At 51.2% G+C, this 46,099-nt stretch carries 59 protein-coding genes, 2 tRNA genes and 1 pseudogene (1 of these 62 cut by a window edge); 46 read left to right on the plus strand and 16 right to left on the minus strand.

Going from position 1 to position 46,099, the window contains the following annotated elements:
- Positions 1-30, minus strand: partial view of an SDR family NAD(P)-dependent oxidoreductase gene (locus OGX91_RS21510; protein ID WP_016530710.1) — the 5' portion only. The gene continues 777 nt to the left of window position 1, outside the view; 30 of the gene's 807 nt are visible here — the first part of the coding sequence; its start codon is at positions 28-30; its stop codon lies beyond the left edge, outside the window.
- A gap of 172 nt (positions 31-202) precedes the next feature.
- Here OGX91_RS21510 and OGX91_RS21515 point away from each other — a divergent pair, with 172 nt between their 5' ends.
- The gene (locus OGX91_RS21515) at positions 203-1,390 is read left to right on the plus strand and encodes an MFS transporter (protein ID WP_049082432.1); all 1,188 of its coding nucleotides are present in this window, start codon (positions 203-205) and stop codon (positions 1,388-1,390) included.
- Here OGX91_RS21515 and OGX91_RS21520 read toward each other — a convergent pair.
- The 3 genes from OGX91_RS21520 to OGX91_RS21530 form a co-directional block, all read right to left on the minus strand.
- The gene (locus OGX91_RS21520; RefSeq protein ID WP_286627278.1) at positions 1,367-4,141 is read right to left on the minus strand and encodes an ATP-binding protein; all 2,775 of its coding nucleotides are present in this window, start codon (positions 4,139-4,141) and stop codon (positions 1,367-1,369) included. The genes OGX91_RS21515 and OGX91_RS21520 overlap by 24 nt on opposite strands.
- Positions 4,142-4,376: 235 nt before the next feature.
- On the minus strand, positions 4,377-5,234 hold the full coding sequence (locus OGX91_RS21525; protein WP_286627279.1) for a DMT family transporter: 858 nt from the start codon (positions 5,232-5,234) through the stop codon (positions 4,377-4,379).
- Positions 5,234-6,118, minus strand: coding sequence for a MurR/RpiR family transcriptional regulator (locus OGX91_RS21530; RefSeq protein ID WP_286627280.1), 885 nt, complete (start codon positions 6,116-6,118; stop codon positions 5,234-5,236). The genes OGX91_RS21525 and OGX91_RS21530 overlap by 1 nt, the downstream gene beginning before the upstream one ends.
- Before the next feature lie 76 nt (positions 6,119-6,194).
- On the opposite strand from OGX91_RS21530, the gene OGX91_RS21535 reads away from it, so the two are divergent.
- Both OGX91_RS21535 and OGX91_RS21540 read left to right on the plus strand, forming a co-directional pair.
- Positions 6,195-7,091 (plus strand): oxidoreductase, encoded by an 897-nt coding sequence (locus tag OGX91_RS21535; protein ID WP_032936819.1) that lies wholly within the window; start codon positions 6,195-6,197, stop codon positions 7,089-7,091.
- 11 nt (positions 7,092-7,102) lie between these two features.
- A complete protein-coding gene (locus OGX91_RS21540) occupies positions 7,103-7,825 on the plus strand; it encodes a sulfite exporter TauE/SafE family protein (protein WP_286627281.1) in 723 nt (240 codons plus the stop codon).
- A gap of 149 nt (positions 7,826-7,974) precedes the next feature.
- On the opposite strand, the gene OGX91_RS21545 is transcribed toward OGX91_RS21540, so the two are convergent.
- From OGX91_RS21545 to mtfA, 3 genes are all read right to left on the minus strand, one after another.
- A complete protein-coding gene (locus OGX91_RS21545; RefSeq protein WP_004899245.1) occupies positions 7,975-9,243 on the minus strand; it encodes a tyrosine-type recombinase/integrase in 1,269 nt (422 codons plus the stop codon).
- Positions 9,244-9,404: 161 nt separating this feature from the next.
- Positions 9,405-9,480 (minus strand) — tRNA-Asn (locus tag OGX91_RS21550).
- Positions 9,481-9,579: 99 nt separating this feature from the next.
- Complete coding sequence (gene mtfA, locus OGX91_RS21555; RefSeq protein WP_005127779.1) at positions 9,580-10,377, minus strand: DgsA anti-repressor MtfA; 798 nt, start codon at positions 10,375-10,377, stop codon at positions 9,580-9,582.
- Positions 10,378-10,470: 93 nt separating this feature from the next.
- Between mtfA and OGX91_RS21560 the strand changes: the two genes are divergently transcribed.
- Positions 10,471-10,560 (plus strand) — tRNA-Ser (locus OGX91_RS21560).
- Between the two features lie 66 nt (positions 10,561-10,626).
- On the opposite strand, the gene OGX91_RS21565 is transcribed toward OGX91_RS21560, so the two are convergent.
- The 7 genes and pseudogenes from OGX91_RS21565 to OGX91_RS21595 form a co-directional block, all read right to left on the minus strand.
- Positions 10,627-11,670, minus strand: a complete 1,044-nt coding sequence (locus tag OGX91_RS21565; protein ID WP_086523796.1) for a tyrosine-type recombinase/integrase — start codon at positions 11,668-11,670, stop codon at positions 10,627-10,629.
- Entirely contained in the window at positions 11,645-11,887 is a 243-nt protein-coding gene (locus OGX91_RS21570) for a DUF4224 domain-containing protein (RefSeq protein ID WP_072041425.1), read from the minus strand. The genes OGX91_RS21565 and OGX91_RS21570 overlap by 26 nt, the downstream gene beginning before the upstream one ends.
- A gap of 70 nt (positions 11,888-11,957) precedes the next feature.
- Complete coding sequence (locus OGX91_RS21575) at positions 11,958-14,429, minus strand: 3'-5' exonuclease (protein WP_286627282.1); 2,472 nt, start codon at positions 14,427-14,429, stop codon at positions 11,958-11,960.
- 141 nt (positions 14,430-14,570) lie between these two features.
- Complete coding sequence (locus tag OGX91_RS21580; RefSeq protein ID WP_249415483.1) at positions 14,571-14,909, minus strand: RrF2 family transcriptional regulator; 339 nt, start codon at positions 14,907-14,909, stop codon at positions 14,571-14,573.
- A complete protein-coding gene (locus OGX91_RS21585) occupies positions 14,909-15,247 on the minus strand; it encodes a hypothetical protein (protein ID WP_286627284.1) in 339 nt (112 codons plus the stop codon). The genes OGX91_RS21580 and OGX91_RS21585 overlap by 1 nt, the downstream gene beginning before the upstream one ends.
- A 161-nt stretch (positions 15,248-15,408) precedes the next feature.
- A pseudogene (locus OGX91_RS21590) lies at positions 15,409-15,549 on the minus strand (hypothetical protein); the annotation flags it as partial.
- 283 nt (positions 15,550-15,832) lie between these two features.
- Complete coding sequence (locus tag OGX91_RS21595; RefSeq protein ID WP_128317595.1) at positions 15,833-16,237, minus strand: helix-turn-helix domain-containing protein; 405 nt, start codon at positions 16,235-16,237, stop codon at positions 15,833-15,835.
- A gap of 122 nt (positions 16,238-16,359) precedes the next feature.
- On the opposite strand from OGX91_RS21595, the gene OGX91_RS21600 reads away from it, so the two are divergent.
- From OGX91_RS21600 to OGX91_RS21660, 13 genes are all read left to right on the plus strand, one after another.
- Positions 16,360-16,590, plus strand: coding sequence for a transcriptional regulator (locus OGX91_RS21600; RefSeq protein ID WP_128317596.1), 231 nt, complete (start codon positions 16,360-16,362; stop codon positions 16,588-16,590).
- A gap of 2 nt (positions 16,591-16,592) precedes the next feature.
- Positions 16,593-17,147, plus strand: a complete 555-nt coding sequence (locus OGX91_RS21605; RefSeq protein WP_128317597.1) for a toxin YdaT family protein — start codon at positions 16,593-16,595, stop codon at positions 17,145-17,147.
- Between the two features lie 54 nt (positions 17,148-17,201).
- Entirely contained in the window at positions 17,202-18,002 is an 801-nt protein-coding gene (locus OGX91_RS21610) for a DUF1376 domain-containing protein (RefSeq protein WP_048221168.1), read from the plus strand.
- Positions 18,003-18,004: 2 nt separating this feature from the next.
- On the plus strand, positions 18,005-18,745 hold the full coding sequence (locus OGX91_RS21615; RefSeq protein WP_128317599.1) for an ATP-binding protein: 741 nt from the start codon (positions 18,005-18,007) through the stop codon (positions 18,743-18,745).
- A 19-nt stretch (positions 18,746-18,764) separates the two neighbouring features.
- A complete protein-coding gene (locus OGX91_RS21620) occupies positions 18,765-19,181 on the plus strand; it encodes a PerC family transcriptional regulator (RefSeq protein ID WP_048221169.1) in 417 nt (138 codons plus the stop codon).
- A 5-nt stretch (positions 19,182-19,186) separates the two neighbouring features.
- Positions 19,187-19,525, plus strand: a complete 339-nt coding sequence (locus OGX91_RS21625) for a DUF977 family protein (protein WP_047358009.1) — start codon at positions 19,187-19,189, stop codon at positions 19,523-19,525.
- Between the two features lie 256 nt (positions 19,526-19,781).
- On the plus strand, positions 19,782-20,741 hold the full coding sequence (locus OGX91_RS21630; protein ID WP_286627285.1) for a YbgA family protein: 960 nt from the start codon (positions 19,782-19,784) through the stop codon (positions 20,739-20,741).
- 229 nt (positions 20,742-20,970) lie between these two features.
- Positions 20,971-21,204: a DinI-like family protein gene (locus tag OGX91_RS21635; RefSeq protein WP_032943871.1), complete on the plus strand. Its 234-nt coding sequence runs from the start codon at positions 20,971-20,973 to the stop codon at positions 21,202-21,204.
- A gap of 43 nt (positions 21,205-21,247) precedes the next feature.
- The gene (locus OGX91_RS21640; RefSeq protein ID WP_048221170.1) at positions 21,248-21,493 is read left to right on the plus strand and encodes a hypothetical protein; all 246 of its coding nucleotides are present in this window, start codon (positions 21,248-21,250) and stop codon (positions 21,491-21,493) included.
- A 129-nt stretch (positions 21,494-21,622) separates the two neighbouring features.
- On the plus strand, positions 21,623-21,823 hold the full coding sequence (locus OGX91_RS21645) for a hypothetical protein (protein WP_286627286.1): 201 nt from the start codon (positions 21,623-21,625) through the stop codon (positions 21,821-21,823).
- Positions 21,824-21,825: 2 nt separating this feature from the next.
- Positions 21,826-22,185 (plus strand): RusA family crossover junction endodeoxyribonuclease, encoded by a 360-nt coding sequence (locus OGX91_RS21650; protein WP_275398856.1) that lies wholly within the window; start codon positions 21,826-21,828, stop codon positions 22,183-22,185.
- A complete protein-coding gene (locus OGX91_RS21655; protein ID WP_286627287.1) occupies positions 22,182-23,222 on the plus strand; it encodes a DUF968 domain-containing protein in 1,041 nt (346 codons plus the stop codon). The genes OGX91_RS21650 and OGX91_RS21655 overlap by 4 nt, the downstream gene beginning before the upstream one ends.
- Positions 23,223-23,235: 13 nt before the next feature.
- Positions 23,236-23,841 carry a hypothetical protein gene (locus OGX91_RS21660; RefSeq protein ID WP_048221176.1) on the plus strand — a complete coding sequence of 202 codons (606 nt, stop codon included), beginning with the start codon at positions 23,236-23,238 and terminating at the stop codon, positions 23,839-23,841.
- A gap of 311 nt (positions 23,842-24,152) precedes the next feature.
- Here OGX91_RS21660 and OGX91_RS21665 read toward each other — a convergent pair whose 3' ends face one another.
- Positions 24,153-24,527 (minus strand): FlxA-like family protein, encoded by a 375-nt coding sequence (locus OGX91_RS21665; protein ID WP_286627288.1) that lies wholly within the window; start codon positions 24,525-24,527, stop codon positions 24,153-24,155.
- Positions 24,528-24,671: 144 nt separating this feature from the next.
- Here OGX91_RS21665 and OGX91_RS21670 point away from each other — a divergent pair, with 144 nt between their 5' ends.
- On the plus strand, positions 24,672-24,860 hold the full coding sequence (locus tag OGX91_RS21670; protein WP_048221178.1) for a hypothetical protein: 189 nt from the start codon (positions 24,672-24,674) through the stop codon (positions 24,858-24,860).
- Between the two features lie 439 nt (positions 24,861-25,299).
- Here the strand turns inward: OGX91_RS21670 and uspF are convergent, their stop codons facing one another.
- Positions 25,300-25,734, minus strand: a complete 435-nt coding sequence (gene uspF / locus OGX91_RS21675) for a universal stress protein UspF (protein ID WP_048221179.1) — start codon at positions 25,732-25,734, stop codon at positions 25,300-25,302.
- 363 nt (positions 25,735-26,097) lie between these two features.
- Between uspF and OGX91_RS21680 the strand changes: the two genes are divergently transcribed.
- From OGX91_RS21680 to OGX91_RS21815, 28 genes are all read left to right on the plus strand, one after another.
- Complete coding sequence (locus OGX91_RS21680) at positions 26,098-26,484, plus strand: phage holin family protein (RefSeq protein WP_048221181.1); 387 nt, start codon at positions 26,098-26,100, stop codon at positions 26,482-26,484.
- The gene (locus OGX91_RS21685) at positions 26,471-26,752 is read left to right on the plus strand and encodes a phage holin family protein (protein WP_072161082.1); all 282 of its coding nucleotides are present in this window, start codon (positions 26,471-26,473) and stop codon (positions 26,750-26,752) included. The genes OGX91_RS21680 and OGX91_RS21685 overlap by 14 nt, the downstream gene beginning before the upstream one ends.
- Positions 26,752-27,381: a glycoside hydrolase family 19 protein gene (locus tag OGX91_RS21690; protein ID WP_053389963.1), complete on the plus strand. Its 630-nt coding sequence runs from the start codon at positions 26,752-26,754 to the stop codon at positions 27,379-27,381. The genes OGX91_RS21685 and OGX91_RS21690 overlap by 1 nt, the downstream gene beginning before the upstream one ends.
- A gap of 7 nt (positions 27,382-27,388) precedes the next feature.
- Positions 27,389-27,664, plus strand: a complete 276-nt coding sequence (locus tag OGX91_RS21695) for a hypothetical protein (RefSeq protein WP_048221183.1) — start codon at positions 27,389-27,391, stop codon at positions 27,662-27,664.
- Positions 27,609-27,818, plus strand: coding sequence for a hypothetical protein (locus tag OGX91_RS21700; RefSeq protein WP_072161081.1), 210 nt, complete (start codon positions 27,609-27,611; stop codon positions 27,816-27,818). The genes OGX91_RS21695 and OGX91_RS21700 overlap by 56 nt, the downstream gene beginning before the upstream one ends.
- Positions 27,796-28,026: a hypothetical protein gene (locus OGX91_RS21705; RefSeq protein ID WP_048221184.1), complete on the plus strand. Its 231-nt coding sequence runs from the start codon at positions 27,796-27,798 to the stop codon at positions 28,024-28,026. The genes OGX91_RS21700 and OGX91_RS21705 overlap by 23 nt, the downstream gene beginning before the upstream one ends.
- 123 nt (positions 28,027-28,149) lie before the next feature.
- Positions 28,150-28,314 (plus strand): YnfU family zinc-binding protein, encoded by a 165-nt coding sequence (locus tag OGX91_RS21710; RefSeq protein ID WP_219725564.1) that lies wholly within the window; start codon positions 28,150-28,152, stop codon positions 28,312-28,314.
- 242 nt (positions 28,315-28,556) lie between these two features.
- Positions 28,557-29,063, plus strand: a complete 507-nt coding sequence (locus tag OGX91_RS21715) for a DUF1441 family protein (protein ID WP_115644301.1) — start codon at positions 28,557-28,559, stop codon at positions 29,061-29,063.
- Positions 29,064-29,066: 3 nt separating this feature from the next.
- Positions 29,067-31,184, plus strand: coding sequence for a phage terminase large subunit family protein (locus tag OGX91_RS21720; RefSeq protein WP_286627289.1), 2,118 nt, complete (start codon positions 29,067-29,069; stop codon positions 31,182-31,184).
- The gene (locus OGX91_RS21725; protein ID WP_016150423.1) at positions 31,181-31,396 is read left to right on the plus strand and encodes a hypothetical protein; all 216 of its coding nucleotides are present in this window, start codon (positions 31,181-31,183) and stop codon (positions 31,394-31,396) included. Before OGX91_RS21720 ends, OGX91_RS21725 begins: the two co-directional genes overlap by 4 nt.
- 8 nt (positions 31,397-31,404) lie before the next feature.
- Positions 31,405-32,916, plus strand: coding sequence for a phage portal protein (locus OGX91_RS21730; protein ID WP_286627290.1), 1,512 nt, complete (start codon positions 31,405-31,407; stop codon positions 32,914-32,916).
- A complete protein-coding gene (locus OGX91_RS21735; RefSeq protein WP_032943859.1) occupies positions 32,873-34,975 on the plus strand; it encodes a ClpP-like prohead protease/major capsid protein fusion protein in 2,103 nt (700 codons plus the stop codon). The genes OGX91_RS21730 and OGX91_RS21735 overlap by 44 nt, the downstream gene beginning before the upstream one ends.
- Positions 34,976-35,047: 72 nt before the next feature.
- Positions 35,048-35,383, plus strand: coding sequence for a capsid cement protein (locus tag OGX91_RS21740; protein WP_286627291.1), 336 nt, complete (start codon positions 35,048-35,050; stop codon positions 35,381-35,383).
- On the plus strand, positions 35,383-35,739 hold the full coding sequence (locus OGX91_RS21745) for a head-tail joining protein (RefSeq protein WP_040230736.1): 357 nt from the start codon (positions 35,383-35,385) through the stop codon (positions 35,737-35,739). The genes OGX91_RS21740 and OGX91_RS21745 overlap by 1 nt, the downstream gene beginning before the upstream one ends.
- A gap of 1 nt (position 35,740) precedes the next feature.
- A complete protein-coding gene (locus OGX91_RS21750) occupies positions 35,741-36,397 on the plus strand; it encodes a hypothetical protein (protein ID WP_286627292.1) in 657 nt (218 codons plus the stop codon).
- 11 nt (positions 36,398-36,408) lie between these two features.
- On the plus strand, positions 36,409-36,963 hold the full coding sequence (locus OGX91_RS21755) for a hypothetical protein (protein ID WP_286627293.1): 555 nt from the start codon (positions 36,409-36,411) through the stop codon (positions 36,961-36,963).
- Positions 36,956-37,573, plus strand: coding sequence for a phage baseplate assembly protein V (locus tag OGX91_RS21760; RefSeq protein ID WP_182269984.1), 618 nt, complete (start codon positions 36,956-36,958; stop codon positions 37,571-37,573). Before OGX91_RS21755 ends, OGX91_RS21760 begins: the two co-directional genes overlap by 8 nt.
- Before the next feature lie 37 nt (positions 37,574-37,610).
- Entirely contained in the window at positions 37,611-39,080 is a 1,470-nt protein-coding gene (locus tag OGX91_RS21765; protein WP_286627294.1) for a phage tail sheath C-terminal domain-containing protein, read from the plus strand.
- Entirely contained in the window at positions 39,077-39,583 is a 507-nt protein-coding gene (locus tag OGX91_RS21770; RefSeq protein WP_182269982.1) for a phage major tail tube protein, read from the plus strand. Before OGX91_RS21765 ends, OGX91_RS21770 begins: the two co-directional genes overlap by 4 nt.
- Before the next feature lie 58 nt (positions 39,584-39,641).
- Positions 39,642-39,941: a phage tail assembly protein gene (locus OGX91_RS21775; protein ID WP_286627295.1), complete on the plus strand. Its 300-nt coding sequence runs from the start codon at positions 39,642-39,644 to the stop codon at positions 39,939-39,941.
- 102 nt (positions 39,942-40,043) lie between these two features.
- Positions 40,044-41,744 (plus strand): hypothetical protein, encoded by a 1,701-nt coding sequence (locus tag OGX91_RS21780; RefSeq protein ID WP_286627296.1) that lies wholly within the window; start codon positions 40,044-40,046, stop codon positions 41,742-41,744.
- A 5-nt stretch (positions 41,745-41,749) separates the two neighbouring features.
- Complete coding sequence (locus OGX91_RS21785) at positions 41,750-42,211, plus strand: phage tail protein (protein ID WP_502873384.1); 462 nt, start codon at positions 41,750-41,752, stop codon at positions 42,209-42,211.
- The gene (locus OGX91_RS21790) at positions 42,186-42,401 is read left to right on the plus strand and encodes a tail protein X (protein WP_040230745.1); all 216 of its coding nucleotides are present in this window, start codon (positions 42,186-42,188) and stop codon (positions 42,399-42,401) included. Before OGX91_RS21785 ends, OGX91_RS21790 begins: the two co-directional genes overlap by 26 nt.
- A 1-nt stretch (position 42,402) precedes the next feature.
- Complete coding sequence (locus OGX91_RS21795) at positions 42,403-43,521, plus strand: contractile injection system protein, VgrG/Pvc8 family (RefSeq protein WP_040230746.1); 1,119 nt, start codon at positions 42,403-42,405, stop codon at positions 43,519-43,521.
- Between the two features lie 39 nt (positions 43,522-43,560).
- On the plus strand, positions 43,561-43,914 hold the full coding sequence (locus OGX91_RS21800; RefSeq protein WP_040230747.1) for a GPW/gp25 family protein: 354 nt from the start codon (positions 43,561-43,563) through the stop codon (positions 43,912-43,914).
- A complete protein-coding gene (locus tag OGX91_RS21805) occupies positions 43,898-44,818 on the plus strand; it encodes a baseplate assembly protein (RefSeq protein ID WP_040230749.1) in 921 nt (306 codons plus the stop codon). Before OGX91_RS21800 ends, OGX91_RS21805 begins: the two co-directional genes overlap by 17 nt.
- Positions 44,808-45,371, plus strand: a complete 564-nt coding sequence (locus OGX91_RS21810) for a phage tail protein I (protein WP_040230751.1) — start codon at positions 44,808-44,810, stop codon at positions 45,369-45,371. Before OGX91_RS21805 ends, OGX91_RS21810 begins: the two co-directional genes overlap by 11 nt.
- The coding region (locus OGX91_RS21815; protein ID WP_286627298.1) for a phage tail protein at positions 45,364-46,099 on the plus strand (736 nt) is incomplete at its 3' end. The genes OGX91_RS21810 and OGX91_RS21815, both read left to right, overlap by 8 nt.

Raw genomic sequence — 46,099 nt, forward strand, 5'->3', positions numbered from 1 at the left:
AGCCACTTTTCCAGTCAGTTTTAAATCCATTTGTTGCTCCTCAAGTTAAGCACAGTCAATAACATGAGCAGTATTAGTAACAAATCTCTTTTTCAGGAGCTTGTGCATCAGAATTCAGATGTCTGAAAAAAGCGGTCAAAGAGTTGGGTGTCGCCTTTGCTTATACTCCAGACAATATTGAGTTTAGTGCCAGGAGTGGTCAATGCGTTCGGACAATCACGAGCTTTCTTCTACCAGGATTCTTATGCTGGGGATTATTTGTTGTATTGTTGTGGCTAATATTTATTTTAATCAATCTGTCCTGAATTTAATTGCCGGATCATTTCCCAATGAATGGGGAGCTGTTTCTTTGATCCCCATGGTCACCCAAGTAGGCTATGCGGTGGGCTTATTCTTTCTGATCCCCCTGGGCGATTATATTGAACGTCAGCGGCTTATCCTGCGTCAAGCGCAGGTGCTTTTCCTGGCAATGATCGGCATGATGTTATCCCCAACGGCGACAGTGTTGGTGTTCTTCTCCTTCCTTACCGGGATGGCTGCAACAGTAGCTCAACAGATAGTGCCGCTTGCCGCCTCGCTCTCAAGAACTTCTGCACGAGGTAAAACCGTTGGTACGGTGATGAGCGGTGTCCTGGCAGGTATCCTTGCTGGCCGGGCTATCGGAGGCCTTATTGGTCAGTATTTCGGCTGGCGTGGCGTCTTTTTATCCGGCGCGATCATGACATTGCTGGCTATATTTTTCATCTTACGCATTTTGCCTACTCAGTCGTTGTCAACGCCAAAGTTTAACTATCTGGCGGTATTACGTTCATTAGGACTGCTGTGGAAAAACGAGCCGCAGGTGCGTGGTGCAACTCTTACACAAGCAATGCTGTTTGCCTCCTTCAGCGTGCTGTGGACCGTGCTCCCTTTCTGGTTAGCTCATCGCTACGATTACGGTGCAGGGATAACCGGCGCCCTAGCTGCTTTGGGGTTAATCGGTATTCTGTGTGCGCCTCTGGCGGGAAGTTTCAGCGATCGTCAGGGACCATTCCGAATGGTTGTTTTTGGTGTGATACTCATGCTGCTAGCCTGGACTGTTTTTTGGAGATGGAACAGTATTGTGGGTATGGTGGTGGGCATTCTACTACTGGATGCGGGTGAGCAATGTGTACTGATAGCTAATCAGCACACGATTTATTCTTTGCGTCCGGATGCCAGAAACCGTCTTAATACATTATTTATGTGCGTTATGTTTATTGGCGGAGCATGTGGCTCACTGACTGCCACCTGGTTATGGGAGACAACTCATAGCTGGGCGCTGATTTCTTCAGCAGGGGGCGGACTCGTGATCATGGGGATGTTGATAGCCGTAAAACGTAAATATTCAGGCCCCTATTCGGGCACATAGCGCAATAGCACTTCTTACATCCGTCGCATTGTCTGAGTCATCAACATCATGTAAAGCGTCCTGTATCAATTGTTTAGCAGCCCATTTTTCCCCGGCTTCAGCCTGCAATGTCGCCAATGAATAAGCAATACGGAGGGCCCAGCCATGAGCCTGTTGCTGACGCGCTTTGTCCAGGGCCTTCTCCAACAGCAGGCGTTGCTTCCGAGGAGGTAATTGAGTGGCTGAAAGACGCATCAGCTCAGGCGTGCACCAGTTTTCATGATCCTGGCGGGTGGCTCTCAGCGATAACCCGGTATCAATTTCTGACAACAAGGGTGAATATTGCCAATCTAATCCCATCGCCCGCAACGAGCTAAACAGTGTGGTTTGACTAACATCGGTATGACTGAACTGTTTGGCCCAAACAAGAAACAGCTCGCCGTATGTCTTCCAGAAATATAAATCATGCCTTTTTGCCAGATGAATAAGCCAGTTTGCGGCCTTTATAACCCAACGCGGATTACGATCCAGTGCTGCTGTCATACAAGCGCCTTCAGCCAGTGCACAGCAAAGAGAACAGACATGCTGCAAACGAGCGGCTTTTTTAACACCGCGCCATGCCATCTGTTTCGCGGCCTTATACTCACCCTGTAACCAGAGTAAACGAGACAGAAAGGCCTGACCGGCGCTCTCTTGATCAAGACCAAAACGGAAAGAGTGGCTTAATTCACCATGTTCATACCAATCAAGAGATTGCTGGAGATAATCACGCCCGACATCATGACGGCCCAAAAAATGCAGGGATACACCGAGAATACGCAGCCCGGTTGCCATCGCCTCCTCGTCGGTAATGGACCGTGCTAGCTCGCACATAGATTGCGCATGCTCAAGCGCTTTATCCAACTCGCCAGTACGCAGATAATACAACCATAATCCGTAATGTGCCTGTAAACGTATTTCTTTGTCGTCGAGCTTTTCTGCAATTGTCAGCGCGGTTTTCCAGGCTGAATGTGTTTCAGGCGTAGGGCCTTTTGCCCAGGTTGACGCCTTACCTGCTACAGCGCTGAGATTCATTCTCTGGCGTAGCGTTAATACTACCTGCGAAGTATTTTCATAAAGCAGAGGATAAATATGGCGCTGACATTCATCGTATAGTGAATATTCAATCCAAAAAGGGGTCATCGCTTGTAATATCTTAAGCCCCTTAGAAGGATCGGCCCCCTCAGTCAACGTTTGCTGTAATACACTCCGCAAATCATTAAGCATATGGCTATAACGTTCACGCCACTGTCCCGTTGGCAGCATAAACCAATCACCTTGGGCCTCTTCTACCAGAACTTTATAATAACCGGCAAAACGGGCCTCAAGAACAGTATATTCACCCTGTTGCCTGAGTTTATCGCATGCGAACTGGCGCATGGTTTCCAGCAGGCGGAAACGGGTCTCTGGTACCTGAGTACTGACCTGAATCAAGGATAAAGCCAGTAATCTTTGCAGATCGTCAACAACCTGCCAGCGATGCTTGTCTTTAATCAGCAGAAGGTCGCTTACTGATTTCACACTGAACATATCGGTATAGATCCCCAGAGAGCAAAATAATCGTTGTTCACGTGTGTTGAGCAACTGATAAGTCCACTCCAGCGCGGTCAGTATTTTCTGATGTCTGGGCTCCAGAGATCTGTGCGTATTGCTCAATAGCTGGAAACGGTCTTCCAGTCGGCTATAGATCTCTTTGACACTCATGACTGGCAGACGGGAGGCCGCAAGTTCAATCGCCAACGGCAAACCGTCAAGATGACGGCATAACTCGCCAATCAAAGACAGTTCGCTGGCTGATGGATGGTAATCATGTCGATTTGCCTGCCCGCGTTCGATAAAGAGGCGGACACTGGAAAAATTCAGTAACTCGTGGGTATCAGCCTCTTCGCTCTCAGGAACTTGTAATGGTGGTAGTAGATATTGTTGCTCGCCGGCAACCTGCAACGCTACCTGGCTGGTCAACAACAGTTTGATATGGGGAGCCAGGTGCAGGAGCAACGTAATCATTGGTTCAAGTTCATTAATTACATGTTCACAGTTATCAATCAGCAGTAAACATCGACGCCGTGCAAGCTGTTGCCGTGAATTGGCATCATTATGAATGGCAGCTAATGGAAGATGGAGCGCTTGTGAAATAACGGATAGCAAGCTGGATGCTTCGGTGATATGAGCCAGTTCAGCCACACATATTCCATCAGGAAAATGCGTGTGTGTAAGACTGACGACTTCCCATGCCAGACGAGTCTTACCCACGCCCCCTGAGCCTGTAATCGTCACCAGACGGTATTGATCCAATAAGGCGCATAATTCCTGCACAGCTTTATCACGCCCCAGAATCGACGCTAGAAAAGGGGTAATAGCGGGCTCAGGTATTTTTGATTTAGAGAGCGGTTCAGTTGGCGATTTGTTGATATTAAAGCGATAACCACAACCAAATTCAGTAACCAGTAGATGGCGGTCATGTCCCAGTATGCGGCGTATAGCTGAAATTTGTGCCTGAAGATTATTTTCTTCGACGATTTCATTTCCCCACACTTGCGTAAGTAAAGATTCTTTACTTACGGCTTTACCTCTGGCACTCACCAGAACAACCAGAACATCAAAAGCTCTGGCAGAAATTCTTACTGGCTTACCCCGATGTAACAGAATCCTTAGCTGTGGCCAGATTTGCCAGTCAGCAAAGTGAATCTCATCAATTGATATCATAGTGTTGAGATCTTCTGTTTTGAGCATCACGAACTCTCGCTATGGAGTAAGCCATTTCTAACGAAAGCGGTTATCAGAATCAGGCTACATGTTGAATGTGTTGCATCGGAGTATCACTATTCAATACCACTTTTACCGTTAATGATTATAAAGCCAATAGTGCTATGTGGCATAGCTTTGCGATCAAACTGGTGATGAAAACTGAACTTCGACGAACGATCCACGCTGACAATAAGACGACGATTGGCATCCAACGAAGCGATCAAAGGCTAATTATTGCGATGCCGGTCAGCACCACCACTGCACCGGCAATCCGGCGTGCCAGATGATTTTCACGAAACAGCCAGTACGAAAGAAGGGAGCCGACAATAATGGATGTTTCCCTGAGAGGAGCGACGAGTGCCAGTGGCATGCTCTGCATGGCTGTCAGTACAAGGATGTAGGCAAGGGGAGAGCATACAGCAATGATAAGGATTGGGATGATATCCACACGTACAGCAGTTGGAATGCGATTTCGTCGCCGCATCGCACCAGGGGTAAGAATCACACTCTGTAGCAGGAGTGTGCTGGCGTAGTAGCGCACTGGATCCAGGTGCAGAGAGATTACCGAATAACCGTCCCAGAGTGTATAGCCAGCGATGGCGGTGCCTGTCGCTGCCCCCCAAAGCATTCCCTGTAGTGGTCGGCTTCCGCTCCTGAACGGATTGCCGGTGACAACAAAAATACCAGCGATAACGATAAAAGCGCCGAGTAAAGCGCCTGGTGAAAGCCGTTCTCCCATGAGAAGGGTTGCAAACAGTATCGTCAGAACCGGTCCACTTCCCCGGGCAATCGGATAAACAACACCCAGTTCGGCGCGCTCGTAGCCAGCCTGCAAGATTAGAGAATAAGCGATATGAAGTGCAGACGAGATAACTGCGCCGACAGCGAGTCTCCAGTCGAGTTCCTGTTGTCCCTCAACTATCAGAATGAGGCTGAACGGGACCCACAGCAATGCTGAGGCACAGCTGTACGCCCAGACGAACACAAGAGTGTCTTCCCTCTTGTATTTTGAGGCTATATTCCATACTGCATGAGCTACCGCAGTAGTAAGAATCATTGCTACCGTGCTGAACTGCATCAGGACATATCGGGCAAATCAATACCCGCCCGTTCAGCCCGGCGACTTTGTTCTTTATCCCGCAGAGTGAGAGCAGCGACCAGCGTATCAATAACGACGAGCTGGGCCATTCGACTCCCGGCAGCGGCCATCTGTGCCGGGAGTGGCATTCCGCCAACAACGAGCGAAACGTTGGCGAGTGTCGCCAGTGGGTTATCGTACTGGTTAGTTATTGCAATAAGCGATGCTCCTGCCGAGGATGCGGCATCAGCGATGGAGAGTGTGGATGATGTGCGCCCTGTTGAACTGACGACGATGATGACATCGCCTGGACCGAGTAGACGAGCAGCAATCATCGCTGATAAATAATCCTGGATACTGACGGTTATCACACCCGCCGTCCGCAAACGAAAGACCGCATCAGCGGCAACCGTCGCAGAGGGACCAGCACCAAATGCAAATACCTGGCGTGCGCTCTGGATTAAATCGACCGCCTCATCAAGTGCGGAGATTTCGATAGCACCGCTGAGCGCAGTCAGTGCGTCTACACCAGCACGAATTGATGTTTCCAGCACTGATGCCAGCGTCGCATCCGCTGTAAGAACTTCAGGCGGGGCAAAGAATTGGGCAGTGCCACGAGCCCGGGCAATCTCTATCTTAAGTTCAGTGAACCCGGTGAACCCGATCGCTCGTGCAGCGCGTATTACTGTCGGCGGTGATACACCAGCACGGGTGGCAACCTGTGCTGCCGTGCTTGTACCGACAAATAAAGGATCGACAAGCAGGAGATCGACAACTTTAGCCTCACTTGCAGCGAGGTCGCCGCTTCGGGCGTGAATGCTGCCAAGCCATTGCTGTAACCGCTGCTCACCTTCTGAAATTTTATTACCATTTTCTTTATTCATATGTAATATATTACATGTCCTTTGGGAAGGGCACAACCACCACGTAATTAGATTCTGTTGCAAGGAGTCCGCATTCATGAACACTGAAATCAATACAGTTGTTGCTGTTTTAGGTCCAGGTGCCATCGGCACAACAGTCGCGGCGGCGTTACACGAAGTCGGCCGCACACCATTGCTGTGTGGACGTACTCCCCGCGATCGCCTGACCTTGCAAGATGGCAACCGCTTTATCACCGTACCCGGTCCGGTACAGACGAATCCGGCACAAATCACTCGCACGGTTGATCTTATCTTTCTGGCAGTCAAGTCCACACAAATCGACGCGGCAGCAGAATGGCTCAGGGCGTTGACTGGCCCGGAGACGGTTATATGCGTGCTCCAGAATGGGGTCGAACAGTTGGACAGGCTCGCTACGTACTCTCTGCCCGGACAGATCGTTCCCGCTGTCGTGTGGTTCCCTGCGCAAGCGCAGTCCGATGGCTCGGTACGCTTGCGTGGTGAGGCGCGCCTCAGCGTGCCAGACGCACCAGCTTCCCGTGTAGTGGCCGCAGCGCTGCAAGGCACGTGGTGCTCCGTAGATCTGGCCGCGAATTTCAGCTCCCTGGCCTGGCGCAAGCTGATGCAGAATGCGGTGGCTGGACTCATGGCACTCACGCACCGCCGCTCAGGCATGTTTGGCCGTGCTGATATCGCCAGGCTTACGCTGGCTTATCTGCAGGAATGCCTGGCCGTGGCACGTGCAGAGGGCGCTGAACTCGGAGACGAAGTGCCGCAGGAGATCCTCGATAAGTTCCGGGCAGCTCCTGCAGACATGAGCACCTCCATCCTCACGGATCGAGAAGCTGGCCGACCGCTTGAATGGGATATCCGCAACGGCGTCATTGCGCGTCGCGGCCGGGTTCACAGCATTCCAACGCCGATCAGCGACATCCTGGTACCGCTTCTTGCGGCTGCGAGCGATGGCCCTGGTTGATCTTAAAGCCGATGATTGCACTCTTACTTCTCTTCTTCGTCGCTCTCGGTGCCGGAGTACTCAGCGGTGTCGTCGGCACTGGCTCGTCGTTAATCATGCTGCCCGTCCTCGTAGCCACGTACGGGCCACGGATTGCTGTGCCTGTTATGGCGATCGCCTCCCTTTTCGGCAACATCGGACGGGTGATTGTCTGGTGGCATGAGATTCGTTGGCGACCGGTGTTTGCCTATTCGTTGGCGGGAGTTCCTGCGGCTGTTCTCGGGGCGCACACGTTACTTACGATTTCTCCTGGCACAGTGGAGGTATTCCTGGCAGCTTTCTTCCTTGCGATGATCCCGCTGCGCCGTCTCATCAGACGATCGAACCTCCACTTGAATCTCTGGCACATGAGTTTGGCCGGGGCGATTGTCGGGTTTATGACCGGATTCGTGCTGTCCACCGGGCCGCTCAGCGTGCCGGTATTTACCGGGTACGGAATGAGTGGAGGCGTATTTTTGGGATCAGAGGCGGCAAGCGCAATCCTGCTCTACGCTGGCAAGCTAGCTACGTTCGGTATATCGGGCGCACTCGCGCAGCCTGTCCTCACACATGGACTTGCCATCGGCATCGCATTGTTCGTCGGTTCGATAATTGCGAAACGTCTCGTCCAGAAACTCCAGACGCATACGTTCGAGCTTCTCATTGATGCCGTTCTCGTCGCTGGGGCAGTAGGGATGATCCTTGCTCTCAAATGAAATGGCACGCCAGGGCTGACGGCGCAAGCGTGTTGTTGCTGTGTAACAGCTTTCTACAGGCAGCGACGGGTCGGGGTGGAGGGGTTGGCAAGCCATCAGAAATGAATAAAGCCGTACCAGGGTATGCTGATACAGCTTTTTGTTATTGGTCATGCAGCTTCGTTGTTTTTATCCCGCCCTGTGTTAAAAGGTGGTACGTATGCGACCCGGCATGTATCGATATAATCTGACCACCACTGCATCATCGCCTTGCGGGCTTCCAGATGCTCAGCCTTATGAATGTAAGCCAGACGCACGGTGTTGCGCTCCTGGTGACTCATCTGGCGTTCCACTGCATCTTGCGACCATAAGCCAGACTCCATCAGGGCACTGCATGCCATTGCCCGAAAGCCATGTCCGCAGATGTCCTGTTTCGTGTCGAATCCCATAAGGCGCAGTGCTTTATTAACCGCGTTTTCGCACATCGGCCTGTACGGGTTATGGTCGCCGGGGAAGACCAGTTCGTAAGCCCCGGATATTTCCTTAATCCGTTTCAGAATAGCTATAGCCTGCTGTGAGAGGGGCACGATATGAGCAGTGCGCATTTTTGCACCGCGCCCTGAATAACGCACACCCACAATGGCTTCGCGTGTGGCGGGTATCGTCCAGATTCTGTTTATGAAATCAATTTCTGACCAGCGTGCAAAGCGCAGCTCACTGGAGCGAATGAACAGATGCAGCGTCAGCAGGACAGCAAGCCGGGTCAGTTCACGGCCCTGATGATATGCTTCAATGTGTTCAATCAATTCAGGCAGCCGCTCCAGCGGCAGGGCGGGATAGTGGTGTCTCATGGGGGGAGCCGTCACGCCATCAAGATTTGCTGCCGGGTTGGTGTCGATAAATCCCTGATGGACCGCATGGCGCATGATGTTACTGAGGTGCTGCCGCGTGCGGGACGCGACTTCCAGCAGGCCCTTTTCCTCAATACCTTTCAGCAGGTCAATGAAATGATGGGGTTTAAGCTCCGTGACGGACAGATGACCAATTACAGGAAAGATATGGTTGTTCATGCTGGCAAGCAGACGGTCAGCGGTGTTCTGCGACCACTTTTTATTGTTTTTATGCCATGCCAGCGCCACTGTTTTAAACACCTTCTCTGGTGTGCAGGCTCTGCGTTCAGAAGCCCTCTGCTGTGCCGGATTGATGTTCAGCGCCAGCATCTTACGGATACCTTCGCGCTGCTGGCGGGCATCAGACAGGGAGACGGCAGGATAGGCACCCAGTGCAATGCGGGATTCTTTGCCGTTTATACGATATTTAAGATACCAGTGACGTGAGCCGCCTGGTTTGATAAGAAGGTACAGACCGTTAGAATCAGAAACTTTGAAGGGTTTTGCGGATGGTTTTAAGTTGCGGATTTTTGAGTCGTTAAGGGACATTTGGGGGTCACTCCGTCATCGAACTAACCTGACCCCAGATTTGACCACCAATTTTTCCCGATGCGGAGGGTAAAATCAAAATGCACCGGGAAGAGTTTTCACGCTAACCTCTTGAATCAATATCAGATAAGGATTCGCAAAGATGCATGCAAACAGGAAATTGGCTCCTCTGACTGGACTCGAACCAGTGACATACGGATTAACAGTCCGCCGTTCTACCGACTGAACTACAGAGGAATCGTGTGAACGAGGCGCATATTACTGACCTCATCATGACGTGTCAATAGTAAAATTAATACGTCATATCAATTGGTTAATTAATCTTCAAATTCAGTATTAATGTACATTTGATGAGCGAAAATGGTCTTCTTCCTGGCTATCGCGCAACCGAAGCATTGGATTCTGGCGATAGAACTGGAAAAAACGTTGCCACAATGCCGGAAAACGTGGTGCAAATAACTCGGGGGCGCTGAAGAAATACTCGGATAATACCGCAAAGCATTCTGCAGGATCGGTTGCTGCGTAGGCATCTATACTGCAGGCTGTTTCACCCACCAGATCGATTTCATCCTGGATGTTGTTCATAGCTGCATGGAGATCGTGCTCCCAGTTTGCAATTTCCCTCAGCGGGATAGCCGGAACGCCGCTGGCGCGATCGCCATTACGCATATCAAGTTTATGTGCCACTTCGTGAATAATCAGGTTAAAGCCGGAAGCATCGAAGGAATCCTGGATATCAAGCCAGTTCAGGATCACCGGACCCTGTTGCCAGCTTTGGCCTGACTGAATAATCCGTTGATTGTGCACCAGCCCAATATCATCTTCCCATTCGTCATCCACAACAAACGGAGCAGGGTAAATGAGGACTTCATGAAAACCATCGAGCCATTCGATGCCTAATTCCAGAACAGGCAAACAGAAAAGCAGAGCAATACGTGCACTTTTCAGTGCGTCCAGTTCAAATCCTTGTAGCGCAACCAATCTTTTTTGCTGTAAAAAACGCTCAGCCTGGGCAATAAGCCTGGCTTGTTCTTGTTCAGTAAGATTCACCAGAAGAGGAATTGCCAGGGCATCATCCCAGGGCCAGTCATCATTCCGGGCTGTTTCTTGCTCTTTCCAGGGCCACTTAATCATCGTTTTGCTCGCAAACTCGTCACTTGAACGAAATTGACGGAACTGGGTCTGTTAAAATGCCAAATTACCTGGCATCATGGCAACCACCAGAACGGAGAGATGCCAGAGCGGCTGAATGGACCGGTCTCGAAAACCGGAGTAGGGGCAACTCTACCGGGGGTTCAAATCCCCCTCTCTCCGCCACTATTCAAACACTTAGCTCAATTCCTTTCAACGACTCATGTCACACTTGGTATAGTGTTGGTATATTCACTTGGTATAAAACTCGCCATCATCATCTTCTGATTTGCCCAAGACTGGAAGATCCAATGTGGGAGAAATTTTCACTTTTCTGTCATAAACCACAACCTGGCTTTCAGTTTTGTGACCTGAGAATAGTTGTTTATCCTTACTCGAGCCTTCGTAATCAGATATTCCCTTGGCTTTGAGATCATGAAAAGTACACGGCAGTTTTCTATCTAGTTTTTTTCCTGCTGCTTCCCTTGCCGTTTCCCACAGATCATTAAACCCACTTTTCGAGTATTTAGTTTTTTTGCTGCTACAGATAACCGTTTCCTGCCCACCCAGAGTTTTTGCAAGTTCGATGGCGTTATGAAGCCGTTCAGTCCAGACTTTTATTTGTTTAGTCCCGGTCTTTCCCTGCTGGATAAAAATGCCTTCCTCGCTTACTTGCGACCATTTGAGAGAAAGTACATCGGAAACGCGAGCTGCGCATAAGTAAGATATCTCCATGCCAACCCGGAGAGCTGGTGCCGCCTCTTCATAAATTGCCTGATATTCTTCGTCTGTCACGTACACGTCACGGGCTTTTAAAGAGAACTTGCGCACTCCTTTGCACGGATTTCCTTTCACGTACCCTCGTTCATATCCCCATGAGAAAACACGCGACATCCCGCCGAGTTCCTGGTTTGCCTGGTTAATGCTGCGCTGGCCACGTTTATCCATATAGATCCTGACCATCTCAATTTTTATGTCATCTGCTCGCATATTCCCGAACACTGGGACCAGGTTTTTTTCATACGATCTGTAATCAGTCTGCGTCCGTGGAGCCAGTTCAGCAAAAGCTGGGCTACTGGTGAATAACTTCCATAATTTAGAAAATGTCATTACGTCTGAACGCTTGGCTTTCTCTTCCTCATAACGCGCCCATAGCCGGGACATACTTGTCCCGGTAATAGGTGCAAGAGTTACGCTTTGTTTTGTTCCTTTTGGCTTCCACACATAGCTATAACGGTTTTTAGTTACGCGTGGCGGGAGGTGCTTGTCTTTAGGATCTTTTCTTGGTCTGCCCATTGATTGCGTCGTAATTTGGCTCAAGTGCAACATATTCATCAACCTTAGGTAATTCAGAAACTCCGGGACCAATACTTCTGCGCAATACAATTGGGCGGTTCCGCCCATCAGTGGTGAACGGTATGCCGTGACACCGCAGCTGTCGCTGCTGGTGGGTGTAGCGCTGATAGCCAGTAATTTCTGCAATTTCCTGAGGAGACAGTGTAAGTTCGTGCATAGCTCATCTCTCTGATGGCCTGCCTGTAAAAACATACCAGGCAGGAACCATAAATTGTGAAATTAGAAAATCAGTTTGCGGTCAGACGTTTCCAGATTGCAGAGACGTATTTGACCTGATACCGGGCGTCAGAAAGTGCATTGTGCAAATCACCTTCAAACGGGATGTCGAAGCGCGGATTGATACCGACAGATTTACCCAGTTCAACCATGGTCCTTACGTCCCTGTCATTCCAGAACGGAACAGCGAAGGGCGTTTCTGTTAACACATACGCGCGGCGGAGAATGACGTTATCAAAAGAACAGCCATTACCCCATACCTGAACGGAGTGACTACCGTTAGCAGCATTTTCAGCAATAAAGTCGGCCAGAAGCTCAAGGACTTCGCGCAACCCCATGGCTCCATCAACAAGAATCGCAGAACGGGCTTCCGAAGATTGTTTTAACCACCACTGAATTGTCGAGGCATCCGGTTTCATGCCAAACGACATCGATGACTCTAGACTGACAACCTGGTAAAACTCGGCGCCAGTGTTACCAGTTGAAGGATCAAAAAATACAGCGCCGATAGAGACTATTGGGGCATCAGGACCGTTGCCCATGGTTTCCATATCAACCATCAGGTGAGTATAGAAAGCGTTCAGGGGATCCGTTTCAATATGGTGAACGGGTTCATTATTCAGGGAAGCTGACGCGTCACCAGTTGCATCAGTGCTTTTAACTGGCAAAAATGCTGTTTCGCTCTGAGACACTTCAGGATTAGCTTTGATTTCGTTGTTGTCAGTTTCTTCCATCTGCACATCGCTGGTGGCTTCCTCTGTATGGGTATGATGTAACTTATCCTCGACGGCGCGCTGGCGTACCTGGTCTACGACAGAAAGCGCTGGCGCTTGCTGGTTCCCCATCAGGCCATCGATGGAGAACACGCCGTTGCCCATGTTGGCGATTTCTGGTTGTTCGACTCCTGCCTTCTGTTCAGCTGTGACTTTCTCGTTAATCTCGTTTTCCCAGCTTTTTTCTGGCACGTGACCGGCTGCCGCCAGTGTTTCTTCAGTTGGGTGCTGGTGGTCGGTTTCAGTCAGGTTCGCGTTGATATAACCAGATAAGCGGCCCGGAAAATTATGATGCTCTGGATGACAATTCCGGATCAGGGCAAAAATCGCAGCGCGGGAATAATCCAGGATGCCAGCGCGTTTGCGCAGGGCATCGGACCACTCTTTGAACGGGCTTTCGTTTTTAGCAATGATCTCTTTTGCACGACGGAAAACGCCACCTGGGATATCGTAGATGTTGAAATCCATTGGAAGTGTGGCCAGCGCAATATCAATGTCCAGAGTGTCCAGCGTGTGGACAAGTTCCGGGTTGCGATCGGTCTTATTGCCTCCACCAGCGTTGGTTCCGGAATCAGTGCGCTGAATCTGCGACACACGATTGCCCTTACACCACTCTTTAACCAGCAATCCGCGGTCAATGTGTTCAGTACTGAACCAGGCCTTAAAGAACTGAATTACGGTAGACAGATCCACTCGTTTACCATCAACCGGGAAAATAGTTTTTAGCACGCTGACAATTTTCCAGATATCGATCTCTGGCGCTTTCTTGAATGGTTCTACATTCTCGGCGGCAAGCAGCAGATTTTGCACGTAGCTGTTATCCACATCCAGTTCAAGTTCCTGAATGGTTTTCTTCTGCTCAGTATCAATATGGTAAGCATATTCATCAGAAATAAACTGAGCTAAAAGGCGCTGGCGCAGCGGCAGAGTCGGAACGGTAATGAGTTCTGGCGTTACAGGTGGAACAGTTTGTTCATCACCCATAATTCGTGCTTTCTTATCGTTAACCCATTCCTGAACGGTAACAGTCCGTGCTTCTGGTTCCTCTATCCATTCGGTAATAAATTCCTCAAATGAAGCAACGGTATAGACCTGCTCACGGTCGAATACTTCTTTTATTGCGTTTGCCAGTTTCCACTCTACATGGGCAGAAAGTTCTTTCACCGCTGGTACATTCGCAACGGCTAGTAACAGGTTTTGTACATAGAGATCATTTTCGTCCAGTTCCATTTGTCCGATCTCGATGTGCCGCGCTTCACTGATTTCCTTCTCTTCAGCGTCATTTAACAGGTGCGCAATTAGTCGCTGAGACAGGCGCAGGCGAGATATGGGGCGGAGCTGCGCTGGTGCATTGCTGGTGGGTACATTGGCGTTGGTAGTTTCAGGTTTTTGCTGGCTGGAAGCTTCCAGATTTTCATCATCAGGCTTCTGTTTCAGTTGCCACGTTTGCTGGTCTTCTGCCAGTTCGTAACGATCACACCAAGTGTCATCAAGTGTGCTTTCCTCAGGAAGATCGTCAACAACAAACCAGTTGGTGCGGACTGGTAATTGATAGTCGGCACCACGACCGACGGCAATACCGTTATCTTCGAGAATATTGAGGATTTCACGTTCTGCACGGGAATCGGATTTCGCAGAGAACCAGCAAAACAGGTTTTTTGCCTCAGTTGCTTTCGCTTTGGCTTTAATAAGATACGCATACGTTAACATTGCGTTCGGGCTCCATTGGATTGTAAGATACCCGGCAGCTGATGATCGCCGCCTAAGGTAGTGGTTATTGGTCAAAACTCGTTCCGGAAAGCTTTGGTCGGCTGACCGGGTACTTAACCCGCCTTGCGCGGGTTTTGTGCTTTATGGGGTAGGGGATTTTCCCTGCACCAGCTGTGCGACGGGGACCCACTCCAGAGCATTCAGCACGGGTTCGAATGAATCAGGCGTGTGAGTAACGGCGCGAACGACGTCAGCCACGCTGGGGTTTGCTTTGCTAAGGTGGTACCCGCCACCAGCGCCACGCTGGCTGGTGACGATTTCACTGCTGCGCAGCTTCGAGAAAATCTGTTCGAGGTAAGACACAGACAGCTTTGATTCCTTACTGATAGATGCGATGGAAACAGGGCTGCCGTTGTAAATCCTGTTGAGGATGGCAACCACCTGAACAGATGCCACCACGCGTTTCATTCCAAACTCCATCATGCATCCTTTGCCGGTTCGCGACTGTATCCTGGGTTATCGTTTAAGGCGTCATTCAAAACCTGCATTGCCTCATTATGTGGGAGAGTCAGAGCAAGTTTGATCGCCGTTCCAAGAGCTTCAGCTGCACATTCAAACTTACGAGCGAGCCTGGCTGTTTCATCAACTTGTTCGCCCATCGCTTCCATTTCAAAGTTGTGCTCAGTCCAGACTTCATCCATCACATCGCTTTCAACTTCTTCGCGTAATGCTTCTTTTACTTCCAGAACAGGCAAAACTCCGATTAATGCTTCTGCTGGTGCGCTGCTGAAGCGCAATGCCAGATCGTTAGCTGACATAAAAACCTCCGGAAAAAAGCCCGCCACGGGACGGGCAAAGAACACTTTTCCAATTTAACCAGAACAGGTCTTCGTCTCCTGTTTGGTTACGATGGTGGTATTACCATCACAATGCCCTGTGCACCGGGCATGAGGCTGGCAACAGCCATTGGTCAAACTCGTTATGAACGAACTGCAGTCCGTTGGTCAGCAGACGGGTCGCCTTTCTGGGCGAGCATGTAGCAAATCAGTCGAATGATTACTTCAATGCGATTTAGATGTACGGCCTGACACCGCACTGGTTTACGTGCGAAATCGATCATGGATTTATCCTCTTGCGTTGCCCTTGTCGCCAGGCTGGCGGAACGTTGAACCTGCTGCGTGTTAATACTTGTCATCTCATCCGGTGATTCGTATGCCGCCGGCAGCTACTTCGTGGGCGTCCTGCCTTGATGACTGATTTTCTAAAATCAGACTACAAATAATATTTTCATTGGTCAAGTCTTTGCTGATGATAAAATTTTCAATGAAGTCTGTGGTGTTTACATTTTGTGAATTTTAGACGAAAAAAAAGCCGCTATTGCGGCTGTTTGGTGGGGATCTATCTCAGTCCTGAGGTGTTGGAGGTTCAACTTTTCTTTTCTTGAGGAATTCCGCCATGAATTTATCCAACTCATCGAGCCTTTCATTAGCAAGGGCAATAAACCGATCTTGCTCAGATTCCGGAAGCTGATCGAATACATCCAGCAATCGCTGCTGCTTGTCGTTTAGGACAGTTTTGCTCTCAGTGGTTTCCTTAAGCCATTTTTCTTCGGCATCAGTCATAAAGAACCAATACAATGGCTTACCTAGAGCTTCCGGCAGCAAAGCCAGCTTTTCCTTTCTTGGAATAATTCCAGAATTACACCAGCCACTGACAGATTGAGAGTTCACACCAACCCGGCGGCCTAACTCAGATTGAGATATGCCAGCCTCATCGAGAGCTCTTATCAGTCTTTCTTCAAAGTTCATATTCATATCCAAATCAAACCATTAAGCAAGGATACAAAGTTTTTTTGCAGATTGGATCGTTCTATTTTCTTGACAATGAAAATTTTATTTTCAATTATGTGAAAACAAAATCAGGAGGCATCATGAAAGAACAGACCCAGAAAAAAATACTTACGTTATGTGGTAGCCAATCAGAGCTGGCTCGCCGGCTTGGTAAAAATTCGCAAACTGTTTCAGCTTGGTTTCGTACTCAAGTCGCCAGCACTGAGGTTCTAAACGCATGCAGAGCTCTGGACTGGCAAGTCATCCCCCATGAATTGCGCCCTGATCTTTATCCGAACCCTACTGATGGTTTACCTCAAAAGGAGGATTAATCATGCAATCAGCAACGTCTCAACATCATAGCCAACGTTTAGTTATTCCGTTGAAAACGGAAAATCATTTTAAACCTCAGCGTCGTGACAGCATTCAGCACCGCGTCATATTGGCAGCCGTTCGTGAATGGGAATCGATATTACCAGGACAGGCACAGGAACGGATCGCCCAGCTGGTGGCTGAAGAGTGGGCCAAGGCAGATGGCCGCGGAATTGCTGTTAATAAGCAGAATTTATTCCGGTATCTGAAAAACGAAGGGGGGTCAGAAAAGTATACGGCTTACGTTATGCAGCTGTCAGGCTCAATCATTGCTGCTATGCCAGTTCAGATTGCCAGGAAGCACGGGTTAAGTAATGCGAGCACAGAAGCGGAGTTGGTGGCCAGCGCTATCAAAGAATGCAGTGAGGCACATCAGGCGAAATTAATCGGCGCTCCGTTACAGAAACTGGAGAAGGAAATTCGTGAAGCAGCAATCGCTTTGTTCAACATGTTACCAGCTGATGCGGCGGGACCACTACTGGCGAGTTTAAGCGCCGTAGCGCCGCAATTGTTTTAATCGAGTTTTGAGCAATAACCATTACGCGCCGGGAAACCGGACAAGGGAGTAACCATGGCAGCTCTGCCTTACATGCAACTTTACATTGCTGATTACCTGGCGGACACCATGCATCTGTCTACAGAAGAGCATGGCGCATACTTGCTACTGATGTTCAATTATTGGCAAACCGGTCGCCCGATCCCTAAAAACCGACTATCGAAAATTGCACGGCTGAGTAACGACCGTTGGGATGCCGTTGAACCTTCGTTGAAAGAGTTTTTTAACGATAACGGCACCGAATGGGTGCAGGAGCGTATAGAGCGTGATCTGGAGGCGGTTAAAAACTCAATCAGCCAAAAGTCAGCAGCTGGAAAAGCATCCGCTCAGGCGAGAAAAGCTAAAAAAGGAGCGAATAACCAACAAAATAACAACGGGTGTTCAACGGGTGTTGAGCTGCCGTTGAAACAGAACGCCAACGGAAACCCAACTAATAAAGATCCAGATACAGATACAGATCTAAAAGAAAACCAAGAGAGAGAGTTATACGCGCCAGGTGGCTTTTTACCTCCCATAGGCAAATTTCCGATTACAGATGACTGGACACCTGGTGATGACTTTGTACGCCAGGCTGCGCAGTGGGGAATAAATCTTGGGGATCTACCAGGGTATACCGCCGTCGAATTACAGCAGTTCCGGGACTACTGGAAATGCGAAGGGAAAGTTAAACATCACATCCAGTGGGAACAGACTTTTGCTTCCAGCCTGAAAACATCACGCGCCAAATCTTCCTCACCATCGGCAGGTACACGTCGACAGGCTGGCTTTGGCGTTTCACAACCTGACACTCAGATCCCTCCGGGATTCAGGGGGTAATGATGAAATCGACGCATGATTTGCTCGGCCGTCTGCGTAATCTCATGCCTGCAGGTGTTCAGCCGAAATTTACCAGCAGTCAGGAGTTAATGGCCTGGCAGCAGGAAGAAGGGCGAAAGCGCGCAGCTGAGCTGGAAAAACAAAATCAGCGTAACCGTTCAGAAAGGATTTTTGGGCGCTCAGGGATCTGCGAGTTGCACAGGGGGTGCTCATTTGCAAATTACCAGGTGAGCAACGACGGGCAGAAACACGCGCTGACGATGGCAAAGAGCTACGCCCATAACTTTGGGAATGGCTTTACCAGTTTTATATTCAGCGGCAGTTGCGGAACAGGGAAAAATCATCTTGCCGCGGCAATCGGGAACTACCTGCTTCAGCACGATTATTCCGTTCTGGTCGTGACAATACCTGATTTGATGCTTCGCACCCGCAAGTGCTATGACGAGGGCCAGTCTGAGTCCGATTTGCTGGATGATTTGTGCAAGGTTGATTTGCTTGTTCTTGATGAGGTTGGTGTTCAACGTGATACGCGCAATGAGTGGGTATTACTTAATCAGATAATCGATCGCCGTATGGCGTCAATGAAACCAGTGGGGGTACTTACAAACCTGAATTATGACGAATTATCAAAAGTTCTGGGTGAGCGGATCATGGACCGCTTAACCATGGATGACGGTATCTGGGTAAATTTCGCCTGGGGAAGTTATCGAAAAAATGTGACCCACTTACGGGTCGTGAAGTAACCAAAACGAGTATTGACCAATGACCATAGAAATCTCTCAGAAAGATCGGGTAGCGATAGTGGTACGCCATACCCCGAACTGCGTATTACGTGATGTGTGTGAAGCGCTGGATATTCCATCCGGTACCGCTGGTAAGTTTCTGCGCGCGCTGACTGTCAGCGGCACCGTCCTGCGCACTCACAACGGAACTCAGTATGTTTATAACATCTCTCCGGATGCAGAATTACCTGACGTAAAGCTGCCCTTCATGGAAGAGAAAAGCGATCCGGCTGAAACGCAATTAGCGGAGAAAATGGCGAAAGACCTTAAGTCACGGGGACTCTGGCGGCGCGCGGCAAAGGTATATACCGACATGTTAGACATTGCCCGTAGTTCAGCTGAAGTGTCACGTATAGCGCAGCAACGTAATGAATGTCTACGTATGGCCCGGAGATGATCAGCATGCCAAGACCAAATACACCAGAAGAGCAGGCGGCACTTATTCGGGTGATCATTGAAGAGGTGAAAATCCGTGGACGCTTAACCGTTAGCGAGGCATCACAGATGTTGTCGCTGCATCGTCAGACTGCTGAGAAGTATTTCCGCGTCGCAGCCGAACGCGGCGAACTCATTCGTTACGGTCGTCTTGGTTTGTTCAGGGATCGGAAGGCAGTGATTGATTTCGATCTCCAGCGTTTTTCATACGGATCGAGTAAACCTGTTATTGAGTTACCTGCAGATTTTCGGGGAAGTGCAGTTATGCGCCGGGTTATAGATATCGTGGGGAGGATGCCAGCATGACAACCGAAAAACGGCGGAACATGGCTTTCACTACTCGACGTTGAGCATGTCCTGCTAGTGGTAGGCGTAAGATTTAAGGATGAGTGAAGGAACCTCAACTTTACGGCTCTATCTGATTCCTTTTCATTACGCTGGCGATGTCCTCATGGTTATGCTTATCTGTAATAAGAATGATATAAATAGATTAGGTATTATCATTTGAACAGTCACGATTTTCCTTTCGCGAAGTGGGCATTGAATTAACGAGGGTATCGATATGAACACTCAACCAGCTATCGGGATTAGCGGATGCTTGACCGGAACAGCTGTGCGGTTCGACGGCGGCCATAAACGAATGGGGTTTGCGATGGATGAACTGGCTCAGTGGGTAACTTTCAAGCCTGTCTGTCCGGAGATGTCCATTGGTTTATCTGTTCCCCGCCCAGCATTGCGCCTGGTTCAAACCAATGAAGGTTATATTCGCATGCGTTTTAGTCACGAGCCTGGTGAGGATATAACTGACAAAATGACTGAATTCACAACTCCATATATCCGAGGGCTTAGCACCTTGTCTGGCTTTATTGTCTGTGCCAAATCACCGAGTTGCGGTATGGAGAGAGTGAGGTTGTATGACGAAATGGGAAATCGTGGGCGGAAAGAAGGCACGGGCCTTTTTACTGGTGCGTTAATGGAAGCATATCCGTGGTTGCCGGTTGAGGAAGATGGACGTTTGCACGATCCGGTACTGAGGGAGAATTTTATCGAGCGCATCTTTGCTCTCAATGAACTTAACATCTTAAGGGCTAATGGCCTTACGCGTCATGGGATACTTAGTTTCCATAGTCGCTATAAGCTCCAGCTTTTGGCTCATAACCAAGCAGGCTATCGTGAAATTGGGCCTTTTGTTGCTTCGATGCATGAGTGGAATGATTTGGAAGCATTTTTTGTTCTTTACCGAGAAAAGTTAATGGCAATCCTCAAGAAGCCGTCCTCACGGAAAAACCATACCAACGTGTTGATGCACATCCAGGGATACTTCCGTAACCAGTTGAATACACGTCAGCGCGGAGAACTGCGTGACGTTATTCTCAACTATAGCAGTGGACTCTTGCCGATACTCGCTCCACTTACTTTGCTAAAGCACTATCTGGCTGAATATCCAGATCGCTATTTGCTTACTCAGAACTATTTTGACCCCTACCCGAATGATTTAGCCCTACGCCTGATGGTTAATTAGTTTTTGAATACAGCCTTTAAACTATTTAATCTCTGGATCTTTAACCCGCTCCGGCGGGTTTTTTCTTATCTATACAGTGTTGCCACTCAGATTTAGTGAATCCCTAATGCTAGGAAAAGCTCAGTGTATACAACGGCATGGCTTTGGCAAAAAGTGCTATTAACCACTTGAATATGAGATTCAATAGGTATACTGTATTAATGTACAGTATTTTGATGTAGAGGGAATTATGAAGGTAGAACTTACGATCAACAAATCAAAAGACCTGCCGCGCGGAGCCATACCCGCACTTGAGAAAGAGCTGCTTAAGCGACTTCAGAATCAATATGGAAATTGTTCTCTAGTTATCCGCACGGCTGGCGGTGATAGCTTGACAGTTTTTGGTGGCGATAAGGGCGATAAAACGAAGGTGGAGGAAATCCTCCAGGAGACCTGGGAAAGCGCTGACGACTGGTTTTATTAGTTTTTTGGGTATTACTTTATCCCGATTGCATGGGGGAGTTTAAGTGAAAGAAAAAGTAGAATTGCCCAAAAAAGGCTACGCAGTCATCAGATGTCACGATGGAGTCATCGTTGCCAGGCTGCAATCATTTCCTGAGTGTGAGCGCGCCCTGATGTATCGTCGCGGTAGCATGGTGTCTTTCATGCCTCTTCAGGATAATGAAATTATTGGTACACCTACGTTGTTTACTCAGATGCTGGAAAGGGCTGGTTATCGCGTTACTCAGAATTCTGTTACACTCCCGTCATAGGCCTGAACAACCTATACCTGCTGCGCCACAGGAGAAAAGCCCCATGGCGCAAGATCAATTCAAGCAATCCCACATACTGACGTTAACTAACGCCAGCGATTTTCTTTTTGCCGCATCCAGAGGTGCGTTATGAAGAAAAGCTGGTTTCAACATACCCAACTCACCACTGAGCAGGCTGACGAACTGGAAGCCCGCTATCACGCAAAGCAGATTAAGACCGAGCGTAGTCTGGATAATGACTTCATTCACTGGACGATCAGCGCGTTCTTGCCGGAAGTATCTAAGCCTCCGCGTCAGGACAGAACCTGGCAACAACGGTTCTGGCGGTGAATATGAAAGTCTACGATATCACCCCAATGGGCAAGTCCAGAATGACGCGCGCTGACAAATGGAAAAAGCGCCCTGAGGTTCTGCGTTACCGCGCTTTCTGTGATGAAGTTCGTCTGCGGGGGGTTGAGCTGCCGGAAAGCGGTTCACATATCACCTTCATTCTTCCGATGCCAGCGAGCTGGAGCAAAAAGAAACGGGCTGAGTTCAACGGTAAACCACACCAGGCTAAACCTGATTTTGACAACATGATGAAAGCCCTGATGGATGCCATTTACGAAGATGACGCTCACATCTGGGATTCACGCGTCACAAAATTATGGGGAGAGAAGGGACAAATAATTATCGGGGAGATTGCAGAATGAGGGCGCTGCTGAAGCCGGTGGTTGCTCGTGAGCTTGGAATTGTGCTGCTCAAGCCGGGCAGCGAGCTGATGTCATTATTCAGTTGTGAACGTGTGCTGGTAGAAAGCCAGCCAGCAGGTATGGAGCGTTTGCCTGCTGGCCGTGTTCCTGACGTTCGCCAGCCGCTTGCATGTGACGAGTCCCTGCGACCGTTCTTCCTGGATGAAAAAGTTATTAAGGCTGCTGGTGGTTTGAGTGGCCTTGATTACTGGCTTCTGCGCTATGGCGGTAGCTGCTGCCAGTGGCCACACAGCGATTACCATTATCACGAGTTAACCACTCTGCGTCATGAACCCGGATCGGTTCTTCTGTGTGGACATTGTGATAACCATTTGCGTGACCATTACAGCGAACAACTTGCAGAGCTGGCGAGATGTAATGTTATTAGCTGGATTATCAACAGCATCATGGTGGCACTGAATCAGGATCCTTCCAGAGAACTGTCGCTGGCGGAGCTATGCTGGTGGGCGGTGCGTATGGGGGTTACCGACGCAATTCCCGAATCAGTAGCCAGTCGGGCGCTTCGTATTCCTTCGGAAGATCATCAGTCAGTCATGCATGAATGCGACGTCGAGCCGGGTGTAACCGCCACCAGCATCATTACAGCCAAAGCCAGCACAGTAACCGTGAACATGCCACCAGCGCAGGTGCCTGAGGTTAAGCCTGTAGTTGGTGTTCTGGTCGACCCTGAGTCCCCGCAAACCTATATGAAACGTCCAAAGCGTATCCGTTGGACGGCCCCCCGATATCTGGAATGGATTAAAACACAGCCCTGCGAATGCTGCGGCAAACCATCCGATGACCCACACCATTTAATTGGCTGGGGGCAGGGAGGTATGGCAACGAAGGCGCATGATATTTTCGCGATCCCTTTGTGTCGTCAGTGCCATACAGAACTACATAACGACCCGGTGAAGTTTGAGCGAAAGCATGTACCTCAGCCGGTAATGATTATCAGAGTGCTGGACCGGGCTTACGGGCTCGGTGTTCTGGCGTAAGGAGAAAAACAGGATGACACCACGTCAACGCCGCAATCATTTTGAAGCACTTGGTAAAGCAGCATCTGCGCCGCGTAAAAGTTGGCTCGGTAAATGTATCCTCCTGACGGGGATCCAGTCCGGATGGATTAAATCCCTGCTCACTACCTGGGGGGAAGGTGTGGGAGGAAAAACTGCTCCTCGTTTGCCGCGAGGACATGCGTGTTGGAATGTGCTTAAGGGACGGAACTGGTCAGATAAGGCACTCGAGCGATTCACCGTTGCGTTAAATCAGGCGAGAGAAGAGGGATTCCGTGGACAGCAGGCAATGAACAGGGCACACAGCATTCTCTGGCCCCAGTCACCCGCCAGTGTAATTGACGAGGCCCTGCATAGTGACGATGTCGATTTTGTTGAGCAATGCGTACTGCAGGCGCTGGATATAAACGATCCGGTTTATGTTGTTGGTCTTCAGTATTACACCACCCGAAAAAAAGTCTCAGACATAACCCGGGAACTGCAGGCGATTGCGCCATGGCTGACACAAGAAAAGGCCAGAGAGCGAGTGAAGTGGTGTTTACAGATTTTCAGAGCAAAGGTGTTCTTGTCAGCGAAAGCACTTTTGGAAAGCAAGGAATAATATTTTTGCTTTTTTGTGCTGTTTTTTGTGTCTGGTATTGAAAACTACCCAGAAAGTTAGATAATCCATTCATGCTTGGCAGAGCTGCGCCACGATGGCAGCGACGAAAAGTGAACAATTTGAATATAACGAGAACCCTGCCAGCGCGGGGTTTTTGCTTTCCGGCGATACGACAGGGGTATTCGCGAGGTGTATTACACCAGTACCCCTGTCATATCGCCGTGCTGAATCGTTAACTTGAAAACAAGTTCTCACAACGCTCCAGTGCTTTTTCGTTTTTAACTCAAAGGAAAAATGGTTGGGGGTAGCTGCTAAACGTAGACATCAATATTTTTAGTATTATTCCCTGCAACGTTCGAACCTGATTTGTCACTTACCATAGGTAATGCTCCCGATACCATTTGGTTTTTTTCTGCTTCTTGTTTTTGTAATTGAGCAATTTTTGCGTATATAGACTCGATTTGCCTTTGAATCATCTCCATCTGCTGTTTAAGCAGTTTTGCCTCATCTTCGGAGGTTACTTCATTTATTTTTGAACCCATGGCGCTGAGCTCTTTTGTCAACTCACCAATTTGTTTTTTCAGGTTTTGAATTTGTTGTGAAACAGAGTTGCCAGTACTTGAAGGTGCTTGTTTTACTGTGCTTTGCAGTATGTCCTGACTCAAAGTGCTAACTGTCATACTCATGGTGGTTCCTCCGGGCTTACATTTATTACCCATTATCGTCATCTTTCGAAATTACTTTATTAGCAAAGGTTAAGTTGTGGCTTCCTGCACCACAGCATTATTTGTACCACTCTAAACTATCTGCTGAGTATCGCGGAGGAGCTTATGAAAGAAGGTTACTACTGGATTCAGCATGTCGGTGTTGTACAGGTGGCGTACTACACGAATGACACTGTTGATGATCTGGAAACGGGTAAAACAATCACAGGTGTCTGGCATCTGACCAGAGGCGATGACATTTGTCATAACGGTGAAGCAGAGGTGTTTGAAGGTCCTCTTACTCCACCTATATAAACAACCGCACTTACTTCGAGGCAGCCGCATGGTGGCCTTTTCCATTTCGGGCTCACGGGTATCACTCTCTACGTGCTTTGTTGATAAATCAAGCCCGTGAAGTCTGATCCTTTTAGAATAATAGTGCTGTTTGATTGCAGGTTTTTCTTATTGGTTCTAAAGTTATAGAGCATCTAGTAAAAGCTCTCGTTTTGACGTAATTGTGATGAATCCCCCTAAGCGGAGGGGTGAAACTGACAGTAAACAAAGTCATGGAATGACATGCTTAGTGCACACGGGTCATGGTTTGTCAGCCAAAGGTCCACCGGGAGGCACCCGGCATCACGTTAATCAAAATACTTCTTTTCAGGCCCACTCCATGGAATGGGCCTTTTTCTTGCATTTTGATAGTGTAATTCTAGCTAACGGAATGTCATCTAAGCGCGTGGCGATTCATTTCTTATCGAACTACAAGTACAGGGCAACCAGCGTGTCGGACAACGGCGGCTGCATTCGATCCTAAGAGGTAGGTTGAAATGTCTGGACGATGTGAGGCAATAATGATTAAGTCAGCATCGATTGATTTAGCGAGATTAAGTATTTGATCCTTTGGTGACCCAGCGGCTGCATGTGTTTGGGTTTTTCCCGCAGGGATTTTGAATTGCTTCACGATTTCATCCAGTTTCAATAATGCAGCGTGCTGAATGTCTTTTAATTTTGGCATTTCTGCTGAATATGCCAGACCTAAAGATGAGTAATAAGGCAATGTGGGAACTACTGTTAGAAAATGTACTTTAGCAGTATTTAATACAGAATGAGCCTGAACATAGGGGATAACTTGCCGTGTTAAGTCAGTCTCAGAAACATCAATTGGTACTAAAATAGAGTTGTACATTTTAGCCATCCTGTTTGTTTTTTGTTCGGCAGGAAGTTTAGTATCTGGGACAAAAAAAAATGTGTCTTGGCTGGCAAAACTTACGAATTGGTACCTTCATACTATTTGCGCTTTCAATCTAATGATTCTGGGGGGCAGGATTCATTATGTAGGTATTGTTCAAGTATCAGAGTTGCTTAAGACTCCACTTACTCCATCAATGTAACAACCGTATTCATTTCGAGGCTGCCGCATGGCGGCCTTTTTCATATCAGGCTCACGGGAATCATCCGCTACGTGCTTTGTTGACAAATCCAGCCCGTGAAGCCTGAACCTATTTCCCCTCATTCCTGAGAGGACTCACAGCAATTAAGAGGGGGCTAAATGTCCGATCCGATTTCCGGTACTGGGCTGGCTGGTGGTGTCCTGACGGGGGCCAGCGTCTATGGATTTCTTTCCGGAACCGATTACGGCGTGGTATTTGGCGCATTTGCCGGGGCTGTATTTTATATAGCAACGGCTGCGGACCTTAGCGCAGCACGTCGGCTGGCGTATTTTGTCGTGTCCTACATTGCCGGGATCATCTGCTCAGGGCTGGTTGGTTCAAAGCTGGCTGACTGGACTGGTTACAGTGATAAGCCTCTGGACGCTATCGGAGCCGTAATCGTTTCTGCTTTAGCTGTCAAAATCCTGACGTTTCTGAATAACCAGGATGTCGACTCGCTGGTGGCGCTGATAACGCGCCGGGGAGGTTCAGGTGGTACTAAATGACCCGTCAGCAACTGTTAACGCGCTGCTCTGCGCAGGGGTGGTAATAACCCTGATGTTCTACCGCCGGGGTGATTCCCGGCATCGTCCGTGGGTATCGCGTCTGGCATGGTTGATCACTGTGACTTACAGTGCAGTGCCACTGGCCTATCTGTGCGGCATTTACCCTCATTCTTCATGGGCCACGATTGGGGCCAACATCATTTTCCTGTCCGTGCTGGTGGCCGTCAGAGGCAACGTTGCACGTCTGGTTGATCATCTGAGGCACTAATGAATCAACAACAATTTCAGCAGGCGGCTGGTATAAGCGCCGGATTAGCTGCGCGCTGGTTTCCGCACATTGATGCAGCAATGAAGGAGTTTGGCATCACTGCGCCGCTCGATCATGCGATGTTCATCGCGCAGATGGGGCATGAGTCCGGCGGGTATGAAAAGCTGGTGGAAAGCCTGAACTACGCAGCCGATCGTCTTGTTCCCGTATTCGGCAAGCACCGTATCACGGCACAGCAGGCTGCCGCGCTCGGCAGAACGGCAACGCAATCGGCAAATCAGAAAGCGATTGCTAACCTGGTTTATGGCGGCGAGTGGGGCAAAAAGAACCTGGGCAACCAGGTTGCCGGTGACGGGTGGAAATATCGCGGGCGCGGGCTGAAGCAAATCACAGGGTTAAGCAACTATCGCAAATGCGGTCTGGCGCTAAAACTTGATCTGGTTACGCAGCCGGAATTGCTGGAACAGGACGAAAATGCAGCGCGTTCCGCAGCGTGGTTCTTTGCCACCAGCGGATGCCTTGTGTATTCCGGCGATGTGGAACGTATCACGATCATCATCAACGGCGGTAAAAACGGTCTTGATGACCGCCGTCGTCGGTTCAATCTGGCAAAAGCCGTGCTGGTGTGAGGCTGCTATGGGAATTGAAATGATTATCGGGCTGGCCGCAGCGGTGATTGCCGTTATCGCTGGTGCTTTTGGTTTCGGCCATGCGCGCGGCACCAGTAAAGCGGAAGCCAAAGCAGACAAGCAGCGCACCGAAGAGAACGCAGCGGCGACCGTTGCGGTGGCAGAACGTAAAGCTGAAGTCACTAAAGAGGCCAGTAATGCCCAGCAGACTGTTAATCACATGCCTGATGACGACGTTGATCGTGAGCTGCGCGAACAATTCTCCCGCCCCGGTGGTGGTTGATACTGCGTGCAGTTGGGTGCGCATCATCTACCTGACTGACCACGATATCGATGTGCTGGATAAGCAGACGAAGCGCGACATCCTGGCGCATAACAAATCAGTGCAGGTTAACTGCAAGAAGGAGTCTGCCCGTGAACGCAGAGAACCTAAGTGAAGCGTATTACATCAATAACGAGATAAAAGAACTACAGCGGCTGAAAGGTATACTGGAAAGTGGTGCCGGGCTTGGTGTGACAATCCAGTCCGCCTATCAAGATAATGCCTTTCTTGAGGCTATACGCCCACATGCAGTGGCCGAACTTGACCGCCGTATTGAGGGAAAGAAAGCCGTGTTGGTTAATTTGGGTATCTCCTTCTCCTGATGTCACAGGCATTTAGTGAATGCCTGTGACAAAGCTAAATGGCATCAAGCATGCGATGATGATTGGTTAATAATTGAGCTATGCATGGTATAATAAGCCCCATTCATTGAAAGGTTAACCACCATGTCATTTTTCGATTATGCAATGCAGCGTGTTGGGCTTGCAGCCAATATGACTGTCATGTGCCCGATATGCGGACATAAATCCATACACTCGACCACGAAAGTACGCCAGCAACAGGCGTTACTTTGCCCTAAATGTAAATCGCTGTTTGTCATTCACAGGTAGTGGGTCGCGATACAAATAACCCTAGGCCTCGCAATAGCGGGGCTTTTTTATGCACTCAAATGACAATATTTCTCATTTTCAAAAGGTACTCCTGGCGATTCTGAACACCGAGGGGGCGAGGACACGCGGAAAACGGCTAGTTTTTTGCATTTTATCGGCATCATCATCATTCCCTTAACTTGTTGATATTTCAGTCGTGAAATTATTCACGATGTCGAAATGGTTAAATATTGTTCATCATCATGGATAACGAACTGAAAAACCTTCGCCTCAATATCAATCAGCTGGCGGCGGTGACCGATCTTCATCGTCAGACGATCTCCAGCAAGCTGAATAACATTGAGCCTGCTCCTGGCAGTAATTCTCGTCTCAAGCTTTATTCTGTCGTGGATATTCTCCGGGAACTGCTGGGTCGTACCACGGCACCCGAGCTGGTGGATATCGATAAGATGTTGCCGCCGGATCGTAAGGCATGGTTTCAGTCTGAACGCGAGAGGCTTAAATTCCAGCAGGAAACAGGTGAGTTAATCCCGGCATCGACAGTGACCCGAGAATTTTCATCGATGGCAAAAGCCGTCGTTCAGGTGCTGGAAACGCTGCCGGATATTCTTGAACGTGATTGTGCGATGACGCCTGCAGCTGTCGTTCGGGTGCAAAAAGTCATCGATGACCTGCGGGATCAGATCGCCCTGAAGGTTGAGCAGGCAGATACGCCGGAACAGGAGGACAGTTCGCCAGAAGAGGAGTAAGCCATGCGACAGGCCACGGCGGCGGAGCTAAGAAAAAACACTGCCGGGATCATCAGAGCACCGCGCCGAATGCCTGTAGCCGAAGCCGTGCATAAATATATGCGTGTTCCGGTCGGCGTGGGTAACTCCGTTGAGTGGGATCCTAATCTTGCCCCTTATGTTGTGGAGCCGATGAACTGCCTGGCATCACGCGAATATGATGCTGTCATTTTTGTTGGCCCTGCCCGAACGGGTAAAACCATTGGTCTGATTGATGGCTGGGTGGTGTACAACGTTGTCTGTGATCCGTCTGACATGCTCATCATTCAGATGACGGAAGAGAAAGCGCGGGAACACTCAAAAAAACGCCTGGCCCGAACATTCCGTGTCAGCCCGGAGGTGGCATGCCGGCTGAGTCCTTCACGCAACGACAACAACGTTCATGACCGGACTTTCCTTGCCGGGAACTACCTGAAGATAGGCTGGCCGTCTATCAACATCATGTCCTCCTCAGATTTTAAGTGTGTGGCGCTGACGGATTACGATCGCTTCCCGGAAGATATCGACGGGGAAGGGGACGGTTTTTCGCTTGCTTCAAAACGTACCACCACCTTTATGTCGGCGGGGATGACGCTGGTCGAGAGTTCACCGGGCAGGGAAATCACCAATACGAAGTGGCGGAGAAAGTCACCTCACGAAGCCCCTCCCACGACCGGGATCCTTTCTTTATATAACCGTGGCGATCGTCGTCGCTGGTACTGGCCATGTCCACATTGCGGGGAATATTTTCAACCGGCCATGGAGGCGATGACTGGCTACCGGGAAACGTCTGACCCGGTAATAGCCAGTGAGGCGGCGCATATTGATTGTCCGCATTGTAGCGGCACGATTACCGCCGACAGGAAACGGGAGCTGAACGGAAAGGGGGTCTGGTTGCGTGAGGGACAGACTATCGACCGTGAGGGCAATATCACCGGGGAAGCCCGTCGCTCGCGCATTGCCTCGTTCTGGATGGAGGGACCTGCGGCGGCATACCAGACATGGGCGCAACTGGTCTACAAATTACTGACGGCGGAACAGGACTATGAAGCCACCGGCAGCGAAGAAACGCTCAAGACGGTAATTAATACTGACTGGGGGCTGCCTTATCTTCCCCGTGCAGCCAGTGAGCAGCGACGTGCTGACGTGCTGATGCTGCGCGCAGAAGATTATGGCAAACGACTTGTGCCGCCGAAAGTCCGTTTTCTTCTGGCATCGGTGGATGTGCAGGGCGGGAAGAAGCGCCGTTTTGTCGTCCAGATCATCGGGTACGGTGAAAACGGCGAACGCTGGCTGGTGGACCGTTACAACATCCGCCAGTCCCTGCGCTGTGATGAAAATGGTGAGGCAGAGCAGGTGCATCCCGGATCCTATCCGGAAGACTGGCAACTGCTCATCACGGATGTTCTGGAAAAAACCTATGCTCTGCAGTCAGAACCTTCGCGACGGATGCCCATACTTGCAATGGCTGTCGACAGCGGCGGGGAAGATGGTGTAACGGATAACGCCTATAAATTCTGGCGCCAGTGTCGTCGTGACGGACTGGGTAAACGGGTTTACCTGATAAAAGGTGACAGTACCAGACGCCAGAAAATCATTACCAAAACTCACCTTGACAACACAGGCCGAAGCGATCGCCGGGCGGATGCGCGTGGTGAGGTTCCGGTTTATCTCTTGCAGACAGACCTGCTAAAAGATCAGCTCAGTAACAACCTTGAGCGTGAAACACCCGGTGCCGGGTATATCCATTTTCCTGACTGGCTGGGGGAGTGGTTCTACGAAGAACTGACCTACGAAGAACGTGGTACGGACGGAAAATGGCGCAAGCCCGGAAAAGGCAATAACGAAGCCTTTGACCTTTTCTGTTATGCCCACGCCGTCGCTGTCCTGCGTGGTTATGAAAAAATCCGGGACTGGGAACAGCCTCCGGCATGGGCAGCTGCTCAGGAGTGTAATTCAAACATTATTGACGGGGAGCGCCCCAGGGAGATTACTGTGAAAAAAGCGGTACCTGTACGTTCGTCTTCTGTTTCAGTAACTGAACCGTCCAGCCCGCTTTCTGGTGGCTGGCTGGGTGTCAGTGATAACGGAGGCTGGCTGTGACGAAATCAGAAATTCAGCAGATGCTGGTAACTGTACGCCAGGCATACCGTGATTCCCTGGACGGGAAAAGTGTGTCTTTTACGGGCGTAAATGGTCGCGCCATAACTAACCATGATCCCGTGGCGCTTCGCAGAGAGCTGGAATACTGGGAAAAACGCTGGGTTGCCGTGAACCGTCGCGGTGGATCTTTCAAACTCGCCAGATTTAATTAAGGTCTTCCATGGGTATTTTCGACAGAGCACTTGGTGCAATTGCACCAGGGTGGGCAGTCGCGCGCGCCAGAAACAAAATGCTGTTGCAGGCATACGATGCGGCACAGCCTTCCCGGCTTAATAAAACGAAGCGCGAGAGCCGCGCGGCTGACACTGCTGTTGGTGTTGCAGGTGTATCACTGCGCGAGCAGGCGCGGGCGCTGGATGAAGACCATGACATTGTAATTGGTCTGCTGGATAAGCTCGAGGAGCGGGTGATTGGTGCCAAGGGGATTCAGGTTGAACCGCAGCCACTGGGGCTGGACGGAAAACTGCATGAAGAATTTGCGGCAAAGATTTCCGCGCTCTGGTCCGAATGGTCAGTTCGCCCGGAAGTGACCGGGATGTTTACCCGCCCGGAAGCGGAACGGCTGGCGCTGCGTTCCGCATTGCGTGATGGTGAAATTTTTACCCAGCTTGTGAGAGGGCCGGTTGCTGGTTTGACTCACTCGACCAGTGTGCCGTTTTCTCTGGAGTTGCTTGAGGCTGACTTTGTGCCGATGAACCTGAACAGCACCTCGGGGCAGCAGATCCGTCAGGGCATTATTGTGAATAACTGGGGACGTCCGACAGGCTACCGGGTATATAAATTCCATCCGGCCAACATGACGCGTTTTAGCGCAGAACTGAAAACTGTTGCTGCTGAGAATATGCTGCATCTCGCGCAGCGAAAACGTCTTCATCAGTTACGCGGGGTGAGTCTGTTACACGGCGTGATCCGCCGCCTTGGCGACATTAAGGATTATGAAGAGAGTGAGCGCGTGGCCGCAAGAATCGCTGCTGCGCTGGGCTTTTATATCAAGAGAGGTGATGCCGCTACTTTCCCTCAGGAAGACGACTGGAAGCCGTCAGAAAATAAATACCGCTATTTTGATATCGCACCCGGGATGATTTTTGACGATCTGGCACCGGGCGAAGATCTGGGCATGGTGGAATCCAATCGGCCGAATGTCCATCTTCATGAATTTCGCAACGGGCAATTACGTGCTGTTGCCGCCGGAAGCCGGGGAAGCTATTCCAGTATTGCCCGTGACTACAATGGCACATACAGCGCCCAGCGCCAGGAACTGGTGGAAAGCTATGAAGGCTATAACGTACTGCAGCAATGGTTTGTTGGTCAGCACAGTCGCCCGGTATACCGCGCCTGGCTGGCGATGGCGCTGTTAACGACAGATATCCCAGCGGATGTGGATCGAACAACCCTCTTTAATGCGACTTATCTTGGCCCGGTTATGCCGTGGATTGACCCTGTAAAAGAGGCAATGGCCTGGCGGGGAATTGTGCGCGGTGGTGCGGGAACTGAAGCGGAATGGATCCGCGCCCGTGGGCAATCCCCCCAGGAGGTGAAGCGCCAGCGTATGCGTGAAACCGAATTCAACCGAGAAAACGGGCTGGTGTTCGACTCAGACGCCGCCAACGATAAAGGAGTGCTCCCTGATGCAGCAAATGATAAGCCCGCCCCGTCACGGGACGATGATTAACCCCCGCGCCAGTGTGGCTGGTATCGATGCCGCAAACGGTCAGTGCTGGTATGAGATTCGCGCACTGGCTGCAGGGCGTGTGGAAATATTTCTCTATGACGTGATCGGCGGCTGGGGGATTACCGCTCAGCAGTTCGTCTCCGACTGTAAGGAGGCCGGGGTGTTTGAGGCCAGCGCTGTCGATCTACATATCCACAGCCCGGGCGGCGATGTGATGCAGGGATTTGCCATCTTTAACACCTTGTCCCGTCTGAAGGCGAAGCTGGATATCTGGGTGGACGGCGTGGCTGCCAGTATGGCTTCAATGATTGTCTGCCTGCCCGGTGCCACGGTGCATATGCCGGAAAACGCCTGGCTGATGGTACACAAGCCGTGGGGCGGGATCGCCGGGGATTCCGATGATATGCGTGATTACGCTGCCTGGCTTGATCGTAATGAAGCGCTGATGCTCAGTGCCTACATGAACAAGACCGGGCTGGGGCAGGAAGAACTTGAGGCGATGCTGAAAGCTGAAACCTGGCTTAATGGCGCGGAGGCGGTGGAAAAAGGTTTCGCTGACACGCTTGAACCAGAACTGCAGGCCGCGGCCTGTGTGAATCAAAATAAACTGAAGGATTATCAGAATATGCCAGAACAGATTAAAAACCTTTTTGGGCCGCGTGCTGAAGGCCCTGCAAGTCAGCCGCAACCCGCACAAAACCCGGCGCCGCAGGCCGCAAATAACCCACCGGCACAGCAACCCACCCAGCAACCGCTGGCAGGAAATATCGACATTACCGCGCTGGCCGCCCAGCTCCAGCAGCAGATGCAGGCGGCGAATACTGAACGAGTAAGCGCAGTTTCCGCTGTGTTTGATGCGTTTCCTGCTTTCGGCTCGCTGAAAGCAGAATGCATCACGGATATTTCCTGCTCAGCGGAACAGGCCCGCACCAAATTGCTCAGTGCGCTGGCGGCAGGGACGACCCCGAGTGCCGGACCGGGTGCAGTTCACATCCATGCAGGTAACGGGAATATTGTTGGTGATTCCATTCGTGCGGCGGTGATGAACCGTGCGGGCTATGCGCAGGCAGAAAAAGATAACGCCTACAACGGGTATACCCTGCGCGAACTGGCCCGCGCCTCGCTGGTGGATCGTGGTATCGGTATTTCTGGTGTCGGTACCGCACAGGCGATGGTTGGGCTGGCGTTCACCCACAGCAGCAGCGATTTCGGCAATATCCTGATGGATGTGGCGCATAAGGCGGCATTGCTTGGCTGGGATGAGGCCAGCGAAACATTCGAACAGTGGACCCGTAAAGGCACACTGACCGATTTCAAAACCGCGCACCGCGTTGGCCTGGAATCACTGGCATCGCTGCGTAAGGTTCGCGCCGGGGCGGAATATAAATATGTCACCATTAAAGATCGCGGTGAGCCGATTGCACTGGCCACCTATGGTGAGCTTTTCAGCATTGACCGCCAGACTATCATCAACGACGACCTGGATATGCTGACGCGTATCCCGCAGGCAATGGGGCTTGCTGCGCGAGCCACCGTCGGCGATCTGGTCTGGGCTGTACTGACCAGCAATCCAAAAATGTCGGACGGTAAGCCGTTGTTCCACGCCGATCACGGCAACCTTGTTGCAGCCGATCTGAGTATTGAAGGGCTGGATACTGCACGTAAGGCAATGCTGCTGCAAAAATCCGGCGATCGTCGTCTGAATATTCGTCCTGCCTACATGCTGACGCCAGTGGCAATTGAGTCACGGGCAAATCAGCTGATTAAATCCGCCAGTGTACCGGGTGCAGACGCGAACAGCGGGATCGTTAACCCGATCCAGAACTTTGTGACCGTGGCTTCTGAGGCCCGCCTGGATGACAGCAGCCCGACCGATTATTACCTGACCGCTGCGCAGGGGCGCGACACCATTGAAGTGGCGTATCTCGACGGTATCGACACGCCATATCTGGAACAGCAGCAGGGCTTCACTGTGGACGGCGCCGCATTCAAGGTGCGCATTGATGCTGGGGTGGCTCCGCTCGACTGGCGCGGGCTGGTTAAAGTCACCAAAAAATAATGACCGCCGCCTGGCGGTTTTTTTATCCCTGAAGGCGGCGCTGGTCGCCTTTTCCTTTTATGGAGAAAAAACATGGCGAAGAACTATCAGCAGGACGGTACCACACTGGATTATCACAATGCGGGTGTTGATGCTGTTTCATCCGGCGCGCTGGTGGCGGTCGGCGGAATTGCCGGGGTGGCACACAGCGATATTCCTGCTGGCGAGTGGGGAACACTGCATATGTCCGGTGTTTTTGTGCTGCCTAAAGCGGCAGAAGAAATTGCGGCAGGCCAGAAACTGTATCTGGCTGGCGGCAAGCTGACGGTGGCAAAAGGCGATGATGCAACGCCAAACCCGGTTGTTGGTTCCGCCTGGGGAGCAGCTGAGGCAGATGATGCTGATGTTGCCGTCCGCCTGGGGTTCTGATGAGCCGGTTCCGGGAGCGTTTGGCTAAAGCAGATGCCCGGATTAACCGGGCGTTTGCCGAAGAAGTCCCTGCATGCCTGCAAACGGGTGAAGGCCCGCGTCTGGTGACCGTGATTTTTGAATCACCGGATGCGCTGTCGGGTGTACCGGGCGGCGGGGAAATTCAGAACCATTCCCCGGCGTTCAGTGCAATGACTGCGGATATTTCCGGTCTCGAAAAACATGACGGTGTGGTGATCAATACCATCCCTTACCGGGTGACACATATCGGCGCGGATGAAGAAGGGCGGACCCGCGTCACGCTGGCATATGGGGAACCCGGCAAAACACAGCCTCAGATCGATAAATGGAGCTGATATGGCGCGGGAGTCTCGACTGCGGCGGGATTTACCCGTCGATATTGATGTGGATGTTATCTGGCGAATTGCGGACAGTATCGGTGCGACGCAAAAACAGTTCCGTGCAGCATACTCGCGCGCGCTCAGGCGTACTGCCGCCACGCTGCGAAAGAATGCGATGGCGGATCTGAAAGACGGGCTGGCCCCACGCAGTATGGATCTTGTCCGGCGCCGTCTGCTGTCTTTTCGTCTGGACAGGGGATCACAACTGGATAACTTCCGGCTCTGGTTCGGGCTGAATGCCATTAAGGTGAAAGACCTTAAAGGACGAATCAACGGGCGGCTGCGACCGCACCATACCCGGCGTGACCGCAACACGGGGCGTTTTATTAAAGCGCGCCGCCAGGCAGAAAACGCCGGATTTTCCCCGAAAGGTAATCTGCTGAGCGAACGGTCGTTTGAAAACGGGGAGGTGTCCCGTTCAAAACGGGATAATCGCCGGACGGTGGTTATTCGCGATCCCCTGACCCGCCGGACACGCGAAGCAGAAATGGATATCTACGAACCGATGCTGAACTACATCGAGGACAACGCATTTGCGGAAGCGATGGAGATTTTTATGCATCACTTTGAAACCGACATTCGCGGGCGCGTAAAAGCCCGTATTTCTGTCTGAGGTAACGAACGATGGCCGAGCCACTGTTGCTGGGGCGGTATCACGATGCTGTGACTGACGCATTAAAAAAAATCGGATGGGTGCGTGATGCCGGTGCGTATCCGGAAAGGAATGTTCCCCGCTTTTCGGGCCTGACCACGCCCGCGGTGTATTTCTCGATTAACAGCTGGGAACAGGGCGGAGGTAATGAGGGGCAACTGGGCGTTAATTTAACCTGTGATCTCTTCGTGGTGGTGGATGCCGCCGGATCGGGTGTGAGTCAGCCTGAGATTTTTGTCAGAACCGCTGCGGCCGATATTACCCAGTGGATTGACGGGAAGCAGTTTGGTCTGGGGCATATTGAGCCTGCGGTATTCACCACGGCTGAACGTGATGAGTTTGATCCGCGAATGGATGATTATCTGGTCTGGCGTATTTCATTCACCCAGGCGGCTGCATTTGGTACTGACCCCTTTGCAAACAACGGCATTCCTCTGCAGCAGGCCTGGCTGGGTGCTGCACCTGATACGGGCCGTAATCACGTGGATGACTATCAACTTATCTGGGAGGCTCAGCCCGATGAGTGATATAGCAGGCGACCTGCAGCGCAGGCTGGCGAACCTTGTCCGGCGCGGCGTTATCCACTCCGTCAGGCACGATCGCATCCCAAAATGCCGGGTGGATTTGGGGGATATCATCACGACCTGGCTGCCGTTGTGCCAGGGGTTTTCCGGAACTAACCGCGCTGATTCAAATCCTTATGCCGTGGGGGATGCGGTTACGGTCCTGTCCGAAGCCGGAGATCTCAACAACGGGCGGGTGTTTCCCGGATGGAACACGGGAAAGCTGCCGGTGCCGGAAGGAAGTGACAGCGAGCACATTACCCGATACAGCGACGGGACCGAGATCCGTTATGACAGGAACGCGCATGCCCTGACGATTACGCTGGCTGATGGTGGAACTTACAAAATTGTCGGTAAAGGCACGCTGGATGGTCCGGTTGAAATTACCGATACCCTGACAGTTCAGGGCAAAACCTGGATTAATGCTGACACGTCGGTTACAGGGAATATCGGGGCGTCAAAGGAGATAACGGATAAATCCGGCAGCATGAGCAAGATACGTGAAGTCTTTAACAACCACGATCACCGCGGCGACAGCGGCGGGCTCACCGATAAACCTAATCAGAATATGTGACCTGCTGCGGCAGGTTTTTTATGCCTGGAGAAAAAACATGTCTCAGTTACATGGCGTTGAAACTATTGAACTCACCTCGGGTACGGTGGCGGTTACCACGATTCAGACCGCCATTATCGGCCTGGTGGGAACGGCACCTGATGCGTCGGGGGGAACAGCCGCATCGGGATCATCCGGTACACCCATTCTCGATAACGTTATCGACTTCACTGCAACCATTAAGGGGCGGGAAGGCAATGTCATCAATGTCGCTGCGCTGGCCGGACAGCCGGCAGCCGAAAATCCTGCTGCGGTTGTGACGTCAGCAAACTGGGATCCTGAATCGCTGACACTCAAAATCACGCTGGGTTGTGATGAGCACGGTGTTATCACGGCTAAACCCGGAGACGTTGCTGAGGCTGTCGGTGGCGTTAATGGCGCAAAAGTCAGTGCGGCCGGGCGCGGTGACGGGATAGTCCAGCCCTTCAGCCTGCAATTAGCTGGGGGGGAAGATGAACCCTTTCCACTCAATACGCCAGTGGCGGTCGTCGGCACCACGCTGTTATCCCGCCTGGGTGAAAAAGGTACGCTTAAACAGGCACTGACAGACATTAACGATCAACGTAATGCGCTGACGGTGGTGGTGCGTGTGGCTGATGAAAACGATGAGGCAAAACGACGCGCTGCGGTACTGAAGGGGATCGGCACCCTGTCATCCGCGAAATCTGTAACCACGTACCAGCCGCGTATTGTGATTGCACCGGGATTCAGTGAGGACGATGCGGTTGGTAAGGGGCTGGAAACCGTGGCCGGGAAATTGCGCGCCGTTGCATATGTCGACTGCGCCTCCGGTGCGACGCTGCAGGAAGTGGTACAGCGCCGCCAGTCCTATGGCGCACGAACTGAACTGTTGCGCCCGCGGGTCCAGGCGAGCGATGCAGATGGCCAACTGGTTTATCGTCCTTACTCTGCGTTTGCTGCCGGGTTACGCGCCCGCATCGATTTTGAAAAAGGCTGGTGGTGGAGCAAGTCGAACCAGGACATCAACAACATCCTCGGTGTTGAGCAGATCGATGAATTTATCCTCGGGGATGAGAACTGCGATGCAAACCTGCTCAACATGCAGAACGTGTCCACCATTATCCGCCGGGCGGGGTTTAAACACTGGGGGAACCGCCTGTGTGCAACCAATCCTCAGTGGCGTTTTGAATCTGTCCGCCGTACTGCTGATGTTATTGAGGACAGCATTCAGGAAACCATGCTGGAGTATGTTGACCGTCCACTGGACCGGGAAAATGCGGATGACATTATCGGCACCATCAATGCCTATATGCGGCAACTGGTCGGTCTTGGCGCCATATTCGGTGGGCGGGCCTGGCTGGATGAAGAACTGAACACAGCGGAAACCATGGCGTCGGGTGTCCTGTACATCAACTATGACTTTGGTCCGAAATCGCCGACTGAACTTATCAGCCTGCGCGTCCGGGTGAACAATAACTATGCGCTTGAGGAGATGCTTGCAGCATGAGCGATAAAAACACACTACGCGTCTGGACCTTCTTCCGGCAGGGGATCCGTATTCAGGGGGCGCATGAATTTACGCCGCCGTCTCTGGCTATTGTTAAAACGGATTTGCGTACCGGCGCACAGGACGCACCCACCCCGGTTGATGACGGCATGGAAGCACTGACCTGTCAGCTTAAATTTTATGGGATAGATACGGACATGCTGGCCAGTTTCGGTTTTGTCAGTGGCAGCCGTTCACGCTTTACGGCTTATCAGGGCTATCTCGGTAACGGCACTGCACGCGGTACGGTTGAGGAAATTGAGGGGTTTGTACAGACCGTCACGCCGGATGCGCGGGGTAAGGACACGCTTTCCGAAAATGCCGTGACGGTCGATATTGCTGTCAGCTACTACCGTCAGTCACTGGACGGGCGAGAACTGTTTGCCATTGATACAGAGCGTTTCGCCCGCCGGGTGAATGGCGTTGATGTGCTTTCAGGCCTGGCTGCCAAAGTGCGTCTCTGATTTTACTGTTATCCCACCACTGTAACGGCCTGCGGGCCGTTTTTTTATGGAGCACCCCATGAGTTTTCCTGGTGAAACCCGCGTTATAAAACTGTATTCCCCCGTATCACTTGATAACGGGGTCGTGATCGATGAAGTCACTATGCGTGAACCACTGGTTCGTGATCGCATCACTCATGCCAAAGACCGCGGCAACGAAGAAGAGAAAGAAGCCCGCATGATTGCGTTGCTGTGCAATCTCAGTGAACAGGATCTCTGGCTGATGACGGCAGCAGATTATTCTCAGCTCACGGATGCCTTTAACGTTTTTATGCTCCCGCCCGCGAAGCGACCGAAGGTGGGCTCCTCCGGGCAATAAGATTTCTGGGGCGGCGGCTGCATTTCCCGATGGCGGAATACCTTGATATGCCGTTCAGCACCTTCTCTGTTTTTTTGACCGACGAACTGGAGACGATAAACCGTGGGCGCAATAAGCCAGAACCTTAAGGCAGTCATTACCTTTGGCGGAAACCTGGATAATTCATGGAAACGATCTGCAGATGGTCTGCAAAAAAGCCTGAAAGATGTCGGAAAGCAGTCTGAGCGACTGACAAAAGACCAGACCAGACTGGCAGCAGAAATCAAACGCGCCAAACTGGCCGGTGAAAGCCTGGGGGATTTGAAGCGCCGCTATACCGATGTTTCCAGGGAAATCCGCAAAACGGAGGCAGAGCAACAGAAACTGAATGTGCAGATGCAAAAATCACAACGCATTCAGGCGTTCAAAGGTGCCGGTAAAGGCCTTTTCCGGCGAGGTATGGGGATCGCCGGGCAGGTGGGCGGGATGTTTGGATCCGGGCTGGCTATTGGCGGTGGTGGCGTGGTGGCTTCAGCACTTGGCACACTGATAGCGCCAGCCGCCACCAATGCTGAAACGGCAACCCGCACGAATGTGGCAAAAAGCTACGGCGTGGATGTGGCCACGTTTAATGCCTGGAACTCTCTGGCGAAGCAGTACGACATGAATGCAGAAAACATTGGCGATCTCTTTGAAGAGTATCTGCATAAATCCGGCGAGTACAAACAGAACGGTAAGCAGAGCTCGCTGCAGGATGCGTTTGAAACGCTCGGGTTCAAAGCGGGTGATTTTGCCGGACTCAGCGATATGGCGCAGTTTGACAAAATTGTTGAACGGGCACTCAGCCTTCAGGACGAGTCAAAAGCCTCCTTTGCACTGGATTCTCTTTTTGGCGGGGAAGCGAGCAAACTGCTGATGCTTATCAAGCAGTCTGGCCGGAGCTACCGCGACCTGATGGACGAACAGCGGCGCTACAACCTTGTGACCAAAGAGGGAGCAGATGGGGCTGTTGCGGGTAATCAGGCTATCAATAATCTCCGCACCGTTTTCTCTTCTGCGGTCGCAGAAATTTCCGGGCAACTGGGAAATGAACTGGCGCCTGATATCAGGCGCCTGACGGATGATCTTGCCGACTGGTTCAAAGGTGGTGGGGTCAGGCGCATTGTGACTTTCCTGCGAAATGACCTGTATCCCGGCGTTCTGTCTTTCGGGCAGGGGGTGGTTTTTGTCGGCAAAATTATTTATGCCCTGGCTAAAAAGCTGTCCTGGCTGTTGCCAGATGACAGTAGCGATCAAAAGGATGTGCTGAAGTCACTGGCTATGACTGGGTCGGTGGATATCGCAAGAATGACTGCGGGACGCAAAGGGCAGGGGGAATGGTTCGAGCAGCAACTGAAGGACAATCCAGACCTCGCTGACGATGTTAAAAAGTCTTACACCTCAACGCGGGGCTTCTTTAGTGATGATGAAGAGGCATTTAATAAATCGCTTGATAAATACCTGTCACCGGAAGGCGGCGACACGCTTTTAAACTGGAATGCAGCGTTGCAAAGGAACAACGGGCGCTCAGTGCAACCACCCTCTGATTCGTTAGGGGGAGGTGTCGGGTACTGGGATACCTTGCTTCAGCGTATGGACAATCTGGATAAACAGCGCCCATCCAGGCAGGTTACAGACAACCGAAAATTCGAATACCGATTCGAAATTAATGCCGCGCCGGGACAGGATGAGAAAGCCATTGCCGATGAAGTGACAACGGTGACGAAAAACAATTCTGCCTTTAATGGTGATAACAGCCTTCTGGACGGGGGACTTCTCTGGTGAGTGAAATTATCCCGATATTTGAAGATTCTGGTCAGCGCAGTACAGGCGCATTACGGGGTGGGCAGGAAGCCCGCGTCATGATGATGCTGGGGAATTTTGCCTTTTCGATTGATACAACGGCTTATCATCAACTCACCCGTGAGGCCAGCTGGCGCTGGAGTGAACAGGAACGCATCGGCAAACAGGACCTTCTTCAATATACCGGAAAGTCTGGACGTACTGTCAGGCTTGAAGGGCAGTCTCACGCCTTTTTCCGTAAAGGGGTGGGAGCAGTGAATGAGTTGTTTGATCTTGCCGATCAGGCTAAACCTCAGCAGCTCGTCAGCGGAGAAGGTGACGTGCTGGGGTGGTGGGTGGTGACCGACTTTTCAGACACGACGAATAAGTTTTTACCGGGTGGCGGTCACCGAAATAAAAACTGGACAATGACGCTAAAACACTATGCCGACGATCTATCAAACCCGTGACGGGGACGTACTGGATGCGATTTGCGCCGTGCATTACGGTACTGAAAACATTTCAGACTCAGTGACTCAGGTTCTTGAGGCCAATCAGGGGCTTGCGGAGCAGGGGGCTGTGTATCCTTCCGGCTTGTACATCACACTGCCTGATCTGGTGACACCCGTTGCGGAATCGCCATTCAGTTTATGGGATTAATATGGCAGATCAGACAGCAAGGCCGGAATATGCGCCGGCATTCAGCATACAGGCCGAAGGGAAAGATATAACCCGGGTGCTACAAGAGTGCCTGTGTGAACTGACCCTGACGGATTATGGTGGGGCAACAGCAAAAGCAGATGAACTGAAAATCAGTCTAATCTCTGAAACGCTGGCGCTTCCCACCAAAGGTGCCCGGCTTCGGGTCGCCCTGGGATTCAATGATCAACTGATCGATAAAGGCTGGTTTGTTGTCAGTGGCGTCTCGAGCGGTGGCCCGCCAAGGCGTATCGAGCTGTATGCGACCGCCGCGCCGATGAATGCCCAGAAACAACCCGGAGACGTGACAAGCCAGAAGACCCGGAGCTGGGATAACCTTCGCCTTGCCGATGTTGTCAAAACAGTGGCCACCGATAACGGGCTTATTCCCCGCGTGGCCGACGCACTAAAAGATATTCATATCAGCCACATCGATCAGGTGGCGGAATCTGATGCCAACCTGCTCGCAAGGCTTGCGCGTGACTACAATGCAGTGAGCAAACCTTCAGGCGGTTACTGGCTTTTTTTGCAGCAGGGAGCCACGGTAACGGCTTCAGGGAAACAGGCTGGCGGGATAACCATCACACCGGATGAAGTATCAAACTGGTCCTACAGTGAAGGTGAGCGGGGGAGTTCGACGGGGAAAGCCACGGGGAGCGGAGGAAAAGCCAAAGAGAAAATCGGTGTGCGCTATTACGACGAGGAGGATGGTACGACAAAGACCTCCACGGTTGAACATGATGGCCCGGCGATGATCAATCCCTATACCCAGTCGGAGAAAACCACCGCCGAGCAACAGGCAAACTCCAGGAAAACACAGGCAAAACGTAACGAGCAGAAAATGACGCTCACGGGGCCATGTCGCCCTAAACATGTTCTGCTGACAGCAGAGGCTGGTGTGACGACATCCGGTTTTGGCTCCCGTGAGGATCGGGCATGGGTGGTTGAGTCTCTGGTCTTTTCTCTGACATCAGCAGGATTCAGCTACACCTACAACCTTGTCGTGGACATTCGTAAACCCGCAGCGGCTTCGAAAAAATCAGAAAAGCAGGACAAAACAGGCCCGTCCTACTTCGGTTAACCCGCCCGCCATCCGGCGACTCAGCAACGGAATTTAATCATGAACGGTGTAAACAACCGGACCGGAAAACGCCTGTCCGGCGTCGCCCATTTGCGCCAGTCCGTCAGCGACATACTGACCACGCCCATCGGGAGCCGGGTTCTTGTCCGTGACTATGGTAGTGATCTGTTTTCTCTGGTGGATAACCCACGGGATGATTTGACCCGTCTACAAATAATCGCCGCGTCTGCGACCGCACTGGCCCGGTGGGAGACGCGGCTGAAGGTAACCCGTGTGCTTGTCTCCTTTCCTGAAGGGGAGACCGGCTGTGTACTGGATATCGAGGGGATCAACAAGGAAACCAATTTACCTGTCAGAACGGGAGACATAACGATTTATGGCAAGCAGCTATGACGTGATCAACCTGTCAGAACTGGACGTACCGGATGCTATTGTGGTGCCGGATGCGACTGAAATCTTCACCCGGTGGCTGGCGCGCCTGCGGGAACTTGATGAGCAGTTTGATGCGCTGGTGGAATCCGATCCGACGTTTAAACAAGGGGAGGTGAATGCCTATCAGCTGACGCTGGCTTTTCAGCGGGTTAATGATGCCGTGCGGGCGGTATTTCTCGCGAGTGCAAAAGAGGCTGACCTTGACCAGATAGGTGCCGCATTCAACGTTAAACGGCAGGTGATTAAGCCCGGCGATCCGCTTGCCGTTCCGCCCGTAGAGCCTGAACTGGAAGGCGATGCAGCATTTCGCGAACGTATCCAGCTTTCATGGGCGCAGCTGAATACAGCAGGGGCACGTAACGCTTACCGCTTTCATGCAAAGTCTGCCGATACGGATGTGCTGGATGCAGATGCTTATGGGCCGGAAACCCATAACCGGCCCGGTTACGTTGATGTCTATGTCCTGTCCCGTACCGGGGATGGGACGGCGGAGCAGCGCCTACTCGATAAGGTTAACAGCACGCTGAATGCGGATGAAATCCGCCCGTTAACGGACTATGTAACGGTAAAAAGTGCCACGATTGCAAACTATGCTGTTACGGCGGAACTGGAAATTCCGGAAGGACCGGACGCCAGTACGGTGCTGAATAATGCCATCGATGTTTTGCGGTCATACACCACGCTTTCCCATCGGATTAAAACCGTCGTCCCGCTGTCCGCCATTTATGCATCTCTGCAGCAATCCGGTGTGGTCAGGGTAAGACTGATTTCTCCGGTGGCAGATCTGGAAGCGGAAGCGGGTAAAGCACCGTGGTGTACCGCCATTAATGTCACCCGCAGGGAGGTAAGCAGCAATGACGGCTAAGTTTCGATCCCTGCTGCCTCCTGGCGCATTTCATGAAGAGCGGGCGCAGGAGCAGGCCAGCGCTGAGCAAATCGCCACGCTCGATACCAATATGGTACGCAAATCCAAAAACCCTGATACCTGCCCGGCACATCTTCTCCCCTGGCTGGCCTGGGAGCATGCTGTTGATTTCTGGGATGACAGCTGGACAGAGGCGCAAAAGCGGCAGGTGATAAAAGATGCCGCTTATGTTCATCAGCACAGGGGAACGGCCGGGGCGGTCCGCCGTTCTCTTGGGTCAGTGAACCTGCCCACGACCGTGGTTGAGTGGTGGGAAGACACCCCACGCGCTGCACCTTACACCTTCCGGATTGAAGTACAGAGCAGTGAAGGGGTCAGTGACGCTCTCTATCATCAGATCCGCCAGCTTACTGACCGTGCCAAGAACCTGCGCAGCTATCTGAGCAAAATTGATGTGATGGCGAATGTGGGTATGGACGGGTTTTTTTATATTTCGGGTGCGACAACAGCGCATATCGATGTGGACATTTTTGCCGGGGAATCTCATGGCTGATTACTACTCAATTATCACTAACCGGGGTAAAGAACTGGAGGCAGAGGCGCTTGCCAGTGGTCGTCTGATTGCACTGACTCAATTTGTGGTGGGTGACAGTAATGGCAAACAGGTCAAGCCCGATCCGGCGCAAGTCCGGTTGATTAATGAAACTTACCGGGGAGATATCGCTGATCTGGTTGTGTCACCGGAACAGTCCACGCAGTTAATGGCGAAAATCGTTCTGCCGACCGGGATTGGTGGATTTACCGTTCGTGAAGTTGGTTTAATGACGGATACCGGAGAACTTTACGCGGTGGCAAACTGCCCATCGATCGATAAACCTGTTGGTGGTGTCAGCGTAAATATGCAGTTTCGCCTGGCTGTATCAGATACCTCAAACATCACGCTGAATGTTTCCACAGGAGACGGGTTATTTCTGCGTATAGACCAGAACCTGAAAGAGATAAAAGCGCGTGGCGCGGAAGCACAAAAAACATCGCGGGAGTCAATTGGTGTCGTTGATGGTTCTACACAACAAAAGGGGCTGCTCCAGCTTAACAGTGCGGTGAACAGCACCAGTGAAACACAGTCGGCGACTCCGCTGGCTGTCAAAATCGCGATGGATAATGCGAATGCGCGACTGGCTAAAGACCGGAACGGTTCGGATATACCGAATGTCGCATTATTTCTACAAAACCTTGGTTTGGTAGAAACGATAAATCGTGCAGCTGCCGCAGTGCAAAAAT

Origin of the sequence: Citrobacter sp. Cpa228 (assembly GCF_030333085.1) — a bacterium.
Classification (GTDB): Bacteria; Pseudomonadota; Gammaproteobacteria; order Enterobacterales; family Enterobacteriaceae; genus Citrobacter; species Citrobacter pasteurii.

Excerpts from the sequence above, each read along its gene's own strand:
- OGX91_RS21515 (WP_049082432.1), top strand. The coding sequence starts at position 203 with ATGCGTTCGGACAATCACGAGCTTTCTTCTACCAGGATTCTTATGCTG.
- OGX91_RS21520 (WP_286627278.1), bottom strand. The coding sequence starts at position 4,141 with ATGCTCAAAACAGAAGATCTCAACACTATGATATCAATTGATGAGATT.
- OGX91_RS21525 (WP_286627279.1), bottom strand. The coding sequence starts at position 5,234 with ATGCAGTTCAGCACGGTAGCAATGATTCTTACTACTGCGGTAGCTCAT.
- OGX91_RS21530 (WP_286627280.1), bottom strand. The coding sequence starts at position 6,118 with ATGAATAAAGAAAATGGTAATAAAATTTCAGAAGGTGAGCAGCGGTTA.
- OGX91_RS21535 (WP_032936819.1), top strand. The coding sequence starts at position 6,195 with ATGAACACTGAAATCAATACAGTTGTTGCTGTTTTAGGTCCAGGTGCC.
- OGX91_RS21540 (WP_286627281.1), top strand. The coding sequence starts at position 7,103 with ATGATTGCACTCTTACTTCTCTTCTTCGTCGCTCTCGGTGCCGGAGTA.
- OGX91_RS21545 (WP_004899245.1), bottom strand. The coding sequence starts at position 9,243 with ATGTCCCTTAACGACTCAAAAATCCGCAACTTAAAACCATCCGCAAAA.
- mtfA (WP_005127779.1), bottom strand. The coding sequence starts at position 10,377 with ATGATTAAGTGGCCCTGGAAAGAGCAAGAAACAGCCCGGAATGATGAC.
- OGX91_RS21565 (WP_086523796.1), bottom strand. The coding sequence starts at position 11,670 with ATGGGCAGACCAAGAAAAGATCCTAAAGACAAGCACCTCCCGCCACGC.
- OGX91_RS21570 (WP_072041425.1), bottom strand. The coding sequence starts at position 11,887 with ATGCACGAACTTACACTGTCTCCTCAGGAAATTGCAGAAATTACTGGC.
- OGX91_RS21575 (WP_286627282.1), bottom strand. The coding sequence starts at position 14,429 with ATGTTAACGTATGCGTATCTTATTAAAGCCAAAGCGAAAGCAACTGAG.
- OGX91_RS21580 (WP_249415483.1), bottom strand. The coding sequence starts at position 14,909 with ATGGAGTTTGGAATGAAACGCGTGGTGGCATCTGTTCAGGTGGTTGCC.
- OGX91_RS21585 (WP_286627284.1), bottom strand. The coding sequence starts at position 15,247 with ATGTCAGCTAACGATCTGGCATTGCGCTTCAGCAGCGCACCAGCAGAA.
- OGX91_RS21595 (WP_128317595.1), bottom strand. The coding sequence starts at position 16,237 with ATGAACTTTGAAGAAAGACTGATAAGAGCTCTCGATGAGGCTGGCATA.
- OGX91_RS21600 (WP_128317596.1), top strand. The coding sequence starts at position 16,360 with ATGAAAGAACAGACCCAGAAAAAAATACTTACGTTATGTGGTAGCCAA.
- OGX91_RS21605 (WP_128317597.1), top strand. The coding sequence starts at position 16,593 with ATGCAATCAGCAACGTCTCAACATCATAGCCAACGTTTAGTTATTCCG.
- OGX91_RS21610 (WP_048221168.1), top strand. The coding sequence starts at position 17,202 with ATGGCAGCTCTGCCTTACATGCAACTTTACATTGCTGATTACCTGGCG.
- OGX91_RS21615 (WP_128317599.1), top strand. The coding sequence starts at position 18,005 with ATGAAATCGACGCATGATTTGCTCGGCCGTCTGCGTAATCTCATGCCT.
- OGX91_RS21620 (WP_048221169.1), top strand. The coding sequence starts at position 18,765 with ATGACCATAGAAATCTCTCAGAAAGATCGGGTAGCGATAGTGGTACGC.
- OGX91_RS21625 (WP_047358009.1), top strand. The coding sequence starts at position 19,187 with ATGCCAAGACCAAATACACCAGAAGAGCAGGCGGCACTTATTCGGGTG.
- OGX91_RS21630 (WP_286627285.1), top strand. The coding sequence starts at position 19,782 with ATGAACACTCAACCAGCTATCGGGATTAGCGGATGCTTGACCGGAACA.
- OGX91_RS21635 (WP_032943871.1), top strand. The coding sequence starts at position 20,971 with ATGAAGGTAGAACTTACGATCAACAAATCAAAAGACCTGCCGCGCGGA.
- OGX91_RS21645 (WP_286627286.1), top strand. The coding sequence starts at position 21,623 with ATGAAGAAAAGCTGGTTTCAACATACCCAACTCACCACTGAGCAGGCT.
- OGX91_RS21650 (WP_275398856.1), top strand. The coding sequence starts at position 21,826 with ATGAAAGTCTACGATATCACCCCAATGGGCAAGTCCAGAATGACGCGC.
- OGX91_RS21655 (WP_286627287.1), top strand. The coding sequence starts at position 22,182 with ATGAGGGCGCTGCTGAAGCCGGTGGTTGCTCGTGAGCTTGGAATTGTG.
- OGX91_RS21660 (WP_048221176.1), top strand. The coding sequence starts at position 23,236 with ATGACACCACGTCAACGCCGCAATCATTTTGAAGCACTTGGTAAAGCA.
- OGX91_RS21665 (WP_286627288.1), bottom strand. The coding sequence starts at position 24,527 with ATGAGTATGACAGTTAGCACTTTGAGTCAGGACATACTGCAAAGCACA.
- OGX91_RS21670 (WP_048221178.1), top strand. The coding sequence starts at position 24,672 with ATGAAAGAAGGTTACTACTGGATTCAGCATGTCGGTGTTGTACAGGTG.
- uspF (WP_048221179.1), bottom strand. The coding sequence starts at position 25,734 with ATGTACAACTCTATTTTAGTACCAATTGATGTTTCTGAGACTGACTTA.
- OGX91_RS21680 (WP_048221181.1), top strand. The coding sequence starts at position 26,098 with ATGTCCGATCCGATTTCCGGTACTGGGCTGGCTGGTGGTGTCCTGACG.
- OGX91_RS21690 (WP_053389963.1), top strand. The coding sequence starts at position 26,752 with ATGAATCAACAACAATTTCAGCAGGCGGCTGGTATAAGCGCCGGATTA.
- OGX91_RS21695 (WP_048221183.1), top strand. The coding sequence starts at position 27,389 with ATGGGAATTGAAATGATTATCGGGCTGGCCGCAGCGGTGATTGCCGTT.
- OGX91_RS21700 (WP_072161081.1), top strand. The coding sequence starts at position 27,609 with ATGACGACGTTGATCGTGAGCTGCGCGAACAATTCTCCCGCCCCGGTG.
- OGX91_RS21710 (WP_219725564.1), top strand. The coding sequence starts at position 28,150 with ATGTCATTTTTCGATTATGCAATGCAGCGTGTTGGGCTTGCAGCCAAT.
- OGX91_RS21715 (WP_115644301.1), top strand. The coding sequence starts at position 28,557 with ATGGATAACGAACTGAAAAACCTTCGCCTCAATATCAATCAGCTGGCG.
- OGX91_RS21720 (WP_286627289.1), top strand. The coding sequence starts at position 29,067 with ATGCGACAGGCCACGGCGGCGGAGCTAAGAAAAAACACTGCCGGGATC.
- OGX91_RS21730 (WP_286627290.1), top strand. The coding sequence starts at position 31,405 with ATGGGTATTTTCGACAGAGCACTTGGTGCAATTGCACCAGGGTGGGCA.
- OGX91_RS21735 (WP_032943859.1), top strand. The coding sequence starts at position 32,873 with ATGCAGCAAATGATAAGCCCGCCCCGTCACGGGACGATGATTAACCCC.
- OGX91_RS21740 (WP_286627291.1), top strand. The coding sequence starts at position 35,048 with ATGGCGAAGAACTATCAGCAGGACGGTACCACACTGGATTATCACAAT.
- OGX91_RS21745 (WP_040230736.1), top strand. The coding sequence starts at position 35,383 with ATGAGCCGGTTCCGGGAGCGTTTGGCTAAAGCAGATGCCCGGATTAAC.
- OGX91_RS21750 (WP_286627292.1), top strand. The coding sequence starts at position 35,741 with ATGGCGCGGGAGTCTCGACTGCGGCGGGATTTACCCGTCGATATTGAT.
- OGX91_RS21755 (WP_286627293.1), top strand. The coding sequence starts at position 36,409 with ATGGCCGAGCCACTGTTGCTGGGGCGGTATCACGATGCTGTGACTGAC.
- OGX91_RS21760 (WP_182269984.1), top strand. The coding sequence starts at position 36,956 with ATGAGTGATATAGCAGGCGACCTGCAGCGCAGGCTGGCGAACCTTGTC.
- OGX91_RS21765 (WP_286627294.1), top strand. The coding sequence starts at position 37,611 with ATGTCTCAGTTACATGGCGTTGAAACTATTGAACTCACCTCGGGTACG.
- OGX91_RS21770 (WP_182269982.1), top strand. The coding sequence starts at position 39,077 with ATGAGCGATAAAAACACACTACGCGTCTGGACCTTCTTCCGGCAGGGG.
- OGX91_RS21775 (WP_286627295.1), top strand. The coding sequence starts at position 39,642 with ATGAGTTTTCCTGGTGAAACCCGCGTTATAAAACTGTATTCCCCCGTA.
- OGX91_RS21790 (WP_040230745.1), top strand. The coding sequence starts at position 42,186 with ATGCCGACGATCTATCAAACCCGTGACGGGGACGTACTGGATGCGATT.
- OGX91_RS21795 (WP_040230746.1), top strand. The coding sequence starts at position 42,403 with ATGGCAGATCAGACAGCAAGGCCGGAATATGCGCCGGCATTCAGCATA.
- OGX91_RS21800 (WP_040230747.1), top strand. The coding sequence starts at position 43,561 with ATGAACGGTGTAAACAACCGGACCGGAAAACGCCTGTCCGGCGTCGCC.
- OGX91_RS21805 (WP_040230749.1), top strand. The coding sequence starts at position 43,898 with ATGGCAAGCAGCTATGACGTGATCAACCTGTCAGAACTGGACGTACCG.
- OGX91_RS21810 (WP_040230751.1), top strand. The coding sequence starts at position 44,808 with ATGACGGCTAAGTTTCGATCCCTGCTGCCTCCTGGCGCATTTCATGAA.